The organism is Burkholderiales bacterium (assembly GCA_023511995.1).
Lineage (GTDB): Bacteria > Pseudomonadota > Gammaproteobacteria > Burkholderiales > Thiobacteraceae > Thiobacter.
Genome location: JAIMAL010000003.1, coordinates 57,405 through 113,508, shown reverse-complemented (window position 1 = coordinate 113,508; position 56,104 = coordinate 57,405). Strand labels below are relative to the sequence as shown.

Sequence of the window (56,104 nt, the reverse complement as noted above, 5' to 3'; positions counted from 1 at the left end):
GTCGCGCCACGGCCTGCTGCCACTCCGTCTCCGGGATGGGGTGACGCGCCAGGATGCGCAGGCGCCGCCACGCTTTGAAGCGCGCCAGCATGACGGCTAGCGCCCCAGGTAATCCCGCTTGCCCAGCGCCACGCCATTGTGGCGCAGGATGGCGTAGGCGGTGGTGACGTGGAAATAGAAATTGGGCAGGGCCCGGTTGAGGAGGAACTCCTCGCCCCGGTAAGTGGTCACGGTTTCACCCCGGCGGATCACCACCTCCCGGTTTTCCGCACCTTCGAAATCGGCTGGGGAGAAACTCTGCAAATAGGCGATGGTCTTCCCCACGCGGGTCTTGAGGGCGGCGAAGTCCTGCTCGTCATTGGCGAATTCCGGTGCCTCGCGGCCGGTGAGGCGGGCGGCGGCGTTTTTCGCATGGTCACAGGCGAGTTGCACCTGTCTTATGAAGGGGAACATGTCGGGATAGAGGCGATCGCGCAGCAAGGCCTCCGGCTCGATGCCGTGGGCACTGCAATGGGCCGCCGCCTTGTCCAGTATGGCATCCAGATTGTGCAGCATGCGGGTGAGCGGCGGAATGGTCACCTGATAGACGGAAAGACTCATGTTACCTCCTTTCATCAATGGGAATTCACCTCTTCGCGGATGTCCCGGTTGATGCCCTCTATCGTGCCCGTTTTCGGCTCCCTGAGGAACAGACCGGGCGGCAATCCGCCTCCGCGTTTCCCGTGAGGCCGCAGCCCGCGCCGGGCCCATCGCCAAGGCGGTTTGCCTTGCGCCGGGGATGGGCTACCATGGCGGCGGTTTCCCCCACAGGCAGAAGACCATGCAGATTGGACCCCGCGAAATCGTCACCCCCTACCGCCCCATCCCCCTGGAAGTGCCGGAGGGGATGAAACCCAACGAGTTTTTCAACAGCACGGAAAACCTCAACGATCTGGTGCACAACAACGGGCTTCTGCGCAATCCCGAGGACCTTTTGCTCTACCGCAAGGCACTGGGGCACAGCAACGTCTTCGATGCCTCCATCATCTACAACACCTCCCAGCGCATCCTCGACCCCCTGGGCCGCCCGGTGCGCCGCACCCAGGTGCCGGAGCCGGTCAAGCAGGTGTGGAACCGCATGAACCAGATCATGATCGACTACATGCTGGAGCGGTACCCGGATCCCGCGCGTCACCTGGTGCTGGCGGGGGAGGCAAGCCTGGATGCCACCTGGCCCCTCACCTCCCCCGGTGTGCCCAGCATCCGCATGCTGCACAATCATTTCATCGTCTTCGACATGGCGGAGCTCGCCGCCGCGCCCCTGGCCGACCCCGACAATCCCAACCTCACCGACGGGGGTCAGCATTCCCTGTTCCAGGCCTACATGCGGGAGGTGTACCGCGCTTTTTTCGCCGAGCTGGATTTCCGCGTGCTTGAGCTGTGCGAGGGCGAGGGATGCCGGCTCGGCCTCACCGGTTATCCCCAGGGTCTGCCCAGCTGGCGGGTACGGGGCGGGGCCGCCGCCCTGCGGCAGGTCGCCTTCTGGAAGGATTACGACACCCTGCTCAAGGGGTTCCTCGATTTCTACCGCACCTTCTTCGGTCAGGTGAGCACGCGCAACTCCCCGCCTCCCCGTGACCTTTACTTCCCCGAGCTGGTGGAGGAAAAGCTGCTGTTCGACAACGATTTCCTCAAGACCGCCAAGATGGTGCGCGACCGCTGCATCCGCGATGCCCGTTACGCCAATTCCATCCGCTGGCAGCCGGCCTTCAAGCAGCTCATCTACCGTAACGACCGGGGCGAACTCATCGTCACCATTAGCCAGAATTCCATCGGCAATGCCATCACCGAGCTTCTGGGGGTGGTGGTGCGGCGGGTGCCGGATGCGGAAGCCTACGCCCGCTTCGAGCCGCGCCTCATCGAACAGCTCCTCGAGGTGCGCCGCCGGCTGGTGGAAGCGGACCTTGGCGAACCCATCGCCACCCCCTACTGGGGGACGGATTAGCCCCTGCCCAAGGCTTGCGCCTGGTCGTTCCTCCCCGGGCTTCCCCCAACCATCCCTGCTGGCAGCAGGGGAAAGGGCTGCTATATTGGGACGAGGAAACGCTTCACGTTGTGTCACCCTAACCACGAGGAACCACCATGATCCGCAATCCCCTTGACGTCTCCACCCTGGTCACGCCGCGCCTGTCCGCCTTCCTGGAGCGGCTGGTAAACGATCCCGATGCCGACGAACCCCCCACCTTGGGCACGGCGCGGGACTATCTCATGGGTCTTCTGCCCCCATCGATCAGCGAAGCGGAACGGCTGCACCATTTCGACGTGAGCGAATCCCTGCTGGATGAGCTCAACACCCTCATCGAGGAATACGGCGCCGATGCCCCCGCCGCCGATTTCGTGCGCGCCACGGCGAGCGAGGCCCTGTCGCGGGTGATCGAGACAGTGGTCAACGACGAGAACCGGGAAGGCCCGCCCACCCTGGAAACGGTGCGGGAAGCCATCGTCGAGGGACTGGGCGCCCGTCTGGTGGGGGAAGGGGTGCTGGACGAGGATGAGGACGAGGGGCTCCTGGAGGAGATCGACGGACTGATCGACGAATACGGCCCCGATGCCCTCGCGGAAAATTTCGTCCGTTACGAGTAGGAGACCCCATGGCGAACACCAACACGCCCGGCGTAACCTGGCGTGGCCTGCCCCTGGAAGCCCGCGAAGCCATGATCCGCGAGGCGGCCTATTACCTCGCCGAGCGGCGCGGCTTCGCCCCGGGGCATGAGCTCGACGACTGGCTGGCGGCGGAAGCCGCCATCGACCGCGACCTGCCGCCCCCTGCCGCGGAAGCACCGGGGCCAATCCAACAAAGCGGCGTGGTGGGCAACGCCACCGACGAGGCCCTCAAGCGCCTGGTGCGCCAACACCCGCAGAAGGCCATTGCGCGCGTCGAGGGCGTCGAACCGGAGCTTGCGCCGCCGCGGGAATGAAGGCGTCGGCGCCGCCCCATGAAGACCGCTGAGGTCTGCCTGCTCGCCCCCCGCGCCGGGCGGGCGCTGGCCGAAGGCATCGCAGCCGAGCTGGGTGTGGCCCTCTGGCCCCTTGAGGAGCGCGAGTTCGAGGACGGCGAGCACAAGAGCCGGCCTCTGGCGAGCGTCCGCGGGCGGGATGTCTATGTCGTCCAGTCCCTTAACGGGGATGCCGGCCAAAGCGTCAACGATCGCCTGGTGCGCCTGCTCTTCCTCCTTAGGGCGCTGAAGGACCTGGGCGCGGCACGGCTGACGGCCGTGCTCCCCTATCTCGCCTATGCCCGCAAGGACCGGCGCACCCAGCCCCGCGATCCTGTGAACAGCCGTACCCTGGCCCAACTCCTGGAGGCGGTGGGCACCGATCGCGTCCTCACCGTGGACGTCCACAACCTGGCCGCCTACCAGAATGCCTTCCGCATCCCCGCCGAACATCTGGAGGCCCGCCCCCTGTTCGCCGCCCATCTCGCGCCCCTGCTCGCCGGCGAGGAAATCTGTGTCGTCTCCCCGGACGCAGGCGGCGTGAAGCGCGCCGAAGCCTTCCGCCAGACCCTGGCCCGATGGCTTGCCCGACCGCCCACCGCCGCTTTCGTGGAAAAATACCGGGCGCAAGGCGAGGTCTGGGGGAAAACCGTGGTGGGCGAGGTCGCCGGCCGCCTCGCCGTCCTGATCGATGATCTGGTGGCAAGCGGTACGACGCTAAGCCGCGCCGCCCGCGCCTGCCGGGCGGCCGGTGCCCGGCGCGTGCTTGCGGTGGCCACCCATGGCGTCTTCACCCCTGCCGCCGGAGAGGCGCTGGCGGAACCGGCCCTGGAAGGCCTTTTCATCACCGACACCGTTTGCCCGCCCCGCCCCCTGCCCCCCGCCGTGGCGAACAAGGTGAGCACCCTCTCCATCGTTCCCCTGCTCGCCGAGGCCATCCGGCGCCTGGCCGGCGATGGCAGCCTGTCGGACTTGCTGGAATCCCCGCCCGCGGGCTCGTCAGCACCCGCGCCATCGTGGCCGCGGTGAGGGCGCAACGGGGCATGGCGGCGCAACTCAACCCGACTTCGCCCGGCGCTTCTAATTGAGCACGGCATCGGCCGCGGGTGCACCCACCCCCGGACAGCGAACGCTACCCGGAGTCGGCACCTGCTTTACCTGGTTAGGTTTTTCGCAACAACCAACCGGAGGAAAACATGAGTGGATTCATCGAGGAATTTCGCGAATTTGCCATCAAGGGCAACGCAGTGGATCTGGCCGTCGGTGTCATTATCGGCGGGGCATTCGGCAAGATCGTCGATTCGGTAGTGGGCGATCTGATCATGCCGATCGTCAGCATGTTCTTCGGTGGGCTGGATTTCAGCAACTATTTCATCCCCCTGTCGGGCCAGACTGCGACCACACTGGCCGAGGCCAAGAAAGCGGGCGCCGTCTTCGCCTACGGCAATTTCATCACCGTCCTGCTCAACTTCCTTATCCTCGCCTTCGTCATCTTCCTGATGGTCAAGCAGGTGAACCGTCTCAGACGTAAAGAAGTTGCGGCGCCGGCTGCAGCGCCTCCGACGCCGGAAGAGGTGATCCTGCTGCGCGAAATTCGCGATTTGCTGAAGAAATAAACCCGCCGAGGTCAAGCGGGTGGGGGAGAGCCTTTCCGGGCTCGCCCAGGAGGTGCGGGACCACGACCGGCGGCTGACCCGCCTGGAAACCAAGTGGGAGACCGCCATGGAACTGGCAGGGATGAGAAGCGCGCAAGGCCGCCGGCTCAAGCCGCCCCAGTGAACCCGGGGGAGGGCCTGGGATGCGCTTTCCCTGAATGCACGGGAAAACGAGAAAGACCCCTTTGTCACCGACTGGAACTGGCGGCCCGGGCAACCAAGTCCTTGGATTCGAAGAGGACCAGATCGTCGTTCCCGAACCTTCAACCGGAACTGATCCTTTAGGCCCGGGATGTCCCGCAGGCCTTGGGGCCACTGGCCGCCCGGCGGCGAGCCCGTATGGGGCTGAGCGCCGCCGAAAGGATGGGCTCGATCAGGGCTTTCTTCCCGCTCCTCTTTTGTCTTGCGCGGCATACATGCTCCGTTCGCTTCCATTGCATGTTATGCCTCAGACAAGAATTTGCGCCAGGCTCCCTCTGTCGGACTTGCGGGCTCCCGCCTGAACCGGCCCCGCCTGCGGCGGGAGATTCCCCGGCAGCCGACAGGGAGAAACCGCGCCACCCGGGCCATGGTCCAATGGCAGCCCCCCCAAACCCAAGGAGGAGAACATGAACGACACCCGCCGCTACGCCTACATCCTCATTCTCATCGGCGCGGTGGCCGCCGCCTGGGCCGCCCTGCTGCCCCATTACGAGGCCGGCTTCCATCTGCGCGTCAGCATTCTTTTCGGCCTGCTTCTGCCCTTCGTTGCCTATGGCAGCCTCATCGAGAGCCTGCGGCCGGGGTGGCTCCTTGCCATCGGGCTGGTCATCACCGCCGTCATGGTGGCCGCAGTGGTGGCGCAACGGGGCATGGCGAAGGAGCCCGCCGGGGAGCTTTCCGCCTACGCCCTTCCCCTCGTCGTGTGTGCCATTGTGCTGCCGGTGGCCTATTTCCTCGGCCGGCGCAACACCCCGTAAGTCGCCCGGCCCGCCGGCCGGGTTTTCATTTATGCTTGCGCTTTCGTGCTGCGCCCCGTTAGCGGGCCTGGCAGGCGGTGGGGCCGTTTCTCCGGCACCGCCCACGGGGCAGTCGTTCCCATGCAGATCACGCTGGCCGAACTCATCGTCCGCTTCTTTCAGCGCCTCGGCGTGGGGCGGGTCTTCGGCCTGCCCGGCTCCCACATCCTGCCCGTGTACGACGCCCTCTATGGCGCTTCCCTGCCCACCGTGCTCGCCAAGCACGAACAGGCGGCCGCCTTCATGGCCATGGGCTTTGCCCGCGCCACCCGAGGCATCGGCGCCTGCATCACCACCGCCGGCCCCGGTGCCACCAACCTGGTGACGGCGATCGCCAGCGCCTACGCCGACCGCCTGCCCATCCTCGCCATCACCGGCGAAGCGCCCACCTACATCTTCGGCAAAGGGGGTCTGCAGGAAAGTTCCGGTGAAGGGGGCAGCGTGGATCAGGTGGCCCTCTTCGCCGGCATCACCCGCTATCACCGGCTGGTGGAGCGTACCGACTATCTCGCCAACGTGCTGATCCAGGCCACCCAGTGTCTGCTTGGCGACCCCCCGGGGCCGGTGGTGCTGAGCCTGCCCTTCAATGTGCAGAAGGAGCCGGTGGAGGCAGCCATCCTCGATGACATCGCCTTCACCGCGCCGCGCCGCCGCTTGCCGCCGGAGGCGGAGGCGGTGCGCACGAGTGCGGCGATGATCGCCGAGGCGCGACGACCGATGATCATCGCCGGCCATGGCGTGATCCGCGCCGGTGCCCAGGCGGCGCTGGCGCGGCTCAGCCAGCGCCTTGCGCTGCCCGTGGCCACCAGCCTCAAGGCCAAGGGCGCCGTCGATGAACGCGGAAAGCTGGCCCTGGGCAGCCTGGGCGTGACTTCCGGTGGCCATGCCCTGCGTTACCTCAAGGAAGAGGCAGACCTGGTGCTGATTCTGGGGGCGAGCTTCAACGAGCGCACGAGCTACGTCTGGGACCGGGAACTCCTGGCCGGCAAGAAGCTCATCCAGGTGGACAGCGACATGCACCAGCTCAACAAGGTGTTGCGCGCCAACCTGGTGATCCAGGCGGATCTCCTGAGCTATCTTGACGCCCTGGAGGCGGCGGTGCAGGACCTGCCGCCGAAGCAGACACCGGACATTCCCGCCTTCATCGCCGCCAACCAAAGACGCCTCGATGCGGCGGGCGAAGCCGTCTTCGATGGGCGTTTCGATCACGTGCGCGCCTTCTTCGCCTGGCTGGAGAAAAGGTTTGCCGAAGGCATTGCGATCTTCGATGACAACATCGTCTTTGCCCAGAGTTTCTATCGCGTCAAGGCCGATGACCGCTTCCATCCCAACACCGGCATTTCTTCCCTGGGCCACGCCATCCCTGCCGCCATCGGCGCCGCCTTCGCCCTCAGGCACCCCGTCTTCGCTCTGCTCGGTGACGGCGGTTTCCACATGTGTGCCATGGAGCTGATGACCGCGGTGCATTACGGTCTGCCCCTCAATGTGGTCCTCTTCAGCAATGGCACCATGGGTCTCATCCGCAAGAACCAGCAACACCTCTACGGCGGGCGCTTCATCGACTGCGATTTCCCCAACCCGGATTTTGCCCTGCTGGCGCGTGCTTTCGGCCTTCGCCATTGCCGCATCGAAGGCATGAGCGACCTTGCCCGGCTCGATACCCTCGACTATCGCCACGGGGTGAATTTCATCGAAATCGCCGTCCCCCGCGACGCCTACCCCAACTATTCCTCGCGCCGCTAGTCATGCCATCTGGCCGCACCAGAGCGCTCGCCGCCTGTGTCCAACACCACGCAGCACGGCTGCCGGAGCTGGCCGCCCTTGGCACGCGGCTTGCCACCCTCGGCGATGCCCCGGCGGAAAGGCTGCTGCCCCTTTATGAAGCTGCGCTGCCTGTCTTGGAAGCGGCCCTGTGGCCAGCGCCGCCGGCCTTCGACACCCTGCTTGCGGATTTCCAGGCCCTCCATCGGGAGCGGGAACGACTCATCGCCGAATGCGGCAGCGATGACCGCCACGATTTCGTCATCGGCATTCCGGTGGCGGACCGGCCGGCCCATCTGCGGGCCTGTCTGGAAAGCATCTACCAGGTGTGTCTGCGCTACGACTACGGGGGCAGGAAAGAAGGCCGCTGGCACAAGGTGCGGGTGATCGTCGGCGAGGACAGCGCAGCCGAAAGCCATCGCCAGGCCCATCGCGACCTTGTCCGGGAGTATTCGGCCAGGGGCCTTAACGTGCACCATCTGGATTTCGATGAACAGTACGCCCTGCTCGATTCCCTGCCCGCCACCCTGCGCCCGCGCCTTGGCCGGCTGCTCACCACCCAGCCGCGGGAGCATTTCCATCACAAGGGCCAGGCCGCCAACCGCAACCTGCTCTATCTCAAGTTCCGCGAGGTGGGCCGCCCCGGGCGCACCCTCTACTACCTCCTGGACAGCGACCAGTCGCTGTGCGTCAACCGCATCACCCCCGACGGCATCCAGGCCGTCTACGCCATCCCCTACTTCCACGTCCTGGACCGCATATTCCGCGAGCATGACATCTGGCTTTTGAGCGGCAAGATGGTGGGGGACCCGCCGGTCTCACCGGCGGTCATGGCGGTCAACTGCGTGCAGGACATCACCCATTTCTTCCGCCGGCTGGCGAATGTCGATCCCCAAGCCCCCTGCAGCTTCCACGCCACCTCTGGCGAGGCGGCGGGCGGTGCGAGCTACCACGACCTGGCACGGCTTTTCGGCTTCACCCCGCCCGCCTCGCCCGTCGAATACCTGTGTGAACTCACCGGACCCCACGACCATATGGCGTGTCTCAGCGCCCTGGGCGCACGGCTCAACCGTTTCTTTCAGGGGGAGCACCCGACGCGTCACACCCATTTCGTCTATGGCGAGGGGCTCGACCGCGTAAGTCCGGCGCGCACCGTTTATCCCGGTAACTATGTGGCGCGCCACGAAGGCCTGCGCTACATCATCCCCTTTGCCCATCTGCGTCTGCGCATGTCCGGCCCCACCGCCGGCCGGCTCATCGCCGCCGAAATCGGCGCCCGCTTCGCCACTTGCAACCTGCCCAACCTCCACCGGCGCAATAGCGGGAAGACCGATTTCCGGCCCGGGGTGGAAATCCACGCCGAACACATCGACCTTGCCGACGAATTCGAGCGTCAATTCTTCGGTGACCTCATGCTCTTTTCCGCGGAGGCCCTAGTGAAGGAAGCCGACGTGCGCCAACCTTTTCCGCGGTCCCTGGTGGAAGCGGTGGTGGCCCGCAAGGAGGCGGAGCTCCTCGCCCTCTATGGCGAGAAGCACGCCACACTCGAAAGGGAACGGGCGAACCTCATGCACGCGGTGTTCGAAAGCGGCGGCTGGTGGCTGAAAGCGTCGCCCCTTGCCCCAACCCTCGCGGAGGTGCGGCGGTTTCTCGCCAACCTCGCCCACAACTTCGGCGATGGCGCGGCAGGCTGGCTGGCCATCCAGTCACCCCACCACCGCGCCCGCCGCCGGGCGCAGATCATCGATGCCCTGGTGAACTACCGCGCTGAACGGGATGCCTGGGACAGCCTCTTTCCGCCCGCCCCCGCGCCTTAGTCGGCCAGACACACCCTGGCGGCGTGGCGGATGAGGCGGGCGCGGCAGCTTGCGTAGGTCTCCTCCGCCTCCGCCAGGAGGTCGGCGGGCAACAGCCCTTGCGGTATCTGCCGCGCCGTGCGTTCGATACGGCCGGAGGCAATGCGGGGAGAGCTGTCCCCGGCGCCCGGCTTGCCGGTCAGAGGGAAAAGCTGGTATTCGTTGGAAAGGGGCGTGGCCAGCCCAAGTAAGCCGCCAAGCCAAGCCAGCAGCGTCTCCGGTGCCCGCTGCCAGAGCTCCGCATCGAAATAGACATAGCGCCCCGGAAAACGCTCTGCAAATTGGGCCAGGGTGGCAAGCCGCGCACGGTAATAGGCCGCCGCCCCCGCCGGCTCGGCGTAGGGGTGTTCCCCACTTTTTGCCGCGAACAACTCCACAATGCTCGCCAGGGTGGGGGCAGGCGGGCGCAGCGAGAGCAAAAGTTTGAGCTCGACCGGCCCAAGTCGCGCCGGCTCGATGGGATAGTCGTCGTGCAGGATTTTGTCGAAGAGATAGCGGCTGCCTGCTTTCAGCGTGTGATGGCGACAGAAGCACTCCCGCTGCCGGTCCAGGCTGGCCGCATCCTCATAACGCAGGTGCATCTCGTAATAGCCGTTGATCTCGGGATGCGAGCCCAGCACATGACCCGCCAGGGTGGTGAAGGCGCGCATGTGGCTTACGAGAAAAATCCGGCCGTAGCGGTCAGGCACGTGGGTTTCCTTTGAGAGGCACAGGCGCCACGCCCTTTCCCGGCGTCGGTGCCTGCGTTATTCTGCTGCCATGGATCGTACACTGGAACACGCCGTGAGCGCGGCGGAAAGCGGCGACTGGCACCTCGCCCATCGCATCGTGCAGGAAAGGAACGATCCCCTTGCCTGCTGGTTGCACGCCATCCTGCACAAAATCGAGGGGGATGCCTGGAACAGCCGCTACTGGTACGCGCGCACGGATCACCGCTACGAGGATTTCGCCGACCCCCGGGAGGAGCTGGCGGCACTGCGGCGCGCCCTCGAAGGAAACGGCGCGTGAAGGGCCCCGCCGGCAGGCGCATGCCTGCGCAAGGCAGGGCGTGGTGTAAGCAAAAAGCCACCCGGAGGTGGCTTTTTGTCTGGCGTCCCCACGGGGATTCGAACCCCGGTTACCGCCGTGAAAGGGCGATGTCCTAGGCCTCTAGACGATGGGGACTAAACGCTGTGCTTAGTCGGTTGTCATTTTCTGGTGAGCTGGGTGGCCGCGACGCCGAAAAGCATCAGCGCAAACCCCAGCGGGACCAGGCTGATCCACGGCCCGGCGTCGGCTTCCCTCCCGGCGGCCAGTTCGGCAAAGCCAACCACCAAACCGGCGGCGGTGGCCAGGATGCCGACCCAAACCGAGATGACGCCTAGCCGGTGCACCGTGTCTCACAATCTGGTGGAGATGAGCGGGATCGAACCGCTGACCTCTTGCATGCCATGCAAGCGCTCTCCCAGCTGAGCTACACCCCCAGAAAGCGCGCCATTATAGGGAGCGAAGGCACGCTTGTAAAGCCTTTGTGGGCGCGGTTTAAGGGAAGTTCCACCGGCGCGGGCGGCGTTAGGCCATGCCCTCGCCCTGCAGGCTGCGCCGCGCCACGCGCACGCCGCGCACCCCGGCCAGCACGGCCAGCAGGCGCTGCAATTGCTCCAGATCGCGCACTTCCACCGTGAGCCGCAGATCGGTGAGGCCGCCCCCACTCACCGCGTTCACCCCCAAGGGGTTGATCTTTTGCGCGGCGAGCGCCGCCAGCACATCGCGCAAAAGACCCGGGCGGTCGCTGCCCCGCACCAGAAGCTCCACCGCGTGCAGCGTATCCGCCCCGGTATCCCAGCTCGCCGCGAGCAGCCGGCCGTTGTCCCGGCCTTCGAGACGGCGCACGTTGGGGCAGTCCTGGCGATGCACGACGGCTCCCCGCGCCCGCGTAAGATAGGCGACGATGGGATCCGGCGGCACCGGCCGGCAGCATTTGCCGTAAGTCACGGGGAGGTTGCCCACACCTTCGATGAGGACATCGCTTCCGCCGCGCCTTGCCGGCTGCCGACGCGCAAGCGGCGGGCTTTCCCGCTGCGGGGCCTCGGTGAGACTGCGGATGGCCTGCTCCACCTGGATTTGCCGGTAATCGCCACGCCCCAGGGCGGCGAGAAAATCCTCCAGGCGGGAATGACCGAACTTCTGCGCAAGTTTCTCCTGGTTGATCCCGCCAACCCCAAGCCGGGTGAGCTCCCGTTCCAGCACCTCCCTGCCCTGGGCGACGTGCGCCTCGTGGTTTTGCGCGTTGAACCACTGGCGCACCTTGGCCCGCGCCCGCGCCGTGACGAGGTAGTCCGCCGACAGCCAGTCGCGGGAAGGCCCGCCCTGTCTAATGGTGAGGATTTCCACCCGCTGCGCGTTTCTGAGTTTGTAGTTGAGGGGCACGATTTGGCCATCCACCTTGGCGCCACGACAGCGATGCCCCAGCTCGGTGTGCACGGCGTAGGCGAAATCGAGGGGCGTGGCGCCCTGGGGAAGGTCGATCACCTTCCCCTGCGGGGTGAGCACATAGACCCGGTCCCGGAACAGCTCTGTCTTGAACTGCTCCACCCATTCGCCCGCATCACCGCCGCTGGCGGCCACCTCGTCCCGCCAGGCCAGGAGTTGGCGCAGCCACGCGATCTTTTCGTCGAAGCCCTGGCTGGGTCGGCTGCCTTCCTTGTAACGCCAGTGAGCGGCGACCCCGTACTCCGCATGGCGGTGCATTTCGTGGGTGCGAATCTGCACCTCCAGCGCCTTGCCCTCGGGACCGATCACCGCGGTGTGCAGGGAACGGTAGTCGTTGGCCTTGGGGTGGGCGATGTAATCGTCAAATTCGCCGGGAATGGGCTGCCACAGGCCGTGCACGACGCCGAGCACGGCGTAGCAGTCCTTGACGTCGTTGACCAGCACCCGCACTGCCCGCACGTCGTACACCTGTTCGAAATCGAGATTTTTAAGCTTCATCTTGCGCCAGATGCTGTAGATGTGCTTGGGACGGCCGGTGACTTCCGCGGCAATGCCGGCACGGGCCAGCTCCTCCCGCAGGATGTCGATGACGCGGGCGATGTATTGCTCGCGGTCGAGCCGCCGCTCATCCAGCAGCCGCGCAAGACGCCGGTAGAGCTCCGGCTCCAGGATGCGCAGGGCGAGGTCTTCCAGTTCCCACTTGAGCTGCCAGATGCCAAGACGGTTGGCGAGCGGCGCGAAAATCTCCTGCGCCTCCCGCGCCAGCCGGAGGCGGGAAGGGTGCTCGCTTTTGACCAGCTCCCGCAAAAGTTGTACCTGTTCGGCGAGGATGATGAGGACGACGCGGATGTCCTCCGCCATGGCCAGCAGCATCTTGCGCAGCGCTTCGGCCTGGCTTGCGGCAGCCTGCCCGCCCTCTTTCACCGTGAGGTCCATGCCAGCACGGTGCACCTGGCCCATGCGGCTCACCCCCTCGACGAGGCGCAGGATGTCACGACCCAGTTGCTCGCCGATGACCTCCGGCGCCACAAGACCCCTTTCCAGCGCCGGAGCGAGCAGGGCCGCCGCCACCGCCTGGTGGTCGAGCTGCAGCGCCGCAATCACATCGGCCACCGCCAGGGCATGCTGGAAAGTCTCGCCGCCCTCGGCCTCAGCGTAAGCCTGCCGCGCCAGCGCGAAGGCCGTGGCCAGCACCTCCCGCCCCGCCCCTTCGTAACCGTGGGCGGCAAGCCACGCTTCCGGCGAGGAAAGCGGGCCGGGCAAGGGTCTTCGAGCCGTGGAAACCATGATGGGATTATCCCAGAAGGGCGCAAGGGGCTGTGCTAGACTCGGCCGGTGAGACCGGTGCAAAGCCCCCCATGTTCCGCCGCTGCCTGCCCCTCTTCGTGTTTTTCCTTGTCAGCGCCTGGCTCGCGGCAACCCAGGCGTTTGCCGCCGATCGCCTGGTGCGCATCGGGGTGCTTGCCCACCGCGGCAAGGAGGAAGCCATCCGTGACTGGACGCCCACCGCCCACTACCTGACGCGGCAGATTCCCGGTTTCACCTTCGTCATCGTGCCCCTCACCAACGATGACATCGGTCCCGCGGTGGAATACCGGGAGGTGGAATTCGTCCTCACCAACCCGGGCTCCTACGCGGAGCTGGAATATCTCTATGGCATCACCCGCATCGCCACCCTGAAAAGCCCCACCCCCCACGGCGGCCTGAGCCGCTTCGGCGCCGTCATTTTCACCCGCGCCGACCGCAAGGACATCCGCACCCTGGCTGACCTGCGGGGCAAACGCTTCATGGCCGTGCACCCCAATGCCTTCGGCGGCTGGTGGCTGGCCTGGCGGGAGCTCAAACGCCAGGGCATCGAACCGGAGCGTGACCTGCGGGAACTCACCTTCTCCGGCTTTCCCCAGGACCAGATCGTCTATGCCGTGCGCGACGGCCGCACCGACGCCGGCACGGTGCGCACGGGTGTGCTGGAAAGCCTCGCCGCCGCCGGCCGCATCAACCTGCGGGAGTTGCGTATCCTCAACCCCCGCCAGGTGGAAGACTTCCCCTACCTGTTGAGCACCGAGCTCTATCCGGACTGGGCCTTCGCCGTTCTGCGCCACACCCCGGACGCGCTCGCCCAGCAGGTGGCCATTGCCCTGCTCAAAATGCCGCCCGACGACCCCGCAGCGCAGGCGGCCGGCTATTCGGAATGGACGGTCCCCCTCGACTATCACGCCGTCCATGAGCTCATGCGGGAGCTTTCCGTCGGCCCCTACAGCCGCAACGGCAAAACGGATTACGCCCGGCTGCTCAAGCAGAACCAGGGCTTGCTTGCCGGGCTTGGCCTCGTGCTCCTCGTGCTTGCCGCCGCCTATCTCTACACCCTGCGCGTCAACCGCCGGCTGCGGGCGGTGCAACGGCATCTCGAGGCGGAGATCGAACAACGCCGCCAATTCGAGGAGGCGCTGAAAAAAGCCCGCGACGAGCTTGAGCTCAAGGTGGCGGAGCGCACCGCAGAGCTGGAAAGAATCAACGAAGAGCTGGAAGCCCGCGTGGCGCGGCGCACCGCCCAACTGCTCAAGGCCATGCAGAAGCTGGAAGCCGGCATGCGCCGGCCGGGCAATGGTCAGTAAGGCGTTCAGGCGACGTTTTCCAGCCGCGCCGCACGCCGGCGTTCGTGTTCCTTGAGATGCCGCTTGCGCAGGCGGATGGACTGGGGCGTGATTTCCACCAGTTCGTCGTCCTCGATGAATTCCACCGCCGCCTCCAGGGTGAGCCGGATGGGTGGGGTGAGACGCACCGCCTCATCGTTGCCGGAAGCGCGGATGTTGGTGAGTTTCTTGCCTTTGATCGGATTCACCACCAGGTCGTTGTCGCGGTTGTGAATGCCGATGATCATGCCCTCGTAGAGCTTGTCACCGGGGCTCACAAACAAGCGGCCGCGGTCTTCCAGATTCCACAGGGCATAGGCAACCGCTTCGCCGTTTTCCTGGCTGATGAGCACCCCGTTGCGGCGGCCCGGGATGTCCCCCTTCACCGGCCCGTATTCGTCGAAGACGTGGGCCATGATGCCGGTGCCGCGCGTGAGCGTCATGAATTCGGCCTGGAAACCGATGAGACCCCGCACGGGAATCCGGTATTCCAGCCGCACGCGGCCATTGCCATCGGGCTGCATTTCCACGAGATCGCCACGCCGCCGTCCCAGCTCCTCCATCACCGCCCCCTGGTGCGCCTCCTCCACGTCGAGGGTCACGAGCTCATAGGGCTCGCATTTGACGCCGTCGATTTCCTTCATCACCGCCCGTGGCTTGCCCACGGCCAGTTCATAGCCCTCGCGGCGCATGGTCTCGAGGAGGATGGTCAGATGCAGCTCCCCCCGCCCGGAAACGAGGAAGACATCGGCATCGGCGCTGTCCTCCACCCGCAGCGCGACATTGGTGAGCAGCTCTTTGTGCAGCCGCTCCCGGATCTGCCGGCTGGTAACGAATCTGCCCTCGCTGCCCGCCAGGGGTGAGGTGTTGACCTGAAAGGTCATGGTGAGCGTCGGCTCGTCCACTTGCAGCAGGGGCAGCGGCCGCGGCGTTTCGCGATCGGTGATGGTGAGGCCAATGCCAATCTCCTCCAGCCCGGTGACGAGCACGATGTCGCCGGCCTCTGCCTCCTCCACCGGCACCCGCTCCAGGCCGCGGAAGCAAAACACCTGGTTGACGCGCCCCGGTTTCGCCACACCCCCGGGACCTGCCACCAGAGCCACCTGTTGTCCCGGACGCAGCCGTCCGTTGTTGATGCGCCCGACACCGATGCGGCCGACGTAATTGGAATAGGAAAGGGCGGCGATTTGCAGTTGCAGGGGTGCGTCGCGATCACCGCCCGGTGGTGGCACGTGTTGCAGCACCGTCTCCAGAAGCGGCCGCATGTCGGACGAAGGCCGGCGAGAATCGAGGGTGGCCTGGCCATGCAGGGCGGAGGCATAGACCACGGGGAAATCGAGCTGCGCCTCAGTGGCGCCAAGCCGGTCAAAGAGATCGAAGGTCTGGTTGACCACCCAGTCCGGACGGGCACCCGGCCGGTCCACCTTGTTGACGACGACGATGGGTGTAAGACCCAAAGCCAGCGCCTTCCTGGTCACGAAACGGGTCTGCGGCATGGGCCCTTCCACCGCATCCACCAGCAGCAGCACGCCATCCACCATGCCCAGCACCCGCTCCACCTCGCCGCCGAAATCGGCATGGCCCGGGGTATCGACGATGTTGATGTGCACACTTTGGTATTCGATGGCCACGTTCTTGGCAAGGATGGTGATGCCGCGTTCCCGTTCCAGGTCGTTGCTGTCCAGGACCCGCTCGCCCACCTGCTGATGGGCGGCAAAGATGCCCGCCTGTTGCAGCAGCTTGTCCACGAGCGTGGTCTTGCCGTGATCGACGTGGGCGATGATGGCGATGTTGCGAAGGGCGCGGGACATGGTATAGACCTGACTTTCGGCAAAGAAAGGGGCGTGATTCTAGCACGGCCGGGCAGAAGTCCCGTCGCGGCCAGCGCAGATTCCCTGCATTGACCCCGGACGGGACGGGTGCCAGAATGCCAGCCTCTTCCCGTGAGGCGCGCCATGCCGGACGCCGCAACATTGCACCGGATTCTGGTGCAGGCCCTGTGCGATCCCCGTTGTTATCCCCATCCGGTGGACCGGGTGGAGGTGGTGGAGACCCACGTCTCCAGTGTGCTGCTTGCCGGCGACTTTGCCTACAAGATCAAGAAGCCCTATGACCTGGGCTTCCTCGACTTCACCACCCTGGCCGCGCGCAAGCATTATTGCGAGGAGGAGCTGCGGTTAAACCGCCGCTTTTCGCCCGACCTCTACCTCGACGTGGTGCCCATCACCGGCCGCCATGAAGACCCGCAGCTCGGTGGATCGGGCCCGGTGATCGAATACGCCGTCCGGATGCGGCGCTTCCCCCCGGGGGCGCTGCTGCCGGAAGTCATGGCGCGCGGGGCGCTTTCCACCCGGCAGATCGAGGCGCTGGCGCGGGATGTGGCGGGGCTCCACGCCCAGTTCGCTATCGCCGGGCCGGACACCCCCTGGGGCGGTTTCGATCTGATCGCCGCCCAGGCGCGGCAGAACTTCGAACAGATTCAGCCGCTTCTCGTCACCGATCGCGAGCGGCAGGAGCTCAATGGGCTCGCCCACTGGACGCAGCGGGAGCTCATGCGCCTCGCTTCCGCCTTTGCCCAACGCAAGGCCCAGGGTTTCGTGCGGGAATGCCACGGCGACATGCACACCGGCAACATGGTGGTGATCGACGGCCGGATCCGCCTCTTCGACTGCATCGAGTTCAACGAATCCTTCCGCTGGATCGACGTCATGAGCGAAGCGGCCTTCCTGGTCATGGACCTGGAAAGCCACGGCCACCCGGAACTGGCGTGGCGCTTCCTCAATGTCTATCTGGAGGAAACCGGCGACTACGCCGGTCTTGCCGTGCTGCGCTATTACCTGGTCTTTCGCGCCGTGGTGCGCGCCAAGGTGGCGGCCTTTGCCGCCGCCCAGGCGAGCAGCGATGGGGGGCGGTGGAGCGCCTGGCAGACCTATGCCCACTACATGGACCTGGCGCGGCGGTTTTCCCAGCCCAGGCCACCGCTACTCATCGTCATGCACGGCCTGTCCGGGTCCGGCAAGAGCACGGTAGCGGCGCAACTCGCGGCGCAGCTCCCCGCCATCCGCGTCCGCTCCGACGTGGAACGCAAACGGCTGTTTGGGCTTGCCCCCCTGGCGCGAAGCCAGGGCCTTGACATTTACACGCCGGAAGCCACCCAGCGCACCTATGCGCGGTTGCATGAACTCGCCGCCGGCATCCTGGCGGCGGGGTTTTCCTGCATCCTGGACGCCACCTATCTCAAACGGGCGGAGCGCGATGGGGCACGCGCCGCCGCGGGCGGTCATCCCGTGGTCTTGCTCGCCTGCGAGGCGGCGCCCGAGGTCCTCGAACAGCGGGTGGCCGCCCGCCATGCCGCCGGCACCGACGCCGCGGAAGCGGACTTGCGCGTCCTCGCCCTGCAACGCCAATGGCGGCAGCCACCGGGGGAGGACGAAGCCGTGGTGCATCTTGCCACGGATGGCGCCTGGGACATCCCGACACTGCTCGCCGAGATCACGGCCCGGGCAAGACCGGCGTGAGTCGGCGGGCCCCGCCGCGGTTTTCTCACCTGCGAAGTGGGTGTGGCAAAGCGCTGCGGGATTGACCGGGGCAGGGTCAGTTCAGCTGGATGCGCTGGCCCCAGGGCACCGGGGCCTTGCCCTTCACCAGCCAGATGACGGGATATGGCGGTTCAGTTTTGGGGAACTCGCCTTCAGCGTCGGTGAAATAGACGAGCACGTCGGGGCGAAGCTGGTTTTGCTCCAGCCACTGAAACACCGGGCGGAAATCCGTGCCGCCGCCGCCCGTGAGGTTGCGGGGCAGCTCAAGCGGCTCCCAGACTTCGTAAACCCAGGGGCCGTTTTCGCACAGCTTGTCATCGCAGGCGTGCAACAGCACCCGGGCCCGAATCTGGCCCTTGATCACGTCCACTTCGGAGAGGAATTCCCGCAGCTCCTCGTCGTCGATGGAGCCGCTGGTATCCAGCACGACCACCACATCGATCATGCTGGAGGCGAGGCTAGGCAGGATGGCCTCCCCTTCGCGGCGGGAGGGCCGCTGGAAGCTGTAGTCGTCGCGGGCCGCGGTTTTCAGATAACGCGCAAGGAGCATGCGCCACGGCAGTTGCGGCTGCAGCAGATCATCCACCATGCGCATCAGGCTTCGCGAAAGCTTGCCCGCCATCGCCGCCTGCTGGGCGGCGGCGGCCAGACGCTGTTGCCATTGCCGAGCGAGTTCCTCTTTTTCCGTCTCGCTCAGGCCCTCGATCTCCGGCTCGCTTCCCGCCTGGTTCTGCTGGCGCGCCGCCTGCCCTGGTGATGCGCCCTGGCGGGACTGCGGCGGCGGCTTTTCACCTGCCGCCTGTCCCGGCCCTGCGCCCGCCTCTTCCTCCGCCTCGCCCCGGTCTGCGGCGGAGGAGCGATCCGGCCGCTTTTGCGAGCCGCTGCCGGATTCCCGATCATAGAGGTGGCTGTCGATGGTTTCCTCGTTGGGATCGGGGGGGATGAGGGGATAGATCTCCTCCGCGGTGAGACCATGGTATTCGGGATTCATGAGCACCCCGGGTGGGGGCTTGAGTCCCTCCTCCCACAGAATCAGATTCACCGCATGGTCGCAGGCCACATCCCAGCGTCTGATCTCCCGGTGCTGCCGGCGGGCGAAATGGGCGAGCGCACAATGCATGGCCTCGTGGGCCAGCATGAACTGGGTCTGCGCCAGCGACAGATGCCGGATGAAGCTGGGGTTGTAGTAGAAATACCGCGCGTCGGTGCCCGTGGAGCGGCACACCGAAGGATCCACGGCCTTGAGCTCCAGGTGCATGACCAGCGCCCCCAGGAAGGGCTTTTCCAGAATGAGCCGGGTGCGCGCGGCAGACAGTTTGGTCTGCAGCGCTTCCAGGTCGTCGGCGGGCTCGCTGGCGGGATTCATGGCGCTAGTGGTGGTCGTAGAGCATCAGGTCGGTGATACTGTTTGCCCATTCGGCGAATTCGGGCACGGCAAACAGCGGCTTGCCCACCGCCCGGTGCAGGTCGGTGACCAGCATCACCCCCATTTCCCGCTGGGGGAAGCGGCGCGCATAGCGGAGCACGTTGCCCAGAATGCGGTTGAACTCCGGCGTGCCCTTGGCCAGCACGGCGCGGCGCACCAGCGCCGCAGCCACGCCGTATTGCAAATCGATGCCGTTGGGCACATGGCTTTCCTCGCCGTTGACGATGGCATCGATGTCCGGCAACTGATCCATGCTGTCGATGAAGGCCTTCACCTCGACGCCCGCCACCGGCCCGACACAGGCTTCCAGCGTGTCGCGCAGCAGCTCGGGCATGTCACCGAATTTCTTCACCGCCCGGTGGGCAAACTCCCAGGAACGGGGTGAAGGAAACGCGATGGGATTGTGGGCCGGATCGAAACGGAACAGCAGGTCCGGCCGGAAGCGTAGGAAGGCGATGATGCGCGCATCGATGTCATTGGCATGGGCCCAGGCCACCCAGTCATCGAGATGCGCCTCCACCTCGTAGTGGGTGAAGCGGTTGGCAAGCGGCGCCGGCATGGTATAGGTCACCCCGCGGTCGCCCTGCCGGTTGCCGGCAGCGAAAATGGCCCAACCGTCGGGGATCATGTACTCGCCCAGGCGCCGGTCGAGAATGAGCTGGTAGGCGGCGGTGGAAACGGTGGGCGGAGCCGAAGTGATTTCGTCGAGGAAAAGGATGCCTGCGGGCCCGTGCCGTTTGGCATCCGGCAGCATGGCCGGCACGGCCCATTCCACATAGTCATCCTTGCGGAAGGGAATGCCCCGCAGATCGGTGGGCTCCATCTGCGACAGACGGATGTCGATCAGGGGCACGCCGTGTTTTTTGGCAATCTGGGCGATGATCTGTGATTTACCCACTCCGGGCGGCCCCCAGAGCATGACGGGCGTATGCTGGCCACTCAGGGTGGCCTTGAACTCCTGATCGAGGATGGCGGCGATATGGGCGGGACGCATCGATTCTCCAACAATGAACACACCCAACGGGATGGGCGGCGGGAAATTGTAACCGCAATTGCCGGTGCCTGGCGGAAAGCCCCTATGCCTTGTCCCGGATTTTTGCTAACGTTCCTGGCACGCCTCGCCGGACCCCGATGGCTTGCCGGCCCTCCTTACTTCCGCCACGAAAAGGGCCCCGGCACGACTGACGGTGACGTGGCGTCAAGCCGGGCCCTGACATGAACTTCTGCACTCAATGTGGCAATCGCGTGATCGTCACTGTGCCCACCGGTGACACCCTGCCGCGGCATGTGTGTCCCGCCTGCGGCACCATCCACTACCAGAACCCGAAAATGATCGTCGGCACCATTCCGGAATGGGAAGGCCGGATTCTTTTGTGCCGGCGTGCCATTGAGCCCCGGCAGGGATTGTGGACCCTGCCCGCCGGCTTCATGGAAAACGGCGAAACCACCGCCCAGGGCGCCGCCAGGGAAACCCTGGAGGAAGCCAACGCGCGGGTAGAGGTGGGGGAGCTCTTCAGTCTCTACAACCTGCCCCACATCAACCAGGTGTACCTGATGTTCCGCGCGCGGCTTCTGGATCTCCAGTTTGCGCCCGGCGCGGAAAGTCTGGAAGTCGCCCTCTTCGAGGAGAAGGACGTGCCCTGGCATAAGCTCGCCTTCGCCACCGTGGAGGCGACCCTGCGCGCCTATTTCCAGGACCGCCGGGAGGGTCATTTCCGCTTCCACATGGCCGACATCGGGCCCGCGCCGCGGAAATCATGAAAAGCCGGCATCCCTGGGGAAACAGGCTTACGCCTCCTCGTCCACCGCGCCCATCGGGGAGGCACCGCTGGGCTGGGGAAGAAGCGAATCGCCCGCTGCCTCAGCGGGGCAGCGCCATGGCAGCCAGGATTTTCATGGTCGCCGCAAGCCCCTCCTCGTAGAGGCGCACGAAATGGGGCGCGAAATACGGCAAAGCCAGGAGCAGCACGGCAAAGCCAGCAATCAGCGTCAACGGAAAACCCACGGCGAAGAGGTTGAGCTGGGGCGAGGCCCGGCTCATCACCCCCATGGCCACGTTGACGATAAGCAGCGCCGCCACCACCGGCAGTGACAACAGCACGCCCAGCGCAAAAACCTGCCCACCGGCAACAGCCAGGGCGTAGAACCCCTTGGCCAGAAGGGGCGTGGTGGAGATGGGCAATAGACGGAAGCTTTCCACCAGCGCGGCAATGACCATCAGGTGGCCGTCGATGGCGAAGAAAACCAGAATGGCGACAAGCCCCGTGAACTGGCCCAGCACCGGAACCTGCGCCGAATTCTGGGGATCGTAGAAGATCGCAAAACCCAGACCCATGCTGAGACCGGCGATGGAACCCGCCATCTCCACCGCCGCCAGCATGAGCCGCATGGCAAACCCCATGGAGAGCCCGATCAGAACCTGCTGCAGCGCGATCAGCAACCCCTGCGCCGAGGCAAGCGCCACCGCCGGTGGCGGCGGCAGCATGGGAGCCAAAAGCACCGCGAGCAGCAAGGCGAAGGCCAGGCGTGCGCGCAGGGGGATGGCGCGATGGCCCAGCAGCGGCTCGGACACCAACAACGCGGCAACGCGCAGGAAAGGCCAGAAAAAAGCCGCGATCCAGGCCTCGAGTTGGCCGCTGGTGAAGCTCAACATCCTCTGCCGGGGCGCGGGGCGTTAACGGATGATTTCCGGGATGCTGGCAAACAGTCGCGTCATGTAGTCGGTCATGATCTGGAGCATCCACGGCCCGGCGAGGATCATGACGACGAACATGACGAGGAGTTTGGGGATAAAAGACAAAGTCATTTCGTTTATGGAGGTGGCGGCCTGGAAAATGCTCACCAGAAGACCGGTGACCAGCGCCGCAAGAAGCAGGGGCGCGCCCACCAGGATGGTGACCTCCAGTGCCTGCTGGCCAATCGCGATCACGGTATCTGCGGTCATCATGGGTTGAAACTCCGTACCAGCGAAGCCAGCAGCAAGCCCCAGCCATCCACCAGCACGAACAGCATGAGCTTGAAGGGCAGGGAAATGAGCACCGGCGACAGCATCATCATGCCCATGGACATGAGCACACTGGCCACCACCATGTCGATGATGAGGAAAGGAATGAACACCAGAAAACCGATCTGGAACGCAGTCTTGAGCTCACTGGTGACGTAAGCGGGAATGAGGATTTTCATCGGCACCGCCTCCGGTCCCGGCATGGGTCCCACCTTGGCCAACTTGGCGAAGAGGGCGAGATCCTCCTGCCGCACCTGGGCAAGCATGAAGCGCTTCAGGGGCTCGGCGCCCTTTTGCACCGCTTCTTCGAAGGAGAGGCGGTTTTCGGCGAAGGGTTGGTAGGCATCCACATAAATCCGCTCGAAAACCGGCGCCATGATGAAGAAAGTGAGAAAGAGGGCAATGCCGACGATGACCTGGTTGGGCGGCGTCTGCACGGTGCCGATCGCCTGCCGCAGCAAAGACAGCACGATGACGATGCGCAGAAAAGAGGTCGTCATCAACAAGAGACTGGGCAGGAACGTGAGCGAGGCGATGAGGATCAGCGTCTGCACGCTGAGGGTGTAGGTCTGGCCGCCGCCGGGCGCGGGCGTGCTGGTGAAGGCGGGTAGACCCGCCTGGGCAAAAGCCTCCCCCGCCACAAACAGAAAGGGGACAACCAAGACGAGCAGGACTTTCAGGCAACGCATGGGATTCAGTCGCGGCGCCCGGCCAGCATCGCTTTCAGACGGTGAGCGAAAGGGGAGGTCTGCGTGGTGGCTTCGACTTCCCCCGCATTTTCCGGGCGCGGCATGGCATGCACGGCACTCACGCGGCCCGGCGCCACTCCCACCACCAGCCAGGTTTCGCCAATCTCCACCAGCAGCAGGCGCTCCCGCGGTCCCACCGCCACGCCTCCCAGCACCCGCATGGCCCCACCGGCGCCCAAGGGGGTGGGACCGAAGCGGCGCAAAAGCCAGGCCGTGCCCAGGATGGCGGCGACCACCACGGCCAGGGCGATCAGCATCTGCAAAACGGGGAAAACGGCAGCCGCGGCTGTGGCTGGTGCCTCCGCCGCCGCCAAAGGGGTGGCAACGAGCGCCAGGCCGAGCGCGCCAAGACAACGGATCATCGCTGGAGTTTGCGGATGCGCTCGGCGGGGGTAATGATGTCGGTGAGACGAATGCCGAATTTGTCGTTGACCACGACCACTTCGCCCTGGGCGATGAGGCAGCCGTTGACCAGCACATCCATGGGCTCACCGGCCAGCCCGTCCAGCTCCACCACGGAGCCCTGGGCAAGCTGCAGCAGATTGCGGATGGAGATTTTGGTGCGTCCCAGCTCCACGGTGAGCTTCACCGGGATGTCCAGGATCATGTCCAGGTTGTTGGCCGCCGGCTGGGCTGCAGGCCCGACGTTGTCGAACACAGGCATCTGCGCCGGCTTGGCGGCCTCCGCCTGGGCCTGTTCGGCGAGCGCCGCGGCCCACTCATCCCCGCCGCCTGCTGCCTTTTCCTGTTCGGCCAGGGCGGCGGCCCAGTCGTCCGCAGTGATTTCGCTCTTCGCTTCGTCTTCTGCCATTGCCGCCTCCCCGGAAAGCCTCAGCTTTCCGTGCCGCTCACGATGCGTTTCACCTTCAGCGCATACTGGCCGTTATGCACCCCGTACTGGCATTCCAGCACCGGAACGCCATCCACCTCGGCCAGCACCGCTTCGGGCACGTCGAGGGAGAGCACATCCCCCACCTTGAGGTTGAGGATGTCCCGCAGGGTGACGGAAGCCGAACCGAGATTGGCCACCAGCTCCACCTCCGCCTCCTGAATCTGCCGGGTCATGAGGCGCAGCCAGCGCTCGTCCACCTCCAGCCGCTCCCCCTGCATGGTGCTGCTCAGAATATCACGAATGGGTTCGATCATGGCATAGGGGGTGCAGATGTGGAAATCGCCCCCACCCTCCCCCAGTTCGATGTTGAAGGTGGTCACCACCACCACCTCGCTGGGCGTGGCCACGTTGGCGAACTGGGGGTTCATCTCCGAACGCACGTATTCGAATTCCACGGGATAGACGGGCTCCCAGCATTTCCTGTACTCACTCATCGCCATCTCCAGCATGCGCTGGATGACGCGTTGCTCGGTGGGGGTGAAATCCCGCCCCTCCACCCGCACGTGGAAGCGGCCGTCGCCGCCAAAGAGGTTGTCCACCACCAGGAAAACCAGATTGGGATCGAAGATGAACAGCCCCGTACCCCGCAGCGGTTTGAAGCGCACCAGGTTGAGATTGGTGGGCACGACCAGGTTGCGCATGAATTCGCTGTATTTCATGACCTTGACCGGGCTCACCGCAATCTCGGCACTGCGGCGCATGAAGTTATAAAGCCCGATGCGTAGGTTGCGGGCGAAGCGCTCGTTGATGATCTCCAGCGTGGGCATGCGCCCACGCACGATGCGCTCCTGCTTGCCGATGTCATAGGGGCGGATGCCGCCCTCTTCCTCGGCCGGCTTTTCCTCCTCGGTTTCGCCGAGCACGCCCTTGAGCAGGGCGTCCACTTCGTCTTGGGAGAGGATTTCCTCGGCCATGGAGGTTCGTCACTGAATCACGAAGGCACTGAAATACACGGCCAGCACCCCCTGTTTCGGGTCCTTCACGCCGAGGATCTGGTTGATCTGGGTGACCAGCTCCGTGGCGAGTTTCTGCTTGCCCTCCACGGGTGCGAGCTCTTCGGCGGTCTTGCTGGACAAAAGCAGCAGCGTGGCATTGCGGATCTGCGGCATGCGCAGTTTGACCTGCTCGATGACCTTTTCGTTGGCCACTTGCAAGTCCACCTCCGCCTGCAGATAGTGATCCTCACCGTCCGCCCCCCGCTGCAGGTTGACGGTGAACTGGTCGAGACGGGTGAACACCGGGGGCTTTTCCACCTCCTGCTTGTGTTCCCCTTCATGGCTGCCCCCCTTGCCCCCGGCAAGGAACCACCACGCGGCGCCGCCTGCGCCGGCGAGCACCAGCGCGATGACGATGATGAGGAGGAGTTTGCTTTTTTTCTTTGGTGCCGCCTCGCCGGCTTCTGCGGGCGGCGGAGCATTCTTCGCCTGGGCCATGAGCTTCCTCGCAATGCGGCCGCAGCCGCGGCCTTGCAGGCTTTATAACCGCAAAACCACGGTGGATCAAGTAGTTTGCGAGGGGATTTTAGGCAGTTTGTCAGTTTCCGGACAGAAACTCATGAGGGGCTTCGCCCTTTGGCCGCACAAGCCCAGCGGTCCAAGGCGTGTTTTTTCGCGCAAGCGCCTCAGGCGAAGACATCCACCAGCCCTTCCCCTTTCCGCCAGGGAGGAAGGGCGCCCCCCAGCGGGATGAGGCCGGGGGCGGACTGCGCGGCGCGGTGCGCCTCGTCCTCCCCGTGGCGCTGGCCGCCGAAGGACTGGGCAGCCACATCCACGTTGCCTAGGGTGAGGCCGCTTTCCGCGAACATCTCCCGCAGGCGGGGCAGCGCCGCCTCGATGGCCTCCCGCACGGCGGCATGGGGCGAGACGAAGGTCATGCTGGCCTGGTCCTGATTGAGGCTCAGGCGAATCTCGATGGGCCCCAGTTGCGGTGGAGTGACCTGGATCTGGGCAAGGGACTGCTCCTCGCGGGCAAGCCACACCACCTTCTGGGCGAATTCGGCTCCCCACTGGGCGCTGCCCACCGGCGCCGCGACGGCCGCAGCAGCCGGCATCTCAGGGCGCACCGGCCCGCCGGCATGGGCTGTCGCCGCCATGGAGGGGGGAAGCCCTTCCGCCCGCGCGGGGACCTCGAGGGGGGAAGCCGGAGTCTTCGTCGCGACGAGGGCCAAACCGGAAGCCGAATCCCCCCCAGCCAAAGACGTGGGCAAGGCGCCCTCGCCCCCCTCCGGCGGCAGCTTGGACAAGGCGGCGGCAAGTTTTGCCGGCAGACCGGCAGGATCGGGCGCGACCAACGGGGAAGCTTCCGCCTTCACCCAATCCCCCTCGAGGCGCGCCGGCGCCTTGTCGGCTGCGGCATGGGCGGGCGGCAGGAGGGGCGCAACAGGCAGCGGCAACTCCGCCGGCACCGCCCCTTGGCCGGTCATCACCCCTTCCTCCGCTTCCGCCTTTTCCCCTTCCTCCGCCCTTGGGGACAAAGGGCTTGCGCCCAGGGCCACCGGGGCAGCATCGGCGGCAAGCTGGCGGGCAAGCAGAAGGGGGAAATCTGCCTCCATCGCCCCCTGCGTCGGGGCGGCGGGCGGCGCGGCTGGCAAGGCGGCAGCCGCCTGAACCACGGTGATATGGGAAGCCACAGGGCCTGACATGGAAACGCCTCCTTGGAATGCCGGGACACCGCCAATCAAGCAAGCGGTGTGCCAAGGGGCCGGGGCTTATCGCTCCCCTGGGCCGCCCCGGCGCCGGGCGTGTTCGTCCTGTTCCCGCTGCTCCAGGCGGTTTTCCCGTCGCCGTTCGCCCGCGAGGTGGCGTTCCCGGAGCACTTCGTAGGTCTTGAGCTTACGCCGCTCCTCGAGCCAGGCCCGCTGGCCGGCCTCCCACGCCTGCCGGCAGCGTTCCACTTCCCCCAGCTGGTGCCGGATGGCCACCTCGAGCCTGGCGAGGAAAGCGTGATAGTCCCGCATACGCACCATGTCCATGCCTCCGGTCACCGCCTGGCCCAGGCGGCTGCGGTATTCCTGCTCATAGGCGCGCAGTTGGGCGAGCTTGTCTTCCGCCTCCTGCCACTGGCGCTTGAGCGCCGCGAGCCTGCGGGTGGCCGCCTCCAGGCGGTCGGCCGCCAGGGCATGGAGGGATTCCAGGGGGAAGCGGCGGGCCATGGGGTCACGTACCCAGGAGACGTTCCAGCTCCAGCACGCTGTCGCCGTAACTGGCGCGCTCCCGCATGTCCTGGACGAGGAATTTTTCGAGCTTGGGATACATGGCAATGGCCTCGTCGAGGAGGGGGTCGCTTCCCCGCACATAGGCCCCGACGCTGATGAGATCGCGGCTGCGCTGGTAACGGGAATAGAGGTTCTTGAAGCGGCGCACCAGGGCGAGCTGCTCGGGGGAGACGATTTCCGTCATGGCGCGGCTGATGGAGGCCTCGATATCGATGGCCGGGTAATGCCCCTGGTCGGCGAGGCTGCGGGAGAGCACCACATGCCCGTCCAGGATGGCGCGCGCCGCATCGGCAATGGGGTCCTGCAGATCGTCGCCCTCCGTGAGCACCGTATAGAACGCGGTGATGGAGCCGCCTCCTTCGCGGCCGTTGCCGGCCCGCTCCACGAGCTGGGGCAGCTTGGCGAACACCGAGGGGGGATAACCCTTGGTGGCCGGCGGCTCGCCGATGGCGAGCGCAATCTCCCGCTGCGCCATGGCAAAGCGGGTGAGGGAGTCCATGATGAGGAGGACGTGTTTGCCCTGATCGCGGAAATATTCGGCAATGGCGGTGGCGTAGGCAGCGCCGTGCAGCCGCAACAGGGGCGGGGTGTCGGCAGGCGCAGCCACCACCACGGCGCGGCTGCGGCCCTCGTAGCCGAGGATGTTTTCGATGAATTCCTTCACTTCGCGGCCGCGCTCGCCGATGAGGCCGACAACGATCACATCGGCGCTGGTATAGCGGGCCATCATGCCGAGAAGCACGCTTTTGCCCACCCCGCTGCCGGCAAACAGCCCCATCCGCTGGCCGCGGCCGACGGTGAGCAGAGCGTTGATGGCGCGCACGCCGGTATCCAGCACCTCCCGGATCGGGGCCCGCGCCAGGGGATTGAAGGGGCGGCTTTGCAGGGGAGCCCGGTAGGCGGTTTCCACCGGTCCCAGTCCATCGAGGGGACGGCCGGCGCCGTCCACCACCCGTCCGAGGAGCTCCGGCCCCACCATGACCTGGCGCGCCCGATCCTCCGCCCGCCGGCGCCGGATGAGGGGACTGCCCGGCCGTGGCCGCGCCAGGACATGGCCTTCGACGGGGATCACCCGCGCCCCCGGCACCAGCCCGTAGACATCGGTGGAAGGCATGAGAAACAAGCGGTCGCCGGCGAAACCCACCACCTCGGCGTCCACGCTGAGGCCGTTGGGCAACTCCACCACACAGCTTGCGCCCACGGCGAGCTTCAAGCCCACCGCCTCCATCACCAGCCCCGCCACGCGGGTGAGGCGGCCACTCATCGCCCAAGGGCGCACCGCAGCCACCACCTCGCGGCAGTCGCGCAGGAAGGTGCGCGAATGCTCAAGCAGATCTTTCTCTTCAGTCGTGCCAGTCTGCATCGCTGCCCAGCGCGGAAACGATGCGTTTCCAGCGCGTCTCCACGGTTGCGTCGAGCTCCCCTTCGGCGGTCTCGATGCGGCAACCGCCGCGCGCCATGTGGGGATCCTCGATCACCCGCCATACCGATTCCTGGTACTCGTAAGCGAGCATCTGGCGCACCAGGTTGGCGTCTTCGGGGTTCAGCACCAGCACCGGATGTTCGGTGAGTTCCGGCAGGCTTTCGATGGCCTCCCGCACCACGTCCAGCACCCGCTCCGGCTCCTGGCTCAAGGTGCGTCGCACCATCTGGCGGGCCACCTCCAGGGCGAGCGCCAGGATTTCCTCTGCCATTTCCCCCTCGAAGCGCCCCAAAGCCTCGCGGAAGTTAACCAGCAGCGCGTGCATGCGGCGCGCGTCGTGCTCGCCCTGGGCCCGCCCCTCGCGCAGGCCCGCGGTGTAGCCCTCCTGCCAGGCCTGCTGGTGGATGCGTTCGATCTCCTCGGCGGTGGGCAGGCGCACCGCGGGTACTTCCGGGGAAGCGGCGGGCTTTTCCTCGAGGGAAGCGAGCTCCCAGCGCTGGTAGGCGGTGAGCTGTTCCTTGGGGATGATGGGTTTGGAAGCCATGAGCTATCGCGCCACCGGGACAAGCATGAGCGGATTATGAGCTTGGCCTCGCCCCGTGGGAAGGGCGTCAGAGGAAGGCTTCCTCGCCCTTGCCGCCGAGGACGATCTGCCCTTCGTCGGCCAGCCGGCGCACGATCTTGAGGATTTCCTTCTGTTCCGCCTCCACTTCGGAAACCCGTACCGGCCCTTTGGCTTCCAGGTCGTCCCGCAGCATTTCCGCCGCCCGCTGGGACATATTCTTGAAGATTTTCTCCCGCAGCTCGGGGCTTGCCCCCTTGAGGGCGACGATGAGGCTCTCCGACTGCACTTCCCGCAGCAGGAGCTGCACGGCCCGGTCGTCGAGATCGAGGATGTTCTCGAAGGTGAACATCTCGTCCTGGATTTTCTGGGCAAGCTCGGGATCGAAATCGCGCACCGCGGCCAGCACCGAGGTCTCCGCCGCGCCCGGCATGAAGTTGAGGATTTCCGCCGCCGTGCGGGAGCCACCCAGGCTGCTTTTCTTGATGTTGTTGGGCGAGGTGATGAGCCGGGTGAGCACCTCGTTGAGATCGCGCAGGGCGGTGGGCTGGATGCCGTCCAGCGTGGCGATGCGCAGAATGACGTCGTTGCGCAGGCGCTCGGTGAAATGACCGAGGATTTCCGCCGCCTGGTCCCGCTCCAGATGCACCAGGATGGTGGCGATGATCTGCGGGTGTTCGTTCTTGATCAACTCCGCCACCGAGGCGGAATCCATCCATTTGAGACTTTCGATGCCGCTGGTGTCCCCGCCGTGGAGGATGCGGTCGATGAGGCTTGCCGCACGGTCGGAGCCCAAGGCCTTGGTGAGGACGTTCTTGATGTAGGCGGCGGCATCCGCGCCCAGGGCCGTCTGCCCCTCCGCCTTGGCGCGGAACTCCGCCAGCACCTGTTCCACCTTCTCCCGGTTGACAGTGGAAAGGCTGGCCATCGCCGCCCCCAGCTTCTGCACTTCCTTGGGGCCGAGGTATTTGAACACCTCGGCCGCCTCCTCTTCGCCGAGGGCGAGCAGCAGAATGGCGCTCTTCTGGATGCCCTCCTCGTTCACGATCCCTCCTTGCCCACCCACTCCCGGACCACGTTGGCCACCACGCTGGGGTTCTGCCTTGCCAGCTCCCGCGCCGCTGCCAGATTCTGTTCATAGGTGCCCGCTGCCTCGGGCGCGGCCCCTGCCGCCGGTGCCTCCTGCGGCAGGACCGGCGCCGGCACGCGGGCGAGCTCGCGCAGGATGGGCCGCAGCACGACGAACACCACCACCCAGATGATGGTGGCGATGGCGAGGAATTTCAAAAGCCCCAGGCCCGCACTCTGCACCCAGGGATTCTGGTAGAAGGGGGTTTCCACCTTCTCCGGCACCGGCAGGTTGAAGGCCGCGTTCACCACGTTCACCGAGTCACCCCGCTGGGCGTTGAAGCCCATGGCCTCCTTGACCAGGTTGTTGATCTGGGTGAGCTCCGCTGCCGACATTGGCGTCACGCTCACCTTGCCGTCGCGGGTGGTCGTCTTCCGGTAATTCACCACCACTGCGGCGGACAGCCGCTTGACCGATCCCGCTGGCAATTTGGTGTGGCGGATGGTGCGGTCCACTTCGTAGTTGACGGTCTGCTCCTTCTGGGTGGGGACCGTCGCCCCCGGCGCCTGGCCCGCGGCGGCCGCCGGGCCGGTGATGGGCGCACTCGCCGCCCCCGGAGGCTGGTTGGACAAGGCCCCCGGTACTCCCGCCGGGCCCGTGGCCGCCCCCACACTCTCCCGGCTTTGCAGGCTGCGCACCGCCGCCTCCTGGGGCGTGGGGTTGGGCTTGTAGGTTTCCGCCGTCTGTTCGGTCTGGGAGAAATCCAGCTCGGCGGTGACCTGGGCGCGCACGTTCTCCGGCCCGACGATGGGCGCGAGGATGGCTTCGATGCGTCTCGCGTAGGTCTCCTCTACCTGGCGCAGGTATTCGATCTGGCTTGCATCCAGACCCGCCTTGCGCAGGGCGGTCTCCGGACCGGTGAGCAGGTTGCCGTTCTGGTCGATGACGGTGACGTTTTCCGGGGTGAGCTCCGGAACGCTGGAGGCCACGAGGTGCACGATGCCGCTCACCTGGGCAGGATCGAGGCGCCGTCCGCCGCCCAGGTGAAGGAGCACGGAGGCGGAGGGTTTCTGCTGGTCACGGAGGAAAACCGAAGGGCGGGGAATGGCCAGATGCACCCGCGCCCCCTGCACCGCCGCCAGGGACTGGATGGAACGGGTGAGCTCCCCTTCCAGCGCCCGCTGGTAATTCACCTGTTCGACGAACTGGCTTACCCCCAGCTTCTGTCCCTCCATGAGCTCGAAACCCACCACACTGCCCTTGGGCAGGCCCTGGGACGCGAGTTTCAGGCGCGTTTCATAGACCTGGTCCATGGGCACGAGAATGGTGCTCGTGCCTTCGGTCTTGTAGGGCACGTTCATCTGCTGCAAGGCAGCGATGACAGCCCCCCCGTCCTTTTCGGAGAGGTTGGAGAACAACACCTGGTAGGTGGGCGTGCGATACCACAGCCAGCCGGCCACCAAGAGGGCGATGATCGCCGCCACGCCGAGGATCAGGCCCAGCTTCTGGCTGTTGGAAAGCTCGCGGAAACCCGAAAGTTGTGTGAGCAGGGAGGGTTGGGTCGCCAATGCCATGCTTCACCCCTCAACAGGGCGCGCCGCCGGAACACCCGGGAGCCGGGATTTGAGGACAGCTGCCGGCCCCTGCCCGGCTAGCGCCCGGGCCCAGCGCCCATGCAAAAACGGCGGCGGCGGCACCCGCGGGGTCGTTTTCCCCGGTGTGCCGCCCGTCCCGCCGCTTGCCGTCATCGATATCTCTAGACCTGCAGGTTCATGATCTGCTGGTAGGCCTCCACCAGCTTGTTGCGCACCTGGACCATGGTCTGGAAGGAGACATCGGCCTTCTGCAGGGAAATCATCACATCCTCGAGGCTCACATTGGGCGCGCCCTGCTGAAAGGCCTGGGCGAGCTTGGAGGCTTCCTCCTGGTTCCGGCTCACCTGTTCGAGGGAGGCCTTGAGTAAGGCGGCGAAGTCGCCCGCGCCCGCCACCGGCTCCGGCGCTTGCCCCCCCGCCGCCGCCTGCAGCGCCCGCATCTGGCCGAGGAGCTGGTCGATTCCCTTGGCATCCATGGTGCTGTCCTTTCCTGTCTTCCTCCGAGGGTACTTTCCCCATTCAGGAAGGAAAATGCAAGTTCCGTGCCCAAGCCCGCCTTCAGCCGGAGGGTTGTCCCTCGGCCCCGGCGGCATCCTCCTCCCGGTAGCGGGCGAGTTTGTAGCGCAGCGTCCGCTCGCTCATGCCCAGCCGCGCCGCCGCCCGTTTGCGGGAGCCCCCCTCCGCCGCCAGCGCCTCCATGATGTGCCGGCGCTCGAGGGATTTGATGTCGGTGGGCGGGGCTTCCGGCGTTGGGGCCGGCGTTGCCGGAGCGGCAATTTTTGCCGCCGGCAGATGCAGATGGGCCGCTTCGATCAGACCCCCCGGGGCGAGGATAAGTGCCCGTTGGATCACGTTTTCTAGCTCCCGGATGTTACCGGGCCAGGGATAGAGCGTCAATTCACGCTCGGCCTGGGCGCTGAAGGCCAACCCCGGGCGGCCCGCCTGGGCGGCCAGGCGGGCGAGGATGTGTCGGGCCAGCGGCACGATGTCCTCGCGGCGGCTGCGCAGGGGCGGCAGATGCAGGGGGAAGACGTTCAGGCGATAGTAGAGGTCACCACGGAAACGGCCCGCGGCCACCTCCGCCTCCATGTCCCGGTTGGAGGTGGCGATGATACGCACATCCACAGGGATGGGCGCCCTGCCGCCCACACGTTCCACCTCTCTTTCCTGCAGCACCCGCAACAGCTTCGCCTGCAGGGCCAGGGGCATTTCGGAGATTTCGTCGAGGAGCAGGGTGCCGCCGTCGGCCTGCTCGAACTTGCCCGGCTGGCTGCTCGTGGCACCGGTGAAGGCGCCCTTTTCGTAGCCGAAGAGGGTGGACTCCAGAAGGTTGTCGGGAATGGCGGCGCAGTTGATGGCAACGAAGGGTTTGCCGGCGCGCGGGGAGTGGCGGTGCAGGTAGCGGGCCATGACCTCCTTGCCTGTTCCCGATTCACCGGTGATGAGCACGGTGGCATTGGAAGCCGCCACCCGCCGCGCCAACGCCAGGAGCTCCCGGGACATGGCATCTTCCGCCACCACATCCGCATCCGCCGGGGCGGTGAGGAGATAGCGCGCCACTTCCGCAAGCAGACGGTCCGCCTCGAAGGGCTTGGTGAGATAGTTGGCCGCGCCGTCGCGCATCGCCTCCACCGCCTTTTCGATCATGCCGTAGGCGGTCATGAGGAGCACCGGCACTTCCGGCCAGCGGGCCTTGATGGCCTTGAGCAGCGCATGGCCGTCCATGGGGTGCATCATGACGTCCGACACCACCAGTCCCACCGGCTCCCGCGCCAGGATCTCCAGGGCCATACCGCCCTCCTCCGCCACCAGCACGGTGTGGCCCGCCAGGCGCAAGGTGTCGGCGAGGGCCTCCCGCAGGTCGCGGTCGTCTTCAACGATGAGGATGGGCAGCTGCGGCATGGCTCAAACCTGTCTCAGTTTAACGCAACCGCGGGCAAAACGAAGCGGAAGGTGCTGCCCTGCCCCGGCACCGATTCCACTTCCACCCGCCCGCCGTGGGCCTCGGCCACGCTGCGCACGATGGCAAGCCCCAGCCCGGTGCCATCGCTGCGGGTGGTGAAGAAGGGCTCGAAGATGCGTTCCAGATTGCCGGCTTCGATGCCGGGCCCCGTATCCCGCACCTCGAACGCCACTTCGCCCCCAGCGGCCGTGACGGCAAGCCGCACCTCATCCCCAGGTCGGCAGACCTGCATGGCGTTTTCCAGCAGGCTGAGGAGGGCACTGGCGAGGGCATCGCGGCTGCCCAGCACCCCCGCCCCTTCCGCCGCATCCCGCAGCAGGAAGGCAAGCCCCCGCGCCGCCATCTGGGGCTCCATCACCTGGGTCAGATCCCGCGCGAGGTGGGAGGCGGAAAGGGTCTCCCGCCCCGCCGCCTCACCGCGGACGAAAAGGAGCATGTCCTGGATGAGGTGTTCCAGATGACGCAGCCGCTCCAGCACCTTCTGCGCAAAACGCAGGCGATCGGCCTCATCGAGCTGCCCGCGGTTCAGGTGGGAGGCGTAAAGGAGAGCGGTGGCGAGCGGCGTGCGCAACTGATGGGCAAGCCGCGCTGCCACCTCGCCCATGGCCGACAGGCGCTGATGGCGGGCAAGCTCAACCCGCAGCGCGTGGGCCTGGGTGACGTCGTTGAGGAGCAAAAGCTCACCGCCGAAGGCCGGCAGGGCGCGGGCGGATAAGCTCACCCGCCGTCCCCCCATGGTCTCCCATTCGTCCGGCGTGCTGGTGGGGGCGAGTCGCCCCCGGACCTGACCCCAGTCCTCGCCCAGCAGGGGCTCGCCGAGGAGCTCCCGCGCCGCCGGATTGACCTGGGCGACGCGCCCGCCCGCCTCCAGCACCACCACCCCCGCCGGCAGGGCGTCGAGCAGGCCCGCCAGGCGTTCCGACAGCGCCTCCTTTTCCTCGTACTGGCGCTTGAGCTCGCCGTTGGCTACGGCGAGCTCGCGGGTGAGATCGGCCACCTGCCGCTTGAGATCGGCGTAGGCACGGGCAAGCTGCTCGGAAGCGACGCTGAAGAGGGAAAAGGCCTGCGTAAGCTCCCGCGGATCAATGGGCGGTTCGGACATCCTGCGGCGATTATAGCCCTTGTACGGGCAGGGGCAGGGCCCGGATTTTCGCCCAAACGGCCCTAAAGTTTGTCCCGGTCCTGCCGCTATAGGCCACGAAGCAAGCCCTTGGAGAGAAAAATCATGTCCCTGCTTACCGACCTCACCATCCGCGCCAAGCTGACCCTCCTCATCGTCACCGGCTCTCTGCTCATGATTGCCGTCGGCGTTGCCGGGCTGTGGGGGGTACATTCCGCCAACCGGGTGGCCGAATCCATCTACAAGGAGCGGCTCAACGCCATCGACAGTCTCAACACCATCCGCAACTACCAGAACCAGAACCGCATGGAGCTTCTGGCCGCCCGCCACGAACAGGATGCCTTCGAAATCCTCGCCCATGCCGACAAGGTGCGCAGCAACATTTTCAAGGTGCAGCAACTGATCGACGCCTACGCGGCGCGCAAACCCCAGGGCGAGGAAAAACGCCTCTTCGATGCCTTCGTCGAAGCCCGCCGCGCCTTTGGCGAAAAGGGCATCCTGCCGATGATCGATCTGCTGCAGGGAGAAAAATTCGCCGAAGCCGACCGCCTGCGCAAAGAGGCCCTCGATCCCCTGTTCTTCAACCAATCCGCCGCCATCGACCGCCTCATCGACCATCAGACGCAGGCCGCGGCCAAGGACTTCGCCCGCGCCCAGGCCCAGGCCCGGGTGGTGGACGCTGTGGTCATCGGCGCCATCGTTTTGGCCGTGGTGCTGTCCACGCTGCTGGGGCTGGTGCTCACCCGCTCCATCAACCATTGCGTGGCGCGTCTCAATGAGTCCGCCTCGCGGCTTGCTCAGGGCGACCTCAGCGTCCGCGCGGAAACCGACAACAAGGATGAGATCGGCAGTGTGGCCGACAGTTTCAACCGCATGACCCAGCAGTTCGCCGGCATCGTGCGCGAGGTACGGGCCGCCGCCGACAGCGTCGAGGAAACGGCCACCCGTCTGTCCACGGTCGCCGACCAGGTGACGGCGAGCTCCCGCACCCAGTCCGAGGAGGCCGGCCGGGCGGCCGCCGCCATCCAGGCCCTCAACCGGACCTTGCAGCACATCGCCGCCACCGCCGAAGACATCGAGCGGGTGGCCTCCGAAGCCCGCAACCTCGCCGAGCGGGGCAACGGGGTGGTGAGCACCGCCGTCGAGGGCATCCAGGAAGTGGCGCAGACGGTGCACACCTCGGCAGAGATGATCACCCGGCTGGGTGAGCGTTCCACCGAGATCGGCAGGATCCTGGAGGTGATCAAGGAAATCGCCGATCAGACCAATCTGCTCGCCTTGAACGCCGCCATCGAGGCGGCGCGCGCGGGGGAACAGGGCCGGGGCTTTGCCGTGGTGGCCGATGAGGTGAGGAAGCTCGCCGAGCGCACCTCCAACGCCACCAGCGAGATTTCCGGCATGATCGAGGCCATCCGCGCGGAAACGGGGCAGGCCGTCGCCACCATGGAAAAAGGCAGCCAGCGGGTCGCCGAAGGGGTGACCCACGCCGTCGAGGCGGGCCGCGCCCTGGCCGATATCAACCGCACTGTCAGCGACGCGGCGCGGCGCATCCACGACATCGCCATCGCCACCCGGGAGCATGCCGCCCACAGTGAGCAGGCGAGCAGTCAGGTGGAGCGCATCGCCGCCCTGGCGGAGGCAAGCCGCGCCGCCATCGAGGAAACCAGCGCCGCCGTGCACGCCCTGCTGGAGCAGGCGCGCGGTCTTGAGCGCGTGGTCAACCGCTTCCATCTGAGCCAGTGACCCCCCAAGAAGAAAAGGAGCACGCACCATGTTCGGCAAAAGCAAGGAACTCATCAAAAGCCTGAGGAGCCAGCTCGATGCGGTTTCCGCTGAGAAGAGCCGTTTGAGCATGGCCCTGGACAAGGCCAGGGAGGAAAACCAGGCCCTCTCCGCGAAGGTGGCGGAACTGGAAGCGCAGCTTGCCTTCCAGAAGGGCATGTTCGACAACATGCAGCGCTTTGGCGCCTCCTTCCTGGAGATGCAGCGCACCCTCGCCAGCCTGGCGCAGACCCTCAAGAAGGAAAAGGACGATGCGGTGACGGCGGCGGCGGCTGGCAGCAGCGGCCGTGCGGTGATGCAGGACATCGCCTCCAACCTTCAGCAGGTGGCGGCCCACACCCAGGAGACGGCAAAGAGCGTGGAACGCCTCAACGAACGGGCGGGGCAAATCGGTGGCATCGTCAAGCTCATCAAGGAAATCGCCGATCAGACCAACCTCCTTGCCTTGAACGCCGCCATCGAGGCGGCGCGGGCGGGGGAACAGGGCCGCGGCTTTGCCGTGGTGGCCGATGAGGTGAGGAAACTTGCCGAACGCACCGCCAACGCCACCAATGAGATTTCCAATCTAGTAAGCGCTATCCAGACCGAAATCGAGGGCACCAGGGGACAGATGGAAGCGGAGGCCCGGGAGTCGACCCAATTCAGCCGCAAGGGGGAAGAGGCCAGTGAAGCCCTCAAGCACTTGATCACGCTTTCCAATGACATGGAAGGCGCGATTGCCGCCTCCGCCCTACGCAGCTTCGTGGAGCTCGCCAAGCTGGACCATCTCGTCTACAAGTTCGAAGTCTACAAGGTCTTCATGGGGGTGTCGGACAAACGGCCCCAGGATTTCGCCAGCCACACCGCCTGCCGTCTGGGCAAGTGGTATTACGAAGGCGATGGCCATGCCTGTTTCAGCCAGCTTCCCGGCTACCGGGAGGTGGAAGCCCCGCACAAGACCTTCCATGCTGCGGGAGTGGCCGCAGTGGAAGCCTTCTACGCAGGCCGGCACGAGGAGGCGCTCGCTAAGCAGAAGCAAATGGAGGAAATGAGCATGGAAGTCCTCGCCAATCTGGAGCGCATGGCCGCCGCCGGCGAGGCCGACAACAGCATCCTCTGCGTCAACCACGCCCATTAAGGGGAAGCCAAAATGTCCGAGCTTCTGAAAAACATCGACGCCCGCACCAAACTGGCCGGCACCAACAAGCTGGAAATCCTCCTTTTCACCCTCGGGCGGGATACGCGCACCGGCCGCCGGGAAACCTTTGGCATCAACGTGTTCAAGGTGCGGGAGGTCATGCGGGTGCCGGAAATCACCCGTGCCCCCGAGATGCCGCCCGCGGTGGAGGGCATGGTGAGTCTGCGCGGTGTCCTGGTGCCAGTGGTGGACCTGGTCAAGTTCACCGGCATCGAAACGGACAGCAAGCCGGAGATCATGATCGTCACCGAGTACAACGGCCACACCCAGGGTTTCCTCGTCGAGGCAGTGGATACCATCCTGCGCCTGGACTGGTCCTCCATCCGGGTACCCCCCGACATGTTTGCCGGCCACATGGGAGGCCTGGTGACGGCAGTGACGGAGCTTGCCGATGGGCGCTTGGTCATGCTCATGGACGTGGAAAAAATCCTCGCCGACACCACCCAGGGGGACGACGACTATCTCTATGCCGCCGTCGAGCCGCTGGATGTGGCGGAACCCCGCACCATTCTTTTCTGTGATGACTCGGCCATCGCCAGAAAGCAGATCGAGAAGACCCTGAATGCCATGGGCATCCACTACCACGCGGCGAACAATGGGCGCCAGGCCTGGGAGACCCTCCTGAAGATTGCGGAACAGGCGGAAGCCGCGCATCAGCCGGTGAGTCATTTCATCCAGCTCGTGCTCACCGATGTGGAAATGCCGGAAATGGACGGCTACATGCTCACCAAGCGCATCAAGGCGGACCCCCGTTTCGCCGGCATTCCCGTCATCATGCACTCGTCCCTGTCCGGCATGTCCAACCAGCAGCTGGGCCGGTCGGTGGGCGTGGATGAATACGTATCGAAATTCGAGCCGCAGCGTCTGGCGGAAACCCTGGCGCGCATACTGAAGGGAAATGTCCGCGCCGCGGCCTGAGTACAAGACAGGAAGTCAACCATGGATATGCCCACTTCCCCTGCTCTCCTGGAAAGCGTCGATGCCCGGACCAAACTGGCGGGCTCGAACAAAATGGAAATCCTCCTTTTCTCGCTGGGCACCGGTGAGGTGTTCGGCATCAATGTGTTCAAGGTGCGGGAGGTCTGCCAGACGCCGCCCATCACCAAAACGCCCAACACTCCGCCCGGCGTGGAGGGGGTGATCTCCCTGCGCGGCAACATCATTCCGGTGATTTCGCTGGCGAAGTTCATCCAGATCGAGGGCGCCCCCCAGGAGACCGGCGGCACCATGATCGTGACCGAATTTGCCCGTCACACCCAGGGGTTCCTGGTGCATGACGTGGACCGCATCATCCGCGTGGACTGGGACAAGGTGAAGCCCCCTTCGGCCATGCTCACCGGCCATGACGCCATGATCACCGCCATCACCGAGCTGCCGGACGGCAAGCTCGTCTCCATCCTGGATGTGGAGCAGATTCTGGTGCAGGCCATTGGCGAGGAGGAAGTGCCGCCCCTGGAACCCGTGCAGGCGGAAAAGGAACACACGATTTTCTTCGCCGACGATTCGGTGGTGGCGCGCAAGGAGATCACCCGGGTGCTGGACACCCTCGGTGTCAAATACCAGCAGGCCACCAACGGCCTGGAAGCATGGGAGAAGTTGCAGGCGCTGGCCGCAGCGGCCCAGGCGGAGGGCGTGTCCCTCAGGGACAAACTCAGCCTGATCCTCACCGATGCGGAAATGCCGGAAATGGACGGCTACGTGCTGACCAAGAAAATCAAGGCCGACCGCCGTTTCGACGGCATCCCGGTGATCATGCATTCCTCCCTCTCGTCGGAAGCCAACCGCGCCATGGGGCAGCAGGTGGGCGTGGACAACTACGTGGCGAAATTCGACCCCGCCGTGTTGGCGGACACGCTGCGGCCCTTCCTCCACTGACGGCAGCCTGCGCATGAAAAACACAAACCGGAGAGGCGAATGCGAGAAGCACGGATGAACAGAGGAACGGTACATGGCTGACCCCAACATGAAATTCCTGGTGGTGGACGATTTTTCCACCATGCGCCGCATCATCCGCAACCTGCTCAAGGAGCTGGGTTTTGCCAACGTGGAGGAGGCGGAGGACGGCGCTGCCGCCCTGCAGAAACTGCGCAGCGGCAAGTTCGATTTCGTCGTCAGCGACTGGAACATGCCCAACATGACCGGCCTGGAGTTGCTGCAGAAGATCCGCAGCGACCCCTCCCTCAAGCACCTGCCGGTGCTGATGGTCACCGCCGAGGCGAAGAAGGAGAACATCATCGCCGCAGCACAGGCCGGGGCGAGCGGCTATATCGTCAAACCCTTCACCGCCGCCACCCTCGAGGAAAAACTCAACAAAATCTTCCAGAACCTAGGAGGTGCCAAGTGAGCAACATGGCCAACGGGGACAGCGACGAGCTGGAAGCCCTCTTCGACAGCATCGTGCGGGCCAATGCCCAGGCCGAAGCCCAGGCCGGAACGCAGGGGGAACGCAGCGGGCAGCCGGAGGAGCCGCCGCCCAGCCAAGGGGGGATTACCGAGCCCTACTACAGCCAGCTGGGCCATCTCACCCGCAAGCTGCACGAGACGCTGAAACAGCTGGGCTACGACAAGGCACTAGAGAAGGCCGTGGACACCATGATTCCGGACGCCCGGGACCGTCTTGCCTACATCGCCGCCCTCACCCAGCAGGCGGCGGAGCGCGTGCTCAATGCCACCGACGTTGCCAAACCCATCCAGGAGGAGCTGGAAACCCGCTCCAGCGCGCTCGCTGCACGTTGGGACTGCCTCTTCCGCAATGAACTGTCGGTGGAGGAATTCAAACAACTCGTGCACGAGACCCGGGGCTTCCTCGAGGAGGTGCCCCGCAAGACCGCGGACACCCGCGCCCAGCTCATGGAAATCATGATGGCGCAGGACTTCCAGGACCTCACCGGCCAGGTGATCAAGAAGGTCATCGACATGGCCCAGGAAATGGAAAGCGAGCTACTCAAGGTGCTGGTGGAGAACACCCCCGTCGAGAAACGCGCCCAGTTGGAGACGGGCCTGCTCAACGGGCCGGTCGTCAACACGGCTGGCCGCTCAGACGTGGTCACGAGCCAAGCCCAGGTGGACGAACTGCTGGAGAGCCTGGGATTCTAGGGGGAAGGAACGAGAGGAAGCGCCATGAGTGCATTCGAAGGCATGGAGGACCTGCTGCAGGACTTCCTGACGGAGGCCACCGAACTCCTCGCCGAAGTGGACAACAGGCTCGTGGAGCTGGAGCGCGCTCCCGGTGACCGCGAGCTGCTCAACCAGATTTTCCGCGGCTTTCACACCATCAAGGGCGGGGCGGGCTTCCTCAACGCCACCCCCCTCGTCGAACTGTGCCACCGCACGGAAAACCTTTTCGACAAGCTGCGCAATGGGGAGATGACCCTCACCCCGGAGATCATGGACGTGATCCTGGCCGCCACCGCCTCGGTGCGCACCATGTTCGATGCCCTCGCCCAGGCCCGCATGCCCGAGCCGGACAAGGACCTGATGCTGGAGCTCGACGCCGTGCTGGCGGGGGAAAAGGCCATGCAGGTCTGGCAAAACCAGGCCGTCCACACGCCCCAGGAACCCGTCACGGAGGAAGTGGGCGCGCCGGCAACGGAAACGGGCCCCGACTGGCGCCTCCTCTACCATGCCCTGGTGGGCGGCCGCAGCGAGGAAACCCCAGCGCGCCCCGCCGAGGCGCCCGCCATCCCACCCGCCGCAAGCCCCGCACCCCGTGCGGAGGGCCGGCCGGGGGCGAAAACGCCGCCCGCCAAACAGGTGTCGGCCAAGGACAACACCATCCGCATCGACACCGCGCGGCTCGATCAGGTGCTGAACCTCTCCGGCGAAATCGGGCTCACCAAGAACCGGCTCAACTGCCTGCGCGCAGACATCCTCGCCGGCAAGAACGATCCGGCGACCCTCAAGGCGCTGGATGAAGCGGTAAGCCACCTCGACCTCCTCGTGGGTGATCTGCAGAACGCGGTGATGAAGACCCGCATGCAGCCCATCGGGCGCCTCTTCCAGAAATATCCGCGCCTGGCCCGGGACCTGGCGCGCAGCCTGGGCAAGGACGTGGAGTTGGTGCTGGAAGGGGAGGAGACCGAGATCGACAAAACCATGATCGAGGACCTCAACGATCCCCTGGTGCACCTGGTGCGCAATGCCGTGGATCATGGAGTGGAATCACCGGAGGAACGCCTGGCCGCCGGCAAACCGGCCAAAAGCGTGATCCGCCTTTCCGCCCAGCAGGTCGGGGACCAGATCGTCATCGAGATCGCCGACGACGGCCGGGGCATCCGCGCCGACGTGATCCGGCGCAAGGCGCTGGAAAAAGGCCTGATCGATGCCGAGACCGCCAACAGCCTGGATGAGCGGCAAAGCCTCAATCTCATCTTCCTGCCGGGCTTTTCCACCAAGGACCAGATTTCCGATGTCTCCGGACGGGGCGTGGGCATGGATGTGGTGAAGACCAACATTACCCGCCTCAATGGCCGCATCGACATCCGTTCGGTGGTCGGCCAGGGCACGGTGTTCACTATCACCCTGCCCCTCACGCTGGCCATCCTGCCGGTGCTCATCGTGCGCCTTGGCAACCAGCCCTTCGCCGTACCCCTGTCCATGGTGCGGGAGATCGTGCCCATCCACCCCGAGGAGGTACAGCAGGTTTCCGGTCGCGCCACCCTGGTGGTGCGGGACGAGGTATTGCCGGTGAAAACCCTGGCTGGGCTCATCGGCTGGCCGGACGAGGGTCGCCCCGCCTTCGGCGTGCTCATGCAGTCTGGCGAATCCTCCTTCGTGCTGGCCATCGATGGATTCATCGGCCGCGACGACGTGGTCATCAAGCCGCTGCAGGGTATCAAACCCCACGGTGTGGCCGGCGCCACCCTCTCCGGCGACGGGCAGGTGGTACTGGTGCTGGACATGGAGGCACTGCTCACCCAGGAGACGCCAAGCCCGCACGCCAGCCTGTTTCGCGCCACGGCCTGATCCGCTGCCGGGGGAAATGCCATGCAACTGACGACCCGCCCTCTGCTCCACGCGACCCACGACGAGGTTTTCATCGGCCGCCAGCCCATCCTCGACGGGCAGCAGCGCATCGTCGGCTATGAACTCCTCTTCCGCGATGCCGCTTCCGCCAGCCGGGCGAATGTCACCGACGACCTCATGGCCGGCACCCAGGTGCTGGTGAACACCCTCAGCAACATGGGCGTGGAATGGCTCTTCGGTGACCGCATCGCGTTCCTCAACGTCTCCGCGCCCATGCTGGAAAGCGATTTCCTCGAGCTGTTGCCGGCGCGGCGCATCGTGCTGGAGATTCTGGAGGACGTCACACCGACAGCGGAACTCCTGGAGCGGCTGAAAACCCTGCGGGCGCAGGGCTTCACCCTGGCCCTGGACGATTACGCTGGCAACCCCGCCCTCGATCCCCTGCTACCCCTCGTCACCTTCGTCAAGCTGGACGTGCTCGCCCTGCCCCAGGAGCGGCTACCGGCCCTGGTCAGTGCCCTGCGCCGGCATCCGGTGAAGCTGGTCGCCGAGCGCGTGGAGACCCGCGCCGCCTATAACCTCTGCCGCTCCCTCAAGTTCGATCTCTATCAGGGCTTTTATTTCGCCCGGCCGGAAACCTTGAGCGCGCGGGTCATTCACCCCGGTCAGGCGCTGGTGCTGGAGCTGCTCAACAAGGTCCGCGCCAATGCCGACATCGGGGAAATCGAGAAGGGCTTCAAGCGCGATGTTGCCCTCTCCTTCAAGCTGCTGCGCTATATCAATTCGGTGGGCTTCGGTCTGTCCTGCGAGATCCAGTCCATCCGTCACGCCCTCGCCATCCTCGGCTACCAGCAGCTCTACCGCTGGCTCACCCTGCTGGTGGTGACGGCAAGTGAAAGCTCGACGCCGCCGGCGCTGATGAAAACCGCCGTCACCCGCGGCCGCCTCACCGAACTTTTGGGCGAGGGCCTGTTGGACCGGCAGGACCGGGACAACCTGTTCATCGTCGGCATCTTCTCCCTGCTTGATGCCATGCTGGAAATGCCCATGGAGCAGATCCTGGAAAAGCTCCATCTACCGGAATCCGTTGCCGAGGCGCTGCTGCACCGGGAAGGCGTGTATGGCCCCTTCCTGCAGCTTGCCGAGGCCTGTGAGGGGGCGGACACCACCCGCATGCGGGAACTGGCGCAGGCATTGACCCTCGATCCGGAACGGGTCAACACCGCCCACATTCAGGCACTGGCCTGGGTGGAAGAGCTGGGCATCTAAAGCGGCCCGTCAGGCAAAGAACCAGTAGGTCACCAGAATCGCCGCCACCACGCCGGCCAGATCGGCCAACAGGGCGCAGGCCACCGCGTGCCGCGCGCGCCTTATCCCCACCGCGCCGAAATACACCGCCAGCACATAGAAGGTGGTCTCCGTGCTGCCCTGGATCACCGCCGAAAGGCGCCCGGCCAGGGAGTCGGGCCCGAAGGTGCGCATGGTCTCCACCATCATGGCCCGTGCCCCGCTGCCCGAAAGCGGCTTGATGAAGGCCGTCGGCAGAGCATCGACGAAGCGCGTGTCCAGGCCCGCGGCGGTGGCCCAGCCGCGGATGCCGGAAAGCAGGAGCTCCAGCACGCCACTTGCCCGCAACATGCCAATCGCCACCAGCATGGCCACCAGATAGGGGATGATGCCCACCGCCACCTGGAAACCCTCCTTCGCCCCGTCGAGAAAAGTCTCGTAGAGCGGCACCCGGCGCCACAGAGCGGCGAGCAGAAAAGCGGCGATGAGACCCAGCAGAATGGCATGGGTGAGGAGGGCCGACTGTCTTTGCATCTCCGCCGCCGGCAGGGTGCCGAAATACGCCATGAGTCCCCCCAAAAGGAGCGCCGCTCCGCCCAGATAGAGCATCACGACGGGGTCGAAGAGGCGCAGCCGCTGCACCACTGCCACACTGATCAGCCCCACCAGGGTGGAACAGGAGGTGGCAATGAGGATGGGGATGAAGACATCGGTGGGATTGGCCGCCCCCATCTGGGCGCGATAGGTGAAGATGGTGACGGGAAGCACCGTCACCGAAGAGGCATTGAGCACCAGGAAAAGAATCTGGGCGTTGCTCGCCGTCTCCGGCTGCGGATTCAGACGGTTTAGCTCCCGCATGGCCTTGAGGCCCAGCGGCGTGGCGGCGTTGTCCAGGCCCAGCACATTGGCCGCCAGATTCATCACCACCGCCCCCTGGGCCGGGTGATCGCGGGGCACTTCCGGCATCAGGCGGGTAAAAAGGGGCGACAGAAGCCGGGTGAGGGCGTTGAGGAAACCGCCCGCCTCGCCGATGCGCATGAGGCCGAGCCACAGGCTCATCACACCCGTGAGGCCCAGCGCCACCTCGAAGGCGAGCCTGCTGTCATCGAAAAGCCGCTGCATCACCGCGGCCGCCACCTCCGGGTGGCCCAGGAAGACTGCCTGCACCAGGGTGCCGGCCAGGGCGACGAGGACGAAGCCCGCCCAGATGGCGTTCACCGTGCGGCTTCCCCAGGCTTAAGCGAGCACGCAGTCCACGAAGTAGCGCTTGCGTCCGTTGCTCTCGTCGGCCACGAGGCCATGGATGTCGGTCTCGAAGCCGGGGAATTTCTCGTTGAACTCCCGCGCAAACTGGAGATAACGGACGATGGTGGGGTTGAAGCGTTCCCCCGGAATCAGCAGTGGAATCCCCGGCGGATAGGGGGTGAGCAGCACCGCCGTGATGCGGCCGGCGAGATGATCGATTTCCACCCGCTCGATCTCCCGGTGGGCCATCTTGGCGAAGGCATCGGTGGGCTTCATCGCCGGCGCCATTTCGGAAAGGTACATTTCCGTAGTGAGGCGGGCGATGTCGTTGGCACGGTAGATGCCATGGATGGAATCGCACAGGTCGCGCAGCCCCACCCGCTCATAGCGGGGGTGTTTGGCGACAAACTCGGGCAGCACCCGCCACAGGGGCTGGTTGCGGTCGTAGTCGTCCTTGAACTGCTGCAGGGCGGTCAGCAGCGTGTTCCAGCGCCCCTTGGTGATGCCGATGGTGAACATGATGAAGAAGGAGTAAAGCCCCGTCTTCTCCACGATCACCCCGTGTTCGGCGAGGTACTTGGTGACGATGGCCGCCGGGATGCCCGATTCGGCAAACTCGCCCTCCACGTCCAGGCCGGGCGTGATGACCGTGGCCTTGATGGGGTCGAGCATGTTGAAGCCCGGTGCCAGATCGCCGAAGCCATGCCAGCGTTCGTTGGCGCGCAGAATCCAGTCCTCGCGGCTGCCGATGCCCTCCTCCGCCAGCTCGTCCGGCCCCCACACCTTGAACCACCAGGAGCCGCCGAATTCCCATTCCACCTTGCGCATGGCGCGACGGAAATCCAGCGCCTCGAGGATGGATTCCTCCACCAGGGCGGTACCGCCGGGGGGCTCCATCATCGCCGCAGCGATGTCGCAGGAGGCGATGATGGCGTACTGGGGACTGGTGGACATGTGCATGAGGAAGGCCTCGTTGAAGATGTCCCGGTCCAGTTTCCGTTCCACCGACTCCTGCACCAGGATCTGCGAGGCCTGAGACAGGCCTGCCAGCAGCTTGTGCGTGGACTGCGTGGAAAAGAGCATGGATTTCTGCGGCCGCGGCCGGTCGCGGCCGATGGCGTGCATATCCTTGTAAAAGCGGTGGAAGGCGGCATGGGGCAGCCAGGCCTCATCGAAATGCAGCGTGTCGATGCGGCCATCGAGCATCTGCTTGATGGTCTCCACGTTGTAGAGGATGCCGTCATAGGTGCTCTGGGTGATGGTGAGCACCCGCGGCGGCCGTTTCACCTCCCGGGCGAAGGGATGCGCCTCGATTTTTTTCTGGATGTTTTCCCAGCGGAATTCATCGAGGGGGATCGGCCCGATGATGCCGTAGTGGTTGCGCGTGGGCGTGAGAAACACCGGAATCGCCCCCGTCATGGTGATGGCGTGGAGCACGGACTTGTGGCAGTTGCGGTCCACCACCACCACATCCCCCGGCGCCACCGTGGAATGCCAGACGATTTTGTTGGAGGTGGAGGTGCCATTGGTGACAAAGAACAGATGGTCGGCATTGAAGATGCGCGCCGCATTGCGCTCCGCCGCCGCCACCGGGCCGGTGTGGTCCAGCAACTGGCCCAGCTCCTCCACCGCATTGCACACGTCGGCACGCAGGAGATTTTCGCCAAAGAACTGGTGGAACATCTGCCCCACGGGGCTTTTCAGGAAGGCCACCCCGCCGGAATGTCCCGGGCAGTGCCAGGAATAGGAGCCGTCGGCCGCATAGTGGGTGAGCGCCCGGAAAAAAGGCGGCGGCAGGGAATCGAGATAGGCCCGCGCCTCCCGCACCACATAGCGGGCGATGAACTCTGGCGTGTCTTCGAACATGTGGATGAAGCCGTGCAGCTCCTTGAGCACATCGTTGGGGATGTGGCGGGAGGTGCGCGTCTCCCCATAGAGGAAGATGGGGATGTCGGCATTGCGGAAGCGGATGCCCTCGACGAAGGCGCGAATCTGGGACACAGCGTGTTGGGCGAGCTCTGGCGTGGAGAACTCCTCGTCATCGATGGAGAGAATGAACGCGGAAGCACGGCTTTGCTGCTGGACGAAAGAGGCCAGGTCACCGTAGCTGGTGGCGCCGAGGACTTCCATGCCCTCATCCTCGATGGCCTTGGCCAGCACACGGATGCCAATGCCGCTCGCGTTTTCGGAGCGGAAATCCTCGTCGATGATCACGATGGGAAAGCGAAAGCGCATGGTCGGCCCGTTAGCGGTGAAAGAGGGGAAAAGCCTTGCCGGCCGCGGCCGGCGTGGCCAAATGTATCACAAGCCGGGCCCGCTGCCGCAGGCCGGGCCCGGCCGGGCCGGCGGAGGCTCAGATGCGCGGCAGGGTGACGCCGCGCTGGCCCTGGTACTTGCCGCCGCGGTCCTTGTAGGACACCTCGCACGGCTCGTCGGACTCGAAGAAGATCACCTGCGCCACGCCTTCGTTGGCATAGATCTTGGCCGGCAGCGGCGTGGTGTTGGAAAACTCCAGGGTCACATAGCCCTCCCACTCCGGCTCGAAGGGCGTGACGTTGACGATGATGCCGCAGCGGGCATAGGTGGACTTGCCCAGGCAGATAGTGAGCACATTGCGGGGGATGCGGAAATACTCCACCGTCCGCGCTAGGGCGAAGGAATTGGGCGGAATGATGCAATAGTCCCCGGTCACCTCGACGAAGGAATTGGGGTCGAAGTTCTTGGGATCGACGATGGTGGTGTTGATGTTGGTGAACAGGCGGAATTCGTTGGAGCAGCGGATATCGTAGCCATAGCTCGAGGTACCGTAGGAGACGATGGGATGGCCATTGATCTCCTTCACCTGGTTGGGCTCGAAGGGCTCGATCATGCCGTACTCCAGGGCCATACGGCGAATCCATTTGTCCGATTTGATGCTCATCAGGCGCCCGCAGGTCGAGGAACAAAAATGTTTACGGGAAACAACAGGGGGGTTTCCGTTCCCTGCCGGCGAAGGGGCAAGGAACCGGGCGGACCGCGGCTTCATCCCGCGGATTCCGCCCTCCCCGCTAGCTTAACCCGAAACGGCGCAGGGCGGCGAGGCCGCGCCCGGCTTGCCGGCCCCTCAGGTATTCTGGATGACGATGGTGGGGAACTTGGCCGAGTGATCCGCCGCCAGCTCGCCGATCTTCACCGCCACCCGGCGGGCAATCTGCTTGTAAATCTGGGCGGCGCGGCTGTCTGGGTCGGCCACCACGGTGGGTTTGCCGGAATCGGCCTGCTCGCGGATGTGGATGTCCAGGGGCAGCGCGCCCAGGAACTCCACGTTGTAGTCCCGGCACATGCGCTCGCCGCCGCCTTCGCCGAAAATGCGCTCCTCATGCCCGCACTTGGAGCAGATGTGGATGCTCATGTTCTCCACCACGCCGAGGATGGGGATGTTCACCTTCTCGAACATCTTGAGGCCCTTGCGGGCGTCGATGAGGGCAATGTCCTGGGGGGTGGTGACGATCACGGCACCGGTCACCGGCACCCGCTGGGCGAGGGTGAGCTGGATGTCCCCCGTGCCCGGTGGCAGGTCCACCACCAGGTAGTCCAGATCATCCCACTTGGTCTGGTTGAGGAGCTGCTCCAGGGCCTGGGTCACCATGGGGCCGCGCCAGACCATGGGGGTTTCCACGTCGATGAGAAAGCCAATGGACATGGCCTGCAGGCCGTGGCCCATCATGGGCAGCAGATGCTGGCCATCCTCGGAGGCTTCCGGCTTGCCGGTGATGCCCAGCATCATGGGCTGCGAAGGACCGTAGATGTCGGCATCCAGAATCCCCACCCGCGCCCCTTCCGCGGCAAGCGCCAGGGCAAGGTTCACCGCCGTGGTGGATTTGCCCACCCCCCCCTTGCCGGAGGCGACGGCAATCACGTTGCGCACACCGGGCACCGGTTTGACGCCCCGCTGCACCGCATGGGCGATGATCTTGAAGGAGACATGGGCGGTGACCTGGCCCACGCCGGGAATGGCTTTCACCGCGTTCTCGGCCAGGGCCTTGATCTCGCCCAGGACACTTTTCGCCGGATAGGGCAGGACGATGTCGAAGCTGACGTCGTTGCCTTCGATGCGGATGTTGCGCACGGTCTTCGCCGTGACGAAATCCTTCTGCATGTTGGGATCGACGGCGCCCTTGAGGGCTTCCTGCACTTGCTGCTCGGTAATGGACATGCTTACTCCCTGTTCAGGACCACCGGAAAGGGCACCATTCTAATGCCTTTTGCCCGGCCACGGCAAAAATTTCCTGAAAAATCATGGAATAACCCCAAACGCCGAGCGGAATATCCAGCCAGACCCACAAGCCGCCCACCGCCAGCGGCCCTGGAGCCGCTAAAATGTTTGTTTTTCGCCAAGAACGCCAATGACACGCACCCTCCTCGTCACTTCCGCCCTGCCCTACGCCAACGGCAGCATCCATCTGGGACATCTCGTGGAATACATCCAGACTGACATCTGGGTGCGCTTCCAGAAGATGCAGGGCCATACCTGCTACTACGTCTGTGCCGATGACACCCACGGCACCCCCATCATGCTGCGCGCGGAAAAGGAAGGCATCACGCCGGAAGCCCTCATCGCCCGCATGCACGGCGAGCATCTGCGGGATTTCAGCGGCTTTCACATCGCCTTTGACAACTACTACACCACCCATTCGGAGGAGAACCGGAAGCTTGCGCAAACCATCTACCGCCGGCTGCGGGACGAGGCGGGGCTGATCGAGGTGCGCACCATCGAGCAGTTCTACGATCCGGAACGGGAGATGTTCCTCCCCGACCGCTTCATCAAGGGGGAGTGTCCCCGCTGCCATGCCAAGGACCAGTACGGCGACAACTGCGAAGTGTGTGGCGCGAGTTATTCCCCCACCGAGCTTATCGAGCCCTATTCGGTGGTATCGGGAGCGAAGCCGGTGCGCCGGCAGTCGGAACATTATTTTTTCCGCTTGAGCGACCCGCGCTGCCGGCAGTTCCTGGAATCCTGGACCCAGGCCGGCCACCTGCAGGAAGAGGCCGCCAACAAAATGCGGGAATGGTTCGCCAGCGGCCTGCAGGACTGGGACATCTCCCGCGATGCCCCTTATTTCGGCTTTGAGATTCCGGATGCGCCCGGCAAGTATTTCTACGTCTGGATGGACGCGCCCATCGGCTACATGGCGAGCTTCGCCAATCTGGCGAACCGCCTCAACCTCAATTTCGATGCCTACTGGAAGGCAGACGCCGAGGCCGAGCTCTATCATTTCATCGGCAAGGACATCCTCTACTTCCATGCCCTCTTCTGGCCGGCCATGTTGCATTTCTCCGGCCATCGCACACCGACCCGGATCTTCGCCCACGGCTTCCTCACCGTCGATGGGCAGAAGATGTCCAAGTCCCGCGGCACCTTCATCACCGCAGAAAGCTATCTGCGCCTGGGTCTGGACCCGGAGTGGCTGCGCTATTACTACGCCGCCAAGCTCAATGCCAGCATGGAGGACATCGACTTAAGCCTTTCGGATTTCGTCGCCCGCGTGAACAGCGATCTGGTGGGCAAATACGTGAACCTCGCCAGCCGCAGCGCCGGCTTCATCAGCAAGCGCTTCGGAGGCCGCCTCGCCCCCACCCTGGCAGGGCATGGGGTGCTTGCCCAGCTCGCCGCCGCCGCCCCGACCCTCGCCGCCCACTATGAGGGGCGGGAATACGCCAAGGCGGTGCGCGAGATCATGGCGCTTGCGGACGTGGCCAACCAGTACGTGGACGAACACAAGCCCTGGGAGCTCGCCCGCGACCCCGGACAGGCAACCCGCCTGCACGAGGTCTGTTCCGTGAGTCTCAATCTCTTCCGCCTCCTCACCCTCTACCTGAAACCCGTCCTGCCGCGCCTCGCGCAGGAGGTGGAGGATTTCCTCAACATCCCGCCCTTAAGCTGGCAGGATGCCGCCCGGGTGCTCACCGATCATGAAATCAAACCTTTTCGCCATCTGATGACCCGCATCGATTCCAAACAGATCGATGCCCTGTTGGAAGCCAACCGGCAAACCCTGGAAGCGCCGACCCCGGAAGTGCACGCGCCGGTGCGCCATGGGGAAAGGCAGCAACATGGGGCGACCCCCCCTTCCGCCGGGGAAAAGGGGGGAAAGGAAGAAGGGGGGACGCCTTTCATTTCCATCGACGAGTTCGCCAGGATCGATCTGCGCGTGGCCCGCATCGTCCATGCCGAGGCCGTGGAGGGCGCGGACAAGCTGCTCAAGCTCACTTTGGACATCGGCGAGGAAAAACCCCGCACAGTGTTCGCCGGCATCAAGTCCGCCTATGACCCCGCGCGGCTTGTCGGCAGGCTCACGGTCATGGTGGCGAACCTGGCGCCGCGCAAGATGAAATTCGGCGTATCGGAAGGGATGGTGCTGGCCGCCTCCGGCCAGGGCCCCGGCATCTATCTGCTGAGTCCCGACGAGGGGGCGCAACCGGGCATGCGGGTGAAATGAAAAAGGGGCCGGAGCCGGCGACAACGCCGCTCCGCCCCCCCCTTAAGCAGCCCTTTGGGCTTTCAGGGCTTCAGATAGACATAGCCCTCGGCCGCCTGCAGACGACCCACCTCGGCCACGCCGGAGGGCACGATCTTGGCCCCGGGCAGCACCTTCGACTTGTCGATCTTGCGGCTCACCAAGGTGTTGTTGCAGACCCGGAAGTCCACCCCCTTGCTCATCAGCTCCTCCACGGGGATGTTGTAGGGGTTGCCGTTTTTGTCGGCCGCGCCCTCGAGGAGAAAGTCGATGCCCGCCCCGTGGGTGACCACCACGATCTTGGCCTTGGGATCGGCGTTGAGGTGGTTGTTGATGTTACGCAGGGCCGCCGTGGCCACCGCGCTGTCGTTGATGTGGTAAACCACCTTGGTGGTGTCCGCCGCCTTGTTCTGCGTGGCACAGCCGCCCACGCCCAGAAGGGCGGCAACGAAGATCAAGGCACCCAACCGTTTCAGGTACGTCATATGTGTCTCCTTGAAAAAAGTTTTTTTCACAAGCGCGCCGCAACCGCCGCGCTTGCCCTTAAGATGAAGTCGCCCGCGTGCTTTAGTCAATAGTCCTAAGCTACCGCACACGGACACCATAACCACTTGATCGGCAATGTTTTTTCGTGAGGGAAGTGGATGAGCACCGTCACGCGCCGCCTTCGCCTTTTCGGCCGGGTGCAGGGCGTTTTTTTCCGGGAATCCATGTGCAGGGAAGCGGCTGCCCTGGGCGTCCGGGGCTGGGTGCGCAATTGCACCGATGGCAGCGTGGAAGCCATGGTGCAGGGGGAAGCGGCCCAGGTGGAGGCCCTCATCGCCTGGGCGCGCCGGGGGCCGCCCCAGGCCAGGGTGGAGCGTCTGCAAGTCGAGCCCGCCACGGGGAACTTCGAGGGTTTCCTGCGCCTGCCCACCGCGGACTGCCCGCCCCCTTCGGCAGCGCAAGGCCCGCCACGGCAGTGACCTTGGCGCTGGCCGCCTGGGCAAAAAAAAAAGCGCGGGAGAGACCCGCGCTTCAAATCCACCAAAGGAGGAGGATGGAGGAGGAGACAACGCCAAAACCCCTCGCTAACGAGCGCAAGGGCGATTTGGTTTAAGCATTATCTAATATTCTGACACACTGTGCAACCCCTTTGGGCATCGGGGCTGCCCAGGTAAGGACGGGGAAGCGGACACGGGGCACGGGAGGTTCCCCTCCCCCAAGGGGGGCCTGGCCAGCCTCTCACCGGGCCTTGCGGGGGAAACCCTCGCCCTCGGGAAAAGGCTCCAGGTGAAGGCTGAAACCATTGATGCTGCGCAGCCTCCCCGGAGGCGGGGTCAGGGATACAAACCAGCGCTTTCCCGAGCTTGAGGGACGGAGTGGCGATCTAGCCGTAGAGCACACTCACGTTGTCATCGGCGAGCCACGCACGCAGCCCGTCCAGCAGGCCGTCGTCGAGCTGGACGCGCCAGGCATCGCCAAGGGTGAGGGTGCACTGGCCGACGCTGTTGCGGTAGCAGATGGTGACCGGGCAGCCGCCCGGCTCGTCCTCCCCCGCTGGCGGTCTGCGGTAGGGGGCGAGCAGTTCCCGCAGCTTTTCCGCGCTCGCCTGCCCGTTGATGGCAAGGCGGACGGCGCGGGCAAAGCGGGTACGCGCCTCGGCGATGCCATAGAGCCTATCCGCACTCACCCGCAGCCCCCCCGAATAGTCGTCCCGGCTCACCCGGCCTTCCACCACCAGCAGGTGATCCTCCCGGAGGAGATCCCGGTGGCGTTCGTAGAGCTCCCGGTACACCGCCACCTCCACCTGTGCCTCGCCATCGTCGAGGGTGACGAAGGCCATTTTGCCGCGCCGCGTCATCATGGTGCGGATGCCATGGATGATGCCCGCCAAAAGCTGTTTGTCCGGCTGGGGTGAAAGCTCAGAAAGGCGCGTCTTGACGAAGGCCGCCACTTCTTCGCGGTAGGCTTCGAAGGGATGGCCGCTGAAATAGAAGCCCAAGCTTTTCTTTTCCTGCTGCAGCCGCTCCCGGGGCGACCAGCGGGGCACTTCCACCAAGGCTTCTTCGCTCGCGCCCCCCGCCGCCGGCTCGCCGAAGAGGCTGGCCTGCTGGGTGCCCGCCGCCTGCTCCGCCGCTTCCAGGGCATGGCCCACGGAGGCCAGGAGGCTTGCGCGGTGATCGTTCACGCTGTCGAAGGCGCCGGCCATGATGAGGGCCTCGATGACGCGCCGGTTGACGTGGCGCCGGTCCACCCGCCGGCAGAAATCGAAGAGGCCGGTGAAGGGACCGCCGGACTTTCGCGCACGAACGATGGCCTCGATGGCCGCCTGGCCGGTGCCCTTGATGGCGCCCAGGCCGTAACGGATCTGCCGCTCGTTCAGGGGCACGAAGCCGTATTCGCTGGCATTGATGTCGGGCGGCAGCACCTCGAGGTCGTTTTCCACACAGTCGGCGAAGAGGTGGAAGACCTTGTCGGTGTCGCCCATGTCGGCGGTGAGGGTGGCAGCCATGAACGCTGCCGGATAGTGGGCCTTGAGGTAGGCGGTCTGGTAGGCCACCAGCGCGTAGGCGGCGGAGTGGGATTTGTTGAAGCCGTACTCGGCGAACTTCTCCATGAGGTTGAAAAGCTCGGTGGCGAGCTTCTCGTCCACCCCCCGCTCCACCGCGCCCTTGACGAAGATGCTGCGGTGCTTGGCCATCTCCTCCGGTTTTTTCTTGCCCATGGCCCGCCGCAGCAGGTCCGCCGCGCCCAGGGTGTAGCCGCCCAGAATCTGGGCGATCTGCATCACCTGCTCCTGATAGACGATTACGCCGTAGGTGGCTTTCAGCACGCCTTCCAGCTTAGGGTGCATGTAATCCACCCGTGCCCGGCCGTGTTTGCGGTTGATGAAGTCATCCACCATGCCCGACTGCAGCGGGCCGGGACGGTAGAGGGCGACGAGGGCGATGATGTCTTCGAAGGTGTCCGGCTGCAGGCGACGGATGAGGTCCTTCATGCCGCGGCTTTCCAACTGGAACACGGCGGTGGTGTTGCAGGCCTTGAGCAGGCGGTAGGTCGCCGCATCGTCGAGGGGGATGCGGGCGATGTCGAAGCCATCATCCCCCTCCTTGAGCGCCAGGCGGCGCACGAATTTCACTGCCCAGTCGATGATGGTGAGGGTGCGCAGCCCGAGGAAGTCGAATTTGACCAGCCCCACCGCCTCCACGTCATCCTTGTCGAACTGGCTGACCACGGAATCGGAGCCCTCGGCGATGTAGATGGGCAACAGATCGGTGATGCGGCCGGGGGCGATGAGCACCCCTCCCGCGTGCATCCCCACGTTGCGGGTGAGCTCCTCCAGTTTCAGCGCCAGATCGATGAGGGCACGCACCTCCTCCTCGTTTTCATAGCGCTCCTTCAGTTGGGGCTCGAGCTCCAGGGCACGGGCCAGGGAAACGGGCTTCACCCCTTCCACCGGAATGAGCTTGGAGAGCTGATCGCAGAAGTTGTAGGGCAGGTCCATGACCCGGCCCACGTCGCGGATCACCGATTTGGAACCCAGCGTGCCGAAGGTGGCAATCTGCGAAACACTCCCCTCGCCGTAGCGTTGGCGCACGTACTGGATCACCCGGTCGCGGCCGTCCTGACAGAAATCCACGTCGAAGTCGGGCATGGACACCCGCTCCGGGTTGAGGAAACGCTCGAAAAGCAGGTCGTAGCGCAGGGGGTCCAGATCTGTGATGCCAAGACAAAACGCCACCAGCGAACCGGCGCCTGAACCCCGCCCCGGCCCCACCGGCACGCCATGGTTCTTCGCCCAGTTGATGAAGTCGGCCACGATCAGGAAATAACCGGAAAAACCCATCTGCACGATGGTGGCGGTCTCGAACTTAAGGCGTGCCTGGTAACGGGGCCGCGCCGCGGCCAGCGCGGCCGGATCGGGGTAGAGTTGTTGCAGACGCCGCTCTAGCCCTTCCTCCGCCTGTTGGACGAGGAATTCGTCCAGGCTCATGCCGGGCGGAGTGGGGAAAAGGGGGAGTCGTGGTTTGCCCAGCTCGATGGTGAAGTTGCAGCGCTTGGCGATCTCCACGCTGTTGGCGAGCGCCTCCGGCAAATCGGCGAAGAGGGCGGCCATCTCCTGCTGGGTCTTGAAGTACTGCTCCTCGGTGAAGGGACGCGGTCGCCGCGGGTCATTCAGCACATAGCCTTCGGCGATGCACACCCGCGCCTCGTGGGCGATAAAGTCCTCGCGGCTCATGAACTGGATGGGATGGGTGGCCA

At 65.2% G+C, this 56,104-nt stretch carries 53 protein-coding genes and 2 tRNA genes (2 of these 55 only partly in view); 23 read left to right on the top strand and 32 right to left on the bottom strand.

Annotated elements, in window-relative coordinates; genetic code table 11:
- Together K6T56_02830 and K6T56_02825 are read right to left on the bottom strand one after the other, a co-directional pair.
- On the bottom strand, positions 1-91 hold the start of the coding sequence (locus K6T56_02830) for a zinc-dependent peptidase (protein ID MCL6555278.1). It extends 716 nt beyond the left edge of the window; 91 of the gene's 807 nt are visible here — the first part of the coding sequence; the start codon lies at positions 89-91; its stop codon lies off the left edge, out of view.
- 5 nt (positions 92-96) lie between these two features.
- On the bottom strand, positions 97-600 hold the full coding sequence (locus K6T56_02825; GenBank protein MCL6555277.1) for a DUF1993 domain-containing protein: 504 nt from the start codon (positions 598-600) through the stop codon (positions 97-99).
- A gap of 220 nt (positions 601-820) precedes the next feature.
- Here K6T56_02825 and K6T56_02820 point away from each other — a divergent pair, with 220 nt between their 5' ends.
- From K6T56_02820 to K6T56_02780, 9 genes are all read left to right on the top strand, one after another.
- On the top strand, positions 821-1,984 hold the full coding sequence (locus K6T56_02820; protein MCL6555276.1) for a hypothetical protein: 1,164 nt from the start codon (positions 821-823) through the stop codon (positions 1,982-1,984).
- A 137-nt stretch (positions 1,985-2,121) separates the two neighbouring features.
- Positions 2,122-2,622, top strand: a complete 501-nt coding sequence (locus K6T56_02815; GenBank protein MCL6555275.1) for a hypothetical protein — start codon at positions 2,122-2,124, stop codon at positions 2,620-2,622.
- Between the two features lie 8 nt (positions 2,623-2,630).
- The gene (locus tag K6T56_02810; protein ID MCL6555274.1) at positions 2,631-2,957 is read left to right on the top strand and encodes a DUF2934 domain-containing protein; all 327 of its coding nucleotides are present in this window, start codon (positions 2,631-2,633) and stop codon (positions 2,955-2,957) included.
- A gap of 18 nt (positions 2,958-2,975) precedes the next feature.
- On the top strand, positions 2,976-4,004 hold the full coding sequence (gene prs / locus K6T56_02805; GenBank protein ID MCL6555273.1) for a ribose-phosphate diphosphokinase: 1,029 nt from the start codon (positions 2,976-2,978) through the stop codon (positions 4,002-4,004).
- 167 nt (positions 4,005-4,171) lie between these two features.
- Positions 4,172-4,591, top strand: a complete 420-nt coding sequence (gene mscL / locus K6T56_02800) for a large conductance mechanosensitive channel protein MscL (GenBank protein MCL6555272.1) — start codon at positions 4,172-4,174, stop codon at positions 4,589-4,591.
- A 19-nt stretch (positions 4,592-4,610) separates the two neighbouring features.
- Positions 4,611-4,754: a hypothetical protein gene (locus K6T56_02795; GenBank protein ID MCL6555271.1), complete on the top strand. Its 144-nt coding sequence runs from the start codon at positions 4,611-4,613 to the stop codon at positions 4,752-4,754.
- A gap of 484 nt (positions 4,755-5,238) precedes the next feature.
- Positions 5,239-5,589 carry a hypothetical protein gene (locus K6T56_02790; protein ID MCL6555270.1) on the top strand — a complete coding sequence of 117 codons (351 nt, stop codon included), beginning with the start codon at positions 5,239-5,241 and terminating at the stop codon, positions 5,587-5,589.
- 120 nt (positions 5,590-5,709) lie between these two features.
- Complete coding sequence (locus K6T56_02785; GenBank protein ID MCL6555269.1) at positions 5,710-7,371, top strand: thiamine pyrophosphate-binding protein; 1,662 nt, start codon at positions 5,710-5,712, stop codon at positions 7,369-7,371.
- Positions 7,372-7,373: 2 nt separating this feature from the next.
- Positions 7,374-9,206, top strand: coding sequence for a hypothetical protein (locus K6T56_02780; GenBank protein ID MCL6555268.1), 1,833 nt, complete (start codon positions 7,374-7,376; stop codon positions 9,204-9,206).
- On the opposite strand, the gene K6T56_02775 is transcribed toward K6T56_02780, so the two are convergent.
- The gene (locus tag K6T56_02775) at positions 9,203-9,934 is read right to left on the bottom strand and encodes a hypothetical protein (GenBank protein MCL6555267.1); all 732 of its coding nucleotides are present in this window, start codon (positions 9,932-9,934) and stop codon (positions 9,203-9,205) included. The genes K6T56_02780 and K6T56_02775 overlap by 4 nt on opposite strands.
- Positions 9,935-10,004: 70 nt before the next feature.
- Between K6T56_02775 and K6T56_02770 the strand changes: the two genes are divergently transcribed.
- A complete protein-coding gene (locus K6T56_02770) occupies positions 10,005-10,253 on the top strand; it encodes a hypothetical protein (protein ID MCL6555266.1) in 249 nt (82 codons plus the stop codon).
- An 80-nt stretch (positions 10,254-10,333) separates the two neighbouring features.
- Here K6T56_02770 and K6T56_02765 read toward each other — a convergent pair.
- From K6T56_02765 to K6T56_02750, 4 genes are all read right to left on the bottom strand, one after another.
- A tRNA-Glu gene (locus tag K6T56_02765) sits at positions 10,334-10,409 on the bottom strand.
- A 23-nt stretch (positions 10,410-10,432) separates the two neighbouring features.
- Positions 10,433-10,618: a hypothetical protein gene (locus tag K6T56_02760; protein MCL6555265.1), complete on the bottom strand. Its 186-nt coding sequence runs from the start codon at positions 10,616-10,618 to the stop codon at positions 10,433-10,435.
- Positions 10,619-10,632: 14 nt separating this feature from the next.
- Positions 10,633-10,708, bottom strand: a tRNA-Ala gene (locus tag K6T56_02755).
- An 88-nt stretch (positions 10,709-10,796) separates the two neighbouring features.
- Positions 10,797-12,980 (bottom strand): bifunctional (p)ppGpp synthetase/guanosine-3',5'-bis(diphosphate) 3'-pyrophosphohydrolase, encoded by a 2,184-nt coding sequence (locus K6T56_02750; GenBank protein ID MCL6555264.1) that lies wholly within the window; start codon positions 12,978-12,980, stop codon positions 10,797-10,799.
- 95 nt (positions 12,981-13,075) lie between these two features.
- Between K6T56_02750 and K6T56_02745 the strand changes: the two genes are divergently transcribed.
- Positions 13,076-14,332: a PhnD/SsuA/transferrin family substrate-binding protein gene (locus K6T56_02745; GenBank protein ID MCL6555263.1), complete on the top strand. Its 1,257-nt coding sequence runs from the start codon at positions 13,076-13,078 to the stop codon at positions 14,330-14,332.
- Positions 14,333-14,337: 5 nt separating this feature from the next.
- Here K6T56_02745 and typA read toward each other — a convergent pair whose 3' ends face one another.
- A complete protein-coding gene (gene typA, locus K6T56_02740) occupies positions 14,338-16,161 on the bottom strand; it encodes a translational GTPase TypA (protein ID MCL6555262.1) in 1,824 nt (607 codons plus the stop codon).
- 144 nt (positions 16,162-16,305) lie between these two features.
- Between typA and K6T56_02735 the strand changes: the two genes are divergently transcribed.
- Positions 16,306-17,868 (top strand): AAA family ATPase, encoded by a 1,563-nt coding sequence (locus tag K6T56_02735; GenBank protein ID MCL6555261.1) that lies wholly within the window; start codon positions 16,306-16,308, stop codon positions 17,866-17,868.
- 76 nt (positions 17,869-17,944) lie between these two features.
- Here K6T56_02735 and K6T56_02730 read toward each other — a convergent pair whose 3' ends face one another.
- On the bottom strand, positions 17,945-19,255 hold the full coding sequence (locus K6T56_02730; GenBank protein ID MCL6555260.1) for a VWA-like domain-containing protein: 1,311 nt from the start codon (positions 19,253-19,255) through the stop codon (positions 17,945-17,947).
- Between the two features lie 4 nt (positions 19,256-19,259).
- Positions 19,260-20,309, bottom strand: coding sequence for an AAA family ATPase (locus tag K6T56_02725; protein ID MCL6555259.1), 1,050 nt, complete (start codon positions 20,307-20,309; stop codon positions 19,260-19,262).
- Positions 20,310-20,530: 221 nt separating this feature from the next.
- On the opposite strand from K6T56_02725, the gene K6T56_02720 reads away from it, so the two are divergent.
- Positions 20,531-21,076, top strand: coding sequence for an NUDIX hydrolase (locus K6T56_02720; protein MCL6555258.1), 546 nt, complete (start codon positions 20,531-20,533; stop codon positions 21,074-21,076).
- 100 nt (positions 21,077-21,176) lie between these two features.
- Here K6T56_02720 and fliR read toward each other — a convergent pair whose 3' ends face one another.
- The 16 genes from fliR to K6T56_02640 form a co-directional block, all read right to left on the bottom strand.
- Positions 21,177-21,968 (bottom strand): flagellar biosynthetic protein FliR, encoded by a 792-nt coding sequence (gene fliR, locus K6T56_02715; protein MCL6555257.1) that lies wholly within the window; start codon positions 21,966-21,968, stop codon positions 21,177-21,179.
- Positions 21,969-21,989: 21 nt separating this feature from the next.
- Positions 21,990-22,259 carry a flagellar biosynthesis protein FliQ gene (gene fliQ, locus K6T56_02710; protein ID MCL6555256.1) on the bottom strand — a complete coding sequence of 90 codons (270 nt, stop codon included), beginning with the start codon at positions 22,257-22,259 and terminating at the stop codon, positions 21,990-21,992.
- Positions 22,259-23,008, bottom strand: coding sequence for a flagellar type III secretion system pore protein FliP (gene fliP, locus K6T56_02705; protein MCL6555255.1), 750 nt, complete (start codon positions 23,006-23,008; stop codon positions 22,259-22,261). Before fliP ends, fliQ begins: the two co-directional genes overlap by 1 nt.
- 5 nt (positions 23,009-23,013) lie before the next feature.
- On the bottom strand, positions 23,014-23,430 hold the full coding sequence (fliO, locus tag K6T56_02700) for a flagellar biosynthetic protein FliO (GenBank protein ID MCL6555254.1): 417 nt from the start codon (positions 23,428-23,430) through the stop codon (positions 23,014-23,016).
- Positions 23,427-23,879, bottom strand: coding sequence for a flagellar motor switch protein FliN (gene fliN / locus K6T56_02695; GenBank protein ID MCL6555253.1), 453 nt, complete (start codon positions 23,877-23,879; stop codon positions 23,427-23,429). The genes fliO and fliN overlap by 4 nt, the downstream gene beginning before the upstream one ends.
- A 20-nt stretch (positions 23,880-23,899) precedes the next feature.
- Positions 23,900-24,874 (bottom strand): flagellar motor switch protein FliM, encoded by a 975-nt coding sequence (gene fliM, locus K6T56_02690; protein ID MCL6555252.1) that lies wholly within the window; start codon positions 24,872-24,874, stop codon positions 23,900-23,902.
- Positions 24,875-24,883: 9 nt separating this feature from the next.
- A complete protein-coding gene (gene fliL, locus K6T56_02685) occupies positions 24,884-25,393 on the bottom strand; it encodes a flagellar basal body-associated protein FliL (GenBank protein MCL6555251.1) in 510 nt (169 codons plus the stop codon).
- Between the two features lie 188 nt (positions 25,394-25,581).
- Positions 25,582-26,601 (bottom strand): flagellar hook-length control protein FliK, encoded by a 1,020-nt coding sequence (locus K6T56_02680; GenBank protein MCL6555250.1) that lies wholly within the window; start codon positions 26,599-26,601, stop codon positions 25,582-25,584.
- Positions 26,602-26,667: 66 nt separating this feature from the next.
- Complete coding sequence (fliJ, locus tag K6T56_02675; protein MCL6555249.1) at positions 26,668-27,111, bottom strand: flagellar export protein FliJ; 444 nt, start codon at positions 27,109-27,111, stop codon at positions 26,668-26,670.
- A gap of 4 nt (positions 27,112-27,115) precedes the next feature.
- Complete coding sequence (gene fliI, locus K6T56_02670; protein ID MCL6555248.1) at positions 27,116-28,537, bottom strand: flagellar protein export ATPase FliI; 1,422 nt, start codon at positions 28,535-28,537, stop codon at positions 27,116-27,118.
- Complete coding sequence (locus tag K6T56_02665) at positions 28,518-29,141, bottom strand: flagellar assembly protein FliH (protein MCL6555247.1); 624 nt, start codon at positions 29,139-29,141, stop codon at positions 28,518-28,520. Before K6T56_02665 ends, fliI begins: the two co-directional genes overlap by 20 nt.
- A 67-nt stretch (positions 29,142-29,208) precedes the next feature.
- Entirely contained in the window at positions 29,209-30,204 is a 996-nt protein-coding gene (gene fliG, locus K6T56_02660) for a flagellar motor switch protein FliG (GenBank protein ID MCL6555246.1), read from the bottom strand.
- Positions 30,201-31,802, bottom strand: coding sequence for a flagellar M-ring protein FliF (fliF, locus tag K6T56_02655; protein ID MCL6555245.1), 1,602 nt, complete (start codon positions 31,800-31,802; stop codon positions 30,201-30,203). The genes fliG and fliF overlap by 4 nt, the downstream gene beginning before the upstream one ends.
- Positions 31,803-31,984: 182 nt before the next feature.
- A complete protein-coding gene (gene fliE, locus K6T56_02650; protein MCL6555244.1) occupies positions 31,985-32,299 on the bottom strand; it encodes a flagellar hook-basal body complex protein FliE in 315 nt (104 codons plus the stop codon).
- A gap of 82 nt (positions 32,300-32,381) precedes the next feature.
- Complete coding sequence (locus K6T56_02645; GenBank protein MCL6555243.1) at positions 32,382-33,725, bottom strand: sigma-54 dependent transcriptional regulator; 1,344 nt, start codon at positions 33,723-33,725, stop codon at positions 32,382-32,384.
- A 14-nt stretch (positions 33,726-33,739) separates the two neighbouring features.
- Entirely contained in the window at positions 33,740-34,888 is a 1,149-nt protein-coding gene (locus K6T56_02640) for a PAS domain-containing protein (protein ID MCL6555242.1), read from the bottom strand.
- Between the two features lie 123 nt (positions 34,889-35,011).
- On the opposite strand from K6T56_02640, the gene K6T56_02635 reads away from it, so the two are divergent.
- The 8 genes from K6T56_02635 to K6T56_02600 all read left to right on the top strand — a co-directional run bounded on the left by K6T56_02635 (position 35,012) and on the right by K6T56_02600 (position 44,099).
- On the top strand, positions 35,012-36,649 hold the full coding sequence (locus K6T56_02635; protein ID MCL6555241.1) for a methyl-accepting chemotaxis protein: 1,638 nt from the start codon (positions 35,012-35,014) through the stop codon (positions 36,647-36,649).
- Positions 36,650-36,677: 28 nt separating this feature from the next.
- On the top strand, positions 36,678-37,805 hold the full coding sequence (locus tag K6T56_02630; GenBank protein ID MCL6555240.1) for a CZB domain-containing protein: 1,128 nt from the start codon (positions 36,678-36,680) through the stop codon (positions 37,803-37,805).
- A 12-nt stretch (positions 37,806-37,817) separates the two neighbouring features.
- Positions 37,818-38,783, top strand: a complete 966-nt coding sequence (locus tag K6T56_02625) for a chemotaxis protein (GenBank protein MCL6555239.1) — start codon at positions 37,818-37,820, stop codon at positions 38,781-38,783.
- 27 nt (positions 38,784-38,810) lie between these two features.
- On the top strand, positions 38,811-39,740 hold the full coding sequence (locus K6T56_02620) for a chemotaxis protein (GenBank protein MCL6555238.1): 930 nt from the start codon (positions 38,811-38,813) through the stop codon (positions 39,738-39,740).
- A 73-nt stretch (positions 39,741-39,813) separates the two neighbouring features.
- Positions 39,814-40,209 carry a chemotaxis response regulator CheY gene (gene cheY / locus K6T56_02615; GenBank protein ID MCL6555237.1) on the top strand — a complete coding sequence of 132 codons (396 nt, stop codon included), beginning with the start codon at positions 39,814-39,816 and terminating at the stop codon, positions 40,207-40,209.
- Positions 40,210-40,214: 5 nt separating this feature from the next.
- Positions 40,215-40,961: a protein phosphatase CheZ gene (cheZ, locus tag K6T56_02610; GenBank protein ID MCL6555236.1), complete on the top strand. Its 747-nt coding sequence runs from the start codon at positions 40,215-40,217 to the stop codon at positions 40,959-40,961.
- Positions 40,962-40,985: 24 nt separating this feature from the next.
- Positions 40,986-42,830, top strand: a complete 1,845-nt coding sequence (locus K6T56_02605) for a chemotaxis protein CheA (protein MCL6555235.1) — start codon at positions 40,986-40,988, stop codon at positions 42,828-42,830.
- A gap of 21 nt (positions 42,831-42,851) precedes the next feature.
- On the top strand, positions 42,852-44,099 hold the full coding sequence (locus K6T56_02600; GenBank protein ID MCL6555234.1) for an EAL domain-containing protein: 1,248 nt from the start codon (positions 42,852-42,854) through the stop codon (positions 44,097-44,099).
- Between the two features lie 9 nt (positions 44,100-44,108).
- Here K6T56_02600 and K6T56_02595 read toward each other — a convergent pair whose 3' ends face one another.
- The 4 genes from K6T56_02595 to apbC form a co-directional block, all read right to left on the bottom strand.
- Positions 44,109-45,335, bottom strand: a complete 1,227-nt coding sequence (locus K6T56_02595) for a spore maturation protein (protein ID MCL6555233.1) — start codon at positions 45,333-45,335, stop codon at positions 44,109-44,111.
- 18 nt (positions 45,336-45,353) lie between these two features.
- Positions 45,354-47,597: an arginine/lysine/ornithine decarboxylase gene (locus tag K6T56_02590; GenBank protein MCL6555232.1), complete on the bottom strand. Its 2,244-nt coding sequence runs from the start codon at positions 47,595-47,597 to the stop codon at positions 45,354-45,356.
- A 118-nt stretch (positions 47,598-47,715) separates the two neighbouring features.
- Positions 47,716-48,282: a dCTP deaminase gene (gene dcd / locus K6T56_02585; GenBank protein ID MCL6555231.1), complete on the bottom strand. Its 567-nt coding sequence runs from the start codon at positions 48,280-48,282 to the stop codon at positions 47,716-47,718.
- A 183-nt stretch (positions 48,283-48,465) separates the two neighbouring features.
- Positions 48,466-49,557, bottom strand: coding sequence for an iron-sulfur cluster carrier protein ApbC (gene apbC / locus K6T56_02580; GenBank protein MCL6555230.1), 1,092 nt, complete (start codon positions 49,555-49,557; stop codon positions 48,466-48,468).
- 190 nt (positions 49,558-49,747) lie between these two features.
- Here apbC and metG point away from each other — a divergent pair, with 190 nt between their 5' ends.
- Positions 49,748-51,841, top strand: coding sequence for a methionine--tRNA ligase (gene metG, locus K6T56_02575; GenBank protein ID MCL6555229.1), 2,094 nt, complete (start codon positions 49,748-49,750; stop codon positions 51,839-51,841).
- 62 nt (positions 51,842-51,903) lie between these two features.
- On the opposite strand, the gene K6T56_02570 is transcribed toward metG, so the two are convergent.
- On the bottom strand, positions 51,904-52,344 hold the full coding sequence (locus tag K6T56_02570; protein MCL6555228.1) for a DsrE family protein: 441 nt from the start codon (positions 52,342-52,344) through the stop codon (positions 51,904-51,906).
- A 159-nt stretch (positions 52,345-52,503) separates the two neighbouring features.
- On the opposite strand from K6T56_02570, the gene K6T56_02565 reads away from it, so the two are divergent.
- Complete coding sequence (locus tag K6T56_02565) at positions 52,504-52,824, top strand: acylphosphatase (protein ID MCL6555227.1); 321 nt, start codon at positions 52,504-52,506, stop codon at positions 52,822-52,824.
- A 404-nt stretch (positions 52,825-53,228) separates the two neighbouring features.
- Here the strand turns inward: K6T56_02565 and dnaE are convergent, their stop codons facing one another.
- Positions 53,229-56,104: the 3' portion of a DNA polymerase III subunit alpha gene (gene dnaE / locus K6T56_02560; GenBank protein ID MCL6555226.1), read on the bottom strand. Its footprint extends 589 nt past the window's final position; 2,876 of the gene's 3,465 nt are visible here — the last part of the coding sequence; the start codon falls outside the window, past its right edge; its stop codon occupies positions 53,229-53,231.

What these genes read in the sequence shown, in the direction of transcription:
- fliR (MCL6555257.1), bottom strand. Translation starts at nt 21,968, where the DNA reads ATGTTGAGCTTCACCAGCGGCCAACTCGAGGCCTGGATCGCGGCTTTT.
- K6T56_02725 (MCL6555259.1), bottom strand. Translation starts at nt 20,309, where the DNA reads ATGCGTCCCGCCCATATCGCCGCCATCCTCGATCAGGAGTTCAAGGCC.
- K6T56_02780 (MCL6555268.1), top strand. Translation starts at nt 7,374, where the DNA reads ATGCCATCTGGCCGCACCAGAGCGCTCGCCGCCTGTGTCCAACACCAC.
- typA (MCL6555262.1), bottom strand. Translation starts at nt 16,161, where the DNA reads ATGTCCCGCGCCCTTCGCAACATCGCCATCATCGCCCACGTCGATCAC.
- K6T56_02605 (MCL6555235.1), top strand. Translation starts at nt 40,986, where the DNA reads ATGAGTGCATTCGAAGGCATGGAGGACCTGCTGCAGGACTTCCTGACG.
- K6T56_02665 (MCL6555247.1), bottom strand. Translation starts at nt 29,141, where the DNA reads ATGGCTTCCAAACCCATCATCCCCAAGGAACAGCTCACCGCCTACCAG.
- K6T56_02620 (MCL6555238.1), top strand. Translation starts at nt 38,811, where the DNA reads ATGCCCACTTCCCCTGCTCTCCTGGAAAGCGTCGATGCCCGGACCAAA.
- K6T56_02600 (MCL6555234.1), top strand. Translation starts at nt 42,852, where the DNA reads ATGCAACTGACGACCCGCCCTCTGCTCCACGCGACCCACGACGAGGTT.
- K6T56_02640 (MCL6555242.1), bottom strand. Translation starts at nt 34,888, where the DNA reads ATGTCCGAACCGCCCATTGATCCGCGGGAGCTTACGCAGGCCTTTTCC.
- K6T56_02770 (MCL6555266.1), top strand. Translation starts at nt 10,005, where the DNA reads ATGGATCGTACACTGGAACACGCCGTGAGCGCGGCGGAAAGCGGCGAC.
- cheZ (MCL6555236.1), top strand. Translation starts at nt 40,215, where the DNA reads ATGGCCAACGGGGACAGCGACGAGCTGGAAGCCCTCTTCGACAGCATC.
- dcd (MCL6555231.1), bottom strand. Translation starts at nt 48,282, where the DNA reads ATGAGCATCAAATCGGACAAATGGATTCGCCGTATGGCCCTGGAGTAC.
- fliQ (MCL6555256.1), bottom strand. Translation starts at nt 22,259, where the DNA reads ATGACCGCAGATACCGTGATCGCGATTGGCCAGCAGGCACTGGAGGTC.
- K6T56_02630 (MCL6555240.1), top strand. Translation starts at nt 36,678, where the DNA reads ATGTTCGGCAAAAGCAAGGAACTCATCAAAAGCCTGAGGAGCCAGCTC.
- K6T56_02785 (MCL6555269.1), top strand. Translation starts at nt 5,710, where the DNA reads ATGCAGATCACGCTGGCCGAACTCATCGTCCGCTTCTTTCAGCGCCTC.
- K6T56_02825 (MCL6555277.1), bottom strand. Translation starts at nt 600, where the DNA reads ATGAGTCTTTCCGTCTATCAGGTGACCATTCCGCCGCTCACCCGCATG.
- cheY (MCL6555237.1), top strand. Translation starts at nt 39,814, where the DNA reads ATGGCTGACCCCAACATGAAATTCCTGGTGGTGGACGATTTTTCCACC.
- K6T56_02720 (MCL6555258.1), top strand. Translation starts at nt 20,531, where the DNA reads ATGAACTTCTGCACTCAATGTGGCAATCGCGTGATCGTCACTGTGCCC.
- apbC (MCL6555230.1), bottom strand. Translation starts at nt 49,557, where the DNA reads ATGTCCATTACCGAGCAGCAAGTGCAGGAAGCCCTCAAGGGCGCCGTC.
- K6T56_02625 (MCL6555239.1), top strand. Translation starts at nt 37,818, where the DNA reads ATGTCCGAGCTTCTGAAAAACATCGACGCCCGCACCAAACTGGCCGGC.
- K6T56_02730 (MCL6555260.1), bottom strand. Translation starts at nt 19,255, where the DNA reads ATGAATCCCGCCAGCGAGCCCGCCGACGACCTGGAAGCGCTGCAGACC.
- K6T56_02635 (MCL6555241.1), top strand. Translation starts at nt 35,012, where the DNA reads ATGTCCCTGCTTACCGACCTCACCATCCGCGCCAAGCTGACCCTCCTC.
- fliF (MCL6555245.1), bottom strand. Translation starts at nt 31,802, where the DNA reads ATGGCATTGGCGACCCAACCCTCCCTGCTCACACAACTTTCGGGTTTC.
- K6T56_02745 (MCL6555263.1), top strand. Translation starts at nt 13,076, where the DNA reads ATGTTCCGCCGCTGCCTGCCCCTCTTCGTGTTTTTCCTTGTCAGCGCC.
- K6T56_02680 (MCL6555250.1), bottom strand. Translation starts at nt 26,601, where the DNA reads ATGTCAGGCCCTGTGGCTTCCCATATCACCGTGGTTCAGGCGGCTGCC.
- K6T56_02815 (MCL6555275.1), top strand. Translation starts at nt 2,122, where the DNA reads ATGATCCGCAATCCCCTTGACGTCTCCACCCTGGTCACGCCGCGCCTG.
- K6T56_02820 (MCL6555276.1), top strand. Translation starts at nt 821, where the DNA reads ATGCAGATTGGACCCCGCGAAATCGTCACCCCCTACCGCCCCATCCCC.
- K6T56_02570 (MCL6555228.1), bottom strand. Translation starts at nt 52,344, where the DNA reads ATGACGTACCTGAAACGGTTGGGTGCCTTGATCTTCGTTGCCGCCCTT.
- fliJ (MCL6555249.1), bottom strand. Translation starts at nt 27,111, where the DNA reads ATGGCCCGCCGCTTCCCCCTGGAATCCCTCCATGCCCTGGCGGCCGAC.
- mscL (MCL6555272.1), top strand. Translation starts at nt 4,172, where the DNA reads ATGAGTGGATTCATCGAGGAATTTCGCGAATTTGCCATCAAGGGCAAC.
- K6T56_02565 (MCL6555227.1), top strand. Translation starts at nt 52,504, where the DNA reads ATGAGCACCGTCACGCGCCGCCTTCGCCTTTTCGGCCGGGTGCAGGGC.
- fliN (MCL6555253.1), bottom strand. Translation starts at nt 23,879, where the DNA reads ATGGCAGAAGACGAAGCGAAGAGCGAAATCACTGCGGACGACTGGGCC.
- K6T56_02590 (MCL6555232.1), bottom strand. Translation starts at nt 47,597, where the DNA reads ATGCGCTTTCGCTTTCCCATCGTGATCATCGACGAGGATTTCCGCTCC.
- K6T56_02810 (MCL6555274.1), top strand. Translation starts at nt 2,631, where the DNA reads ATGGCGAACACCAACACGCCCGGCGTAACCTGGCGTGGCCTGCCCCTG.
- K6T56_02645 (MCL6555243.1), bottom strand. Translation starts at nt 33,725, where the DNA reads ATGCCGCAGCTGCCCATCCTCATCGTTGAAGACGACCGCGACCTGCGG.
- metG (MCL6555229.1), top strand. Translation starts at nt 49,748, where the DNA reads ATGACACGCACCCTCCTCGTCACTTCCGCCCTGCCCTACGCCAACGGC.
- prs (MCL6555273.1), top strand. Translation starts at nt 2,976, where the DNA reads ATGAAGACCGCTGAGGTCTGCCTGCTCGCCCCCCGCGCCGGGCGGGCG.
- fliM (MCL6555252.1), bottom strand. Translation starts at nt 24,874, where the DNA reads ATGGCCGAGGAAATCCTCTCCCAAGACGAAGTGGACGCCCTGCTCAAG.
- K6T56_02790 (MCL6555270.1), top strand. Translation starts at nt 5,239, where the DNA reads ATGAACGACACCCGCCGCTACGCCTACATCCTCATTCTCATCGGCGCG.
- fliI (MCL6555248.1), bottom strand. Translation starts at nt 28,537, where the DNA reads ATGCAGACTGGCACGACTGAAGAGAAAGATCTGCTTGAGCATTCGCGC.
- fliL (MCL6555251.1), bottom strand. Translation starts at nt 25,393, where the DNA reads ATGGCCCAGGCGAAGAATGCTCCGCCGCCCGCAGAAGCCGGCGAGGCG.
- fliO (MCL6555254.1), bottom strand. Translation starts at nt 23,430, where the DNA reads ATGATCCGTTGTCTTGGCGCGCTCGGCCTGGCGCTCGTTGCCACCCCT.
- fliE (MCL6555244.1), bottom strand. Translation starts at nt 32,299, where the DNA reads ATGGATGCCAAGGGAATCGACCAGCTCCTCGGCCAGATGCGGGCGCTG.
- fliP (MCL6555255.1), bottom strand. Translation starts at nt 23,008, where the DNA reads ATGCGTTGCCTGAAAGTCCTGCTCGTCTTGGTTGTCCCCTTTCTGTTT.
- K6T56_02735 (MCL6555261.1), top strand. Translation starts at nt 16,306, where the DNA reads ATGCCGGACGCCGCAACATTGCACCGGATTCTGGTGCAGGCCCTGTGC.